This is a genomic window from Oxalicibacterium faecigallinarum (assembly GCF_014635705.1).
GTDB classification, from domain to species: domain Bacteria; phylum Pseudomonadota; class Gammaproteobacteria; order Burkholderiales; family Burkholderiaceae_D; genus Oxalicibacterium; species Oxalicibacterium faecigallinarum.
This window is the reverse complement of the sequence record NZ_BMDI01000004.1, coordinates 1-57,671: the sequence shown is the minus strand read 5'-3', so window position 1 is coordinate 57,671 and position 57,671 is coordinate 1. Positions and strand designations below refer to the sequence as shown.

Here is a 57,671-nt window from a genome sequence, read left to right as displayed (position 1 = left end):
GGGCAACAACGTCAACATCCGCCCGCCGCTCTATATCGATTACGGCCGTTTTCTCCACGTGGGTGACGACACCTTCATCAACTACGGCCTCGTCGCTCTCGACGTCGCCCCCATCACCATCGGCCGCAACGTCAAGATCGGCACCAACGTGCAATTGCTGACGCCCACGCATCCGGTCGAACCGGAACTACGCTGGAAAAGACTGGAAGCCGCCAAACCCATCGTCATCGGCGACAACGTCTGGATCGGCAGTGGCACGATTGTTCTCGCCGGTGTGACAGTCGGCGAGAACAGTGTGATTGGCGCGGGGGCGGTGGTGACGAAGGACGTGCCGGCGAATGTGGTTGCGGTGGGGAATCCGGCGAAGGTTGTTCGCCAAATCTAACAACGTCTTTCATTTTTATCCCATATATATGGGATAAAACGTCAAATACTGTCAAATTTCCCTAATAGAATAATTGCATTAAGGCAGTTTTCACTGATCATTAGTGCTTCATGATTTTGGAGCACGAAGGTGGCAATTCTGATTCCGGCAATTGGCAGCGTTGTATCCCGCATGACAGCGGGAGAAAGACGTTTTGCCGAACGTCTAGAAGAAAAGCTAGAAGACGATTACTTATGCTGGTATGACGTTTCTATCGGCGAACAGACAAGACATCCAGATTTTGTCGTCTTTCATCCCAATCGCGGCTTACTCGTTCTTGAAGTAAAAGACTGGAAGCTGACATCAATTCAAAGTCTCGATAAACAGCACGTCATGCTGGCCTTTGATGGCACGCTCAAGACACTGATCAATCCAATCGAACAAGCGCGGCAATACATGTTTGCCATCACAAGCAAACTGGAGCGCGATCCTCAACTTGTATTTCCCAGCGGCTCACTAAAAGGGAAGGTTGCCTTTTCATATGGACACGGCGTCGTACTGACTAATATTGATCGAGCCCAGTTTGATGCGCACGAAATGGGAAACGCAATCCCATCACATCTTGTGATCTGCAAAGATGAGATGGTGCCGAGCGTTGACGCAGAAGCATTTCAGAAACGATTGTGGGACATGTTCCCTCTCAAATTTCAACGCCAGCTCTCCTTACCGCAAATCGATCGCATCCGATGGCACATGTTTCCAGAGATTCGTATCGGCGGGCAGGCAGAATTGTTCAGCACTGACGAAAACAGCGAAGTCGAAATACCCGACCTGATCCGCGTCATGGACTTACAGCAGGAACAACTGGCACGCAGTCTAGGCGAAGGTCATCGCATTATTCATGGAGTCGCCGGCTCAGGGAAAACATTGATACTCGGCTATCGAGCCGAACATTTAGCAAAAGTTTGTAGCCGTCCTATTTTGGTTCTTTGCTACAACCGAACGCTTGCAACCAAACTGCAAAGTTTGATGCAAACCAAAGGCGTTTCAAACAAAGTACATGTCATTAGCTTTCACGCTTGGTGCCGCAGGCAACTCGACACTTACAACGTTGGCCTGCCACCAGATACAGGAAATTTAGAAGAATACTTTTCTTCCTCTGTCGAAAAAGTTATTCGTTCTGTCGACAATAAACTTATTCCTTCTGCCCAATACGATGCTGTGCTCATTGATGAAGGCCACGATTTTAAATCTGAGTGGTTCAAGCTGATCGTTCAAATGATCCACCCTGACAGTAACCCTCTGCTCGTTTTATACGACGATGCACAATCGATTTACGGCGGCGCCAAGAAAATCAAGTTTTCTTTCTCCAGCGTTGGTATCCAAGCAAAAGGACGCACAACCGTTCTCAAGCTCAATTACCGCAATACCGCAGAAATTTTGGCCGTTGCTCGTGCCTTTGCCGATGAGCTACTGAATCCTAAAGATGTCGAAGAGGATCAGGCCCCAACAGTACAACCAATGAGCACAGGACGACGCGGCCCCAAACCTCTATTGATCAAACTACCCAGTCTTAGAGATGAAATCGCACATCTGATTTCGCGTTTGCAAGATGCCCATAAAATTGGAATGCCTTGGTGCGACATGGCAATCATTTATCGAGGTAGGCCCGTCGACAGCATCGCGATGGAGATGCTCAAGAAAAAAGGTATTCCGTTTGAATGGTCTGGAGACAAGAAAAAAGGCCTCAACCCGAATCACAATAGCGTGAAAATTGTGACGATGCATAGCAGCAAAGGATTGGAGTTTCCGTTCGTTGCCATTCCGGGAATAGACTTCACACCAAAACATGCGAACACGCTTGAAGAAGAGGCACGATTGCTATACGTCGCAATGACACGCTCAACCAATGAATTGATCATGACACATTCGACTACATCGCCACTGGTAGAAAAAATGAGTAAAGCAATAGCGATCTGACCAAAGTGAGCAATCCAGTTCTTTCTCACTCTTGCAGAAACCATGAGTAGAAGAATTTCGTATCAATCTCATGTTCACCCGATCAAATCATCGGTTTTCCACCCGTCACCGCAATCGTCGCGCCCGAGATATAACTCGCTTCATCACTCGCCAGCATCACATACGGTGGCGCAACCTCCGCCGGTTGCGCTGGACGCTTCATTGGATATTTCTCGCCAAAGCTGGCAACGGCATCAGGCGGTAGCGTCGATGGAATCAATGGCGTCCATACCGGGCCAGGTGCGACGGCGTTGGCGCGGATGCCTTTTTCTGCAAGCAGTTGTGCAAGGCCGCCGGTGAAGTTCTGGATTGCGCCCTTGGTGGCGGCGTAGGGCAGCAAGGTCGGGTTGGGTGTGTCCGAATTGATGGAGGCGGTGTTGATGATGGAGGCGCCGCGCTTCATGTGGGGCACGGCCGCCTTGACCAGATAGAACATGGCCGAGATATTGGTCCGGAAGGTGTAGTCCCACTCTTCTTCGGAAATGTCGTCCAGTGATTCGTGCGACATCTGATAGGCGGCGTTGTTGACGAGGATGTCGAGCCTACCGAATTCCGCGATGGCTTTGTTGATGATGAGTTTGCAGTGCGCCGGTTTGGAAATATCACCCGGCACGAGCACGGCTTTGCGCCCTGCCTCATTAACCAGCCGCGCTGTTTCTTGCGCGTCCTCGTCTTCGTTCAGGTAAGAGATCAGGACGTCCGCACCTTCGCGTGCATAGGCCAGTGCGACGGCACGACCGATGCCACTATCGCCGCCGGTGATGATGGCGGCCTTACCCAAAAGGCGGCCCGATCCCTTGTAACTCTTCTCACCGTGGTCGGCACGCGGTTGCAGCAATGCTTCCTTGCCGGGCGGTGTTTGCTGCTGGGGCGGTTGCAGTGTGGCCTGATCCATGACGTCTCCTTGTATGCAATTGGCTTCTTGCATGGTAGGTAAACGTCTTGCGCAAATCTGTCGGCGAGAAACGCGGATGGATGTCAGCGTTGATGTCGCGCCGTCTGCCGGCACCTTGCCTAACGGGGCGCTCAGCCCTGCATCAGCCTGATGTTGGCACGATAGCGCGCGGAGTTCTTTTTCATCAGCATCGAGCCGCTGCATGTCGGCGCCCCGCAATGACAGGCAAAGGCGCGTTTGATCGCGGGTGTGTGACGGCCTTCATACACCAGCGTGTAGTCATAGCTGAGTTCATCGCCGCGCGCGATGCCATAGAGCGCATGAATCCAGACGCTGCCGTCTTCGTACTCGATCGCTTCGCAATTGGGCTCGCATGAATGGTTGATGTATCGCGCCTCGTTGCCGTTGACGCCGCCATCGATCACGCGACCATCGTTGAGCGTGAAGAAGTAGGTCAGGTTGAGCGGATCGTTGTCGTCACGACGGCGATTGGCTTCGTCCCAGCTGATACGTTCTCCCGTGTATTCGATGATGGCGTCGCCGGGCGCGATGGCACGGCGCGCGAATACGCCGCGACCATGGATCGACGAGCTCTTGACGATGTAGGGAACATTGCTGGATCGAACAGCAGTCTTTGATGCAGGAGACGATGCGGCAGGCATGACGGTAAATCCTTTGATGAGGCCGAGGTGATTCTACCGGTGCTGCATGCAAGACGTGTGCGCGGCAACCCACATTGTGCGGGAATGCGTCAGACTTTTTTGACGAACTCTGACTTGAGGCTCATGGCGCCGAAGCCATCGATCTTGCAGTCGATATCGTGATCGCTATCGACCAGCCGGATGTTTTTGACCTTGGTGCCAATCTTGAGCACGCCACCACCACCTTTCAGCTTGAGATCCTTGATGATGCTGACGGTATCGCCATCGTTGAGGATGGCACCGACGGCATCGCGATAGATGCGTTGTGTGTCGCCGTCTTCCTGCACGGCATGCGGTGACCATTCGTGCGCACACTCAGGGCAGTTATACAGGCCATTGTCTTCATACGTGTAAGGAGACTGGCAGCGCGGACAAGCAGGATATGCACTCATGAAGGGATTTTTTCTCTGGTAATGCGATAAGGTGGTGCAGTATAAAGGATGACCTTCACCGCTCTGAAACAGTCGTTGTGATGCCACCACCGTCATGGAAAATTCTGTTTGTAAAAATGACACAGCCTGACCGAAAGCGGTTAATGTTTCCCTTCGCAAATAATTAGTGCCATCGATCTACGTGCCTGGAATTGTCATTTGAACCGCTCACGCGTCATCATCCTTGCTACCGTACTTGCCCTGATCGGCATTGCCATTCCCCTTTCCGCTACTGTTTATCTGTCCTGGGTCCGCGCCAATCAGGTGGAGGAAGATCGCCTGATGTTTTTTGCGCAGCGGGCGCTGGAGCGCGCGCATATTTCGTTCCGCGATGCGAGCCTGACGCTCAAGCAACTGGATCATGCGAGCTTTGCGCCCTGTTCGCCCGAACACATCCGGCAGATGCGCGTGGCCACGATCACGACGCGCAGTGTGGATGACATTGGTTATTTTGAAGATGGCTATCTGAAATGCACCTCGACCGGCATGATGGTGGACAAGATTGCGCTGGCGCCGGAGCAGTACACTTCGCAGGACGGCATTCGTTTCAGCCTGACGATGTCACCCGTGATCAGCGATGGACGCCGTCTGATCGGGCTGGCCTATAACGCGCACAAGGCACTGCTTGATCCGGTGCGCTTTGCCGACATCATTCTGGATGACGACATGCAGCTTGCGGTCGGTCTGTCGGATGGCAGCCTGCTGGGCAGCGTGCACGATCCCGATCAGGCTTTCATCAAGTCGCTTGTCGCATCACCGCATGCCCAGCGTGATGATGAGGTACTGCATGCGCTGGCGAGAGAAGGCGATCTGATCGCCGTGACGATCGAACCGGACTTCCGCCTGTTCAAGCAGTTGCGACAGGAGTTGCTGATTCTGCTGCCGCTGGGCATTCTGATGGCGATTTTTACGGTGAGTGTGGTGATCTGGTTCTCGCGCCGCCGACTGTCACCGTTGGGGGAGCTAAAGATTGCAGTCGAACACAAGGAGTTTGTGCTGCACTATCAGCCCATCGTGTCGCTCAAGACCGGTGCCTGTATTGGCGCCGAAGCATTGGTGCGATGGCAGCGCCCGGATGGCAGCATGACACGTCCGGATCTGTTCATCCCGCTGGCGGAAGAAAGCGGGCTCATCATGCAGATCACCGATCAGGTGCTCGATATTCTGGTGCGTGAACTCAAGCCTTTCCTCAACGCCAACCGCGATGCGCACATTGCCGTCAACCTGAGTGCGCAGGACATCAAGAGCGGTCGCATTCTGCCCGTGCTGCAGCAGACGCTGTACGGCACCGGCATCGACAATCATCAAATCTGGCTGGAAGCCACCGAGCGCGGCTTCATGGATGTCCAGGCAGCACGCAGCACAATCGATATTGCCCGCACGCGTGGTCATGCGGTCGCCATTGATGACTTTGGCACGGGCTATTCCAGCCTGTCCTACCTGCAAGGCCTGCCGATGGATGCATTGAAGATCGACAAATCCTTTGTGGACACCATTGGCACCGATGCCGCCACCGCCAGCGTGACGACGCATATCATCAACATCGCCAAGACGCTGAATCTGAAGATCGTTGCGGAAGGGGTGGAAACACAAGCGCAAGCCGACTATCTGAGCGCGCGCGATGTGGAATATGGGCAGGGATGGTTGTTTGCCAAGGCGATGCCGGCCAACGACTTTGTCGCCTTTTATCACAAGAGCCGGCGTCAACTTGATAGCGACGTGCCTGCATCATGACAAGCAAAGGCACCGTCAACAAAAAAGCAGACCGCTCGGTCTGCTTTTTTTATGGGTCACGTCATGATCAGTGCGGTGCGATGATGCCGAGCATCAGCAGCGCCAGCACACCCACACCAAGAATGACGCGATAGATCACGAATGGCCAGTAACCCTTGCTGCTGACGATACGCAGGAACACCACGATCACGCCGTAACCCACCACAAACGAAATCCCCGCCGCCAGCGCCGTTGCGCCATGACTGACCGGCCCTTCCACGCCCCAGCTTTTATAAAGCTGATAGAAACCGGAGGCCAGCACGGCAGGAATTGCCAGCAGGAAGGAATAACGTGCTGCGGCCTCGCGCGTATAACCCATCAACAGGCCGGCAGTGATCGTACCGCCCGAGCGTGACACGCCCGGGATCAATGCCATCGCCTGCGCAAAGCCAAAGATGATGCCGTCGCGCCAGGTCATCTTGTCGAGTGTGATGGTCTGCTTGCCCACCTTGTCGGCAAGGCCGAGGATCAGACCAAACACGATCAGCATGGTGGCCGTGATGTAGAGGTTGCGCAGATAGGTTTCAATCGCGTTCTGAAACAGCAGACCCAGTATTGCAATCGGGAACGAGCCGAGAATCACCAGCCAGCCAAGCCGTACGTCCGGATCGTTGCGCGCAGCGGGATTGAACAAGGCGGTGATCCATGCGGCGGCGATGCGGTAGATATCTTTTCGGAAGTACAGCAGCACGGCCAGCTCGGTGCCAATCTGCACGATGGCGGTGAAAGCGGCGCCGGCGTCTGTGCCGGAAGGAAGAAAAGGACCAAGAATACGGAGGTGGGCGCTTGAAGAAACGGGCAGAAACTCGGTGAGTCCCTGAATCAATCCCAAGAATGCGGCTTCTCCCCAGCCGACGGATGAACTCATACTTGCTAAACCTGTGACGTGATATTGATGACTATGAACCGTGGAATGCCGAACAGTTCAACTTTGACAATATACACCTGCCCTTGTCTGCAGATGTGAGGATTTCGGGGAAGGATGTGAAGCCCCCGTTATTTTCCGGACAGTATTATTTGTGCCGTATTTGCGCGACTCATTCTTCGCTCTATATATAGAGCGCACAACATACAAAGCCAGATCACAATAAAAAACGGGCTCCGAAGAGCCCGTCAAACTTGCGACGAATAACGAGAGAACGAATTACACAGCCGGTGCTGGTTGACCAGCTGCAGCAGCTGCCTGCTCTCTCTTCAGAAGATCCGAAGAGTAGGCAACGTGTTTCGCCAGCGTTGGACGCAGTGCGACGATTGCCAGAACCGCTGCGGTCAAGTCCATACACGCAACCGTGTAGAGAACCGAAGACCAGGTGCCGGTTGCTTCCATCATCAGGTTACCAACTGGGACGAACAGCGCGCCGATACCTTTGGCGCAGTACAGCACGCCGTAGATTTTTGCGATGTGCTTGGTACCGAAGGCATCGCCTGCCAGTGCCGAGAACAGCGAGTAGACCTCACCCCATGCCAGGAACACGATACCCGACAGGATCAGGAACGCGTACGGGTTATGACCCCAGTAGCCGAGAGCGATAATGCCGAAGCCTTCCAGCGTGAACGCGATGACCATGGTTTTTTCACGGCCGATGTTGTCCGAAATCCAGCCGAACAGAGGACGGGAGATACCGTTCATGATACGGTCAAGCATCAGTGCCAGTGGCAGTGCAGCCATCGTGAAGAAGTACATATTGACTTCAAACTCTTTGACGCCCAGATCTTGTGCGATCACGCCCAGCTGAGCCACGGCCATCATACCGCCGGTCACGACCATGATGAACATGGAGAACATGAGCCAGAACAGTTTGGTACCCAGTGCTTCTTTCAGGGTGTAGTCACGACGCGATTGTTCCAGTTTCGAGGACGCTTTGACTTCATGCGACTTTGGCGAACGCAGGAACCATGCAGCGATGAACGCCAGGCCACCTTGCAGCAGACCGAAGAAGAAGAACGTTTCCTGGAAGCCGTCGGATTTGATCATCGCAGCGATCGGGAGAATCGTTGCAGCCGAACCCATACCGTAACCACCAGCGGTCAGGCCAACAGCCAGACCACGACGATCAGGGAACCATTTCAACGCGTTGTTGATACAGGTTGCGTAGATACAGCCAACGCCAACACCACCAACTGCTGCGCCAACGTAGAAGCCCATCAGGGTCGTTGCTTGCGAGTTCAGAATCCAAGCCAGGCCGATGCCGAGTGCACCGAAGGCAACCATGACGCGTGGACCGAATTTATCGATGAAGAAGCCTTCGATCGGTGCCAGCCAGGTTTGAACCAGGACGAAGATGGTAAATGCGATCTGGATCTCTGCGCGAGCCCAGCCGAAGGTACCTTGAATTTCAGGAACGAACAGGGTCCATGCATACTGGATGTTCGCGGTTGCAACCATACAGACGATACCAACGATCAGTTGGAGCCAGCGGGTGCTTTCTTTGATCGGTTGATCAGTACGGATTGCCGATGCGGAGAGCTCAGACATTGCGCGCTCCTTTCATGGTTGTTACTTTTGCCATAATGTTCCTCTTGCCAAAGCATCGTTTTGACCCAAAGATCAAAGCGATAATTGATAATAAATTTGTTCGTCTTTACGACTGGAAGACGTCCGCAAGGATGTTGAAGGCAGCCAATACTGGACCGGTCGAGCGCCGTTCCGCCTTTTGCCGATTGATCGCGAGGATGGTTTCGACAGGTATTGCAATTTCGGTAAGACACCTCACTTTTCAGGGAAGAAGCCGCCTTATGGCACGGTCCTCGCCTTCCTGATTTCTTGCCATCTGCATACCGGGGTCACCGGGAACAGATTCAGGTTGCCCGTGGGTTATAGGGCGGCATAAATCGGGAGAAACAAAAGAGGCGAAACTAAGGCACTTATTAAGAAGTTGTTAGGTTCGCGTTAAGTTTTCGAGACAATACGTATTTACCCTCATGCTCTCAATACGTAGTTATACGTATTAATGTACGTACTAACCCTTATATATTTGCTTGACTTTCTCAGTTTGTTAGTAATTACTATCACTTAAAGCAAGTAAATATCTGATATTTACTTGCGTGATGACTGGGGATTTTCTGGAAAAAATGTCGTCTAAAACTTTGCCGAGACCACCCTAAGCATCCGCGGCGCCGCCATAATGTGCCTTGTTTTCTTGCCACGCCGTTCATGAAGTTGCGATTCGACCTGCATAGTGCCAACGCCCGGTTTTACATGGGATTGGCACTTTCCCTGCTGCTACATGGCTTGATCCTGCTGTTTTATCTGGATCGTCCTCCCCTTCCGCTGACGGAACGGGGGGATGAAGGTGTTGCCCCGATTGAAGTCCGTTTTCTGGCACCGGCACCCGCGTCACAACCCGCCCAACGCGTCGTGATTGCGCCGCCCGCCCCCAAACCGGATAAACCTGTTCGCGAAAAGACCACGCCGCCAACCGCGCGCAAGTCGCCGCGGCCAGCGCAAAAGCCGAGCGAGCCAAAAACGGCCACAACACCACCGCCCGCGCCCGTGGCCGAACGCAAGTTCGACCCGAATATGGATATGGCCGATATGTTGCAGGCAGCACGTGATCGCCGGAAAGCGGCCGGCATTCCCGAGCCGGAAAGCAGCCAGCAGGCCCCGCAGGATGACAGTGCGATCGCACGCGCAAATGTGCAGGAGCTGATGGATCGTCAGGCCCGTGGTCGCACCGAATCGGGCGGCGTGTTCCAGATCACGCATAAAGGCGTGCGCAATGCCGAATTCATCTTCCGCGGCTGGAGTACGCAACGTAATCGCAACATGCGGCAGCTGATTCAGGTGGATGCCGGTCTGGGCGGCGATGTGGATGTGGCAATTGCCCGTCGCATGATCGAGATCATCCGCCAGTTCGAACGCGGGGATTTCACGTGGGAATCTCGCCGGCTCGGTCGCGTGGTGACGTTGTCGGCACGCCTGAAAGACAGCGCCGATCTGGAAGCCTTCCTGATCAAGGAATTCATGTAACGCAGGCTGGCACCCGATTTTCCGCACCGCAAGCCAAATCCATCGGCAATGCGCGCCACCGCACAAGTCGCCGCAAAAATCCGCAGCTATCCTTTTTGTTCATTGAAAGGAGAAGCCATCATGCGACTCGAAGGATCCTGCCATTGCTGTGCCGTGCAATTCTCGCTGGAAAGCACGACGCCCTACCCCTATCAACGCTGTTACTGCTCGATCTGCCGCAAGACGCAGGGTGGCGGCGGCTATGCCATCAATATTGGTGGCGATGCGCGGACGCTGCAAATCAGCGGACACGATGACATTACGGTTTATCACGCCGTACTGCGCGAGGACGGCAAGACCAACCACGCCAGCACCGCTGAACGACACTTCTGTCAACGGTGCGGCAGTGCGCTGTGGCTCTTTGATCCTGAATGGCCCGAGCTTGTCCATCCGTTTGCGTCCGCCATCGATACGCCCTTACCGATGCCGCCCGAGCACACGCATCTGATGCTGGATTTCAAACCGGACTGGGTCGAGGTAAAGGCGGGGAAGAAGGACAAGACTTTTGGCGTCTATCCAGAAGAGTCGCTGGCCGAATGGCATGCGCGACTGGCACTGACTGCAGACGCCGATACATGATTATCGACGTCCGGTGAACAGTTAAAGAATGGAAGAGCTGGTGGCTTCGGCAATCGGCAAGGAACGGCGATCCAGAATACGAAGATCGCGATCCAGACGATAAACGAGTGGCACGCCATTCGGCACATCGAAGCGGGCGACATCGGCATCCGACATTCTGGGCTCCAGCAGACGCACCAGCGCACGCTGGCTGTTGCCATGCGTACAGATCAGCACATTCTTGTCTTGTCGCAAGACCGGCTCGATGGCCTCTTGCCAGAAAACCTGCACACGGGCGACGGTATCTTCCAGCGATTCGCCGAGCGGCAATACGTCCGGAGCGATATCGCGATACCGTGATTCCCGTGCTGGCGCACGCGCATCCTGACGATCCATCAGCGGCGGCCGGCTGGCGTAACCGCGACGCCATTCCCATACCTGATCTTCGCCAAATTCTGCAATGACATCGGCACGGCTGCGACCCGTCAATGCGCCATAGTGACGTTCATTGAGTCGCCAGTGACTGATAACGGGGATATACATGCAATCCATCTCGTCCACGATCAGCCATTGCGAACGGATGACACGCTTGAGGACGGAGGTAAAGGCAAGGTCAAAACGGATACCCGCTTCTGCCAGCGCGCGACCTGCGCGCCGCGCCTGCTGTTGTCCGTTATCGGTAAGGTCAATATCCGTCCAGCCGGTAAAGCGATTCTGCTGGTTCCACTGTGACTCGCCGTGGCGAACGATGACCAGATTACCCATCTTGCTCTCTTGTTTATGCGACAAGGCTGAAGATTAACCGAGATTGCCGGTATGCGTCATGCAATTCTCGTGCGCATGCGAGTAATGACAACACCCGCCGGAGCAAGTCGTTACACACGGAAACAGCAGGCAGGGCAATAAATTATTATCCTTTTGCCTGCAATCCATCCCCTGAAACTGTGGTGATCCGAGATAATTGGAATTTTCCGGCAGGCACGCAGTCCATCCTTGTCGATCCTTGAGGAAATCATGTCTTCTCCGTTCCGCGTCTTATTGTCTGTCGCCGTCTTGCTAGCCCTTACCGGCTGCCAGACCATGCCGACTGCAACGTATGAAACGGAGAAATTCGATTCGGCCGGGATTTACTCACGGAACTACGCATTCCCGTCAGCGACCGCCTGCGAGGCAGCGCGCCGCACCTTGCTGAGTCAGGGTTATGTAATCAGCGCCTACAACTCGACACAAATCGATGCGCGCAAGAACTTTCAACCGCTTGCGAATGCACACGTGCAGATTGCGTTCCGCGTCGTCTGCGCCGACGACGGCGTTGCGGGCAAAGCGACCTCGATGTTCGTCAACGCCATGGAAGACCGCTACACCCTCAAGAAGGTCAACACCGCGGCCAGTCTGGGGGTAGGTGCGCTTGGTTCGGTCTCGCTGCCCTTCTCTTCCAGCGATGACTCGCTGGTCAAGGTCGGTAGCGAAACGATTTCCGCCGGCCATTTCTATGAGAGCTTTTTTGATCTGGTCGGAAAATTTCTCGGCACGCGCCGTGATGAAATTCCGCCAAGCGTAGAGCAGTCGGCTGTACGCGAACCGATTGTGCGCGATACGCCAACGCAACAACAACCGCAGCAATTGCAGCAACAGCAGACTGTCACGCAAAAGCCGGAAGCCGCCTCCGCGCAAACACAGCCGCCCACGGCCACACCTGCACCCTTGCAACCTGCGACGACACCAACAGTGCAATCAGCGGATAAAGCGACTGTCCCGTCCGCCCCTCTACCCGCGCCGTAACGGCGTTACATGGCGCAACTACGCTGCAACACGATCATTTGATGCCGTTGACAGCTACCTTTCCTAGCCACTGCTGATATGCCAACAGCATTGCGATCGATATTTGCGCTGGATCAAGGGCACATTCCCTGTATCGGCAAGAATAAAAGCCTCTCGCATCCGAGTGAAGCAACGAGTGCGGGGTATGATGAATCCGTGCACGCATCACCTGCTCATGGCTGACCACGATCCACATGACTCGCAACCTTCCTGATATCCGTCCGGCGCAATCCCGCGTCATCCGCCTGCTGTATGGCGCGGCTGGCTGGATTTCGCTGGCACTCGGCATCGTGGGCGTCTTTGTACCCGGACTGCCAACCACCCCCTTTGTGCTACTCGCTGCTGCCTGTTTTTCAAAGGCATCCCCACGCATGCACCAATGGCTGCTTAACCATCGCCTCCTCGGCCCCTTTATCCGCAACTGGGAAGAACATCGCAGCCTGACACTACGCACCAAATGCTTTGCGATTGGCACGATGGTGCTGATGCTCTCCATCTCGGCCTGGCATCTGCATGATCGTCCATGGCTACAAGGCGTCACGCTTTTGCTTGGTGCGATCGGCGCCTTTTGTGTGCTACGAATTCCAACGCGCAAACTGGATGCAATCAAATAAAAAGCCTCCTTACGGAGGCTTTTTATTTGACGTAGAAGACGAGTATTATCCGCGGATACGATCGATCACCATGTCACCAAACAAGGAAGTCGATACCGAACCGCCCAGATCATGGGTGCGCCCCTCTTCAGTCGACAGCACCGAATCAATCGCACTGCGCAACCACTGCGCTTCCGCATACATATCCTTATGCTCGAGCATCAGCGCACCTGCCAGCAGCAAGGCACTTGGATTGGCCTTGCCCTGCCCGGCGATATCGGGCGCCGAACCGTGGACAGCTTCAAAGATAGCCGCGTGCTCGCCGATATTCGCGCCCGGAGCCATGCCCAGCCCACCGACCAGACCGGCAATCTGGTCCGACAGAATGTCACCGAACAGATTGGTCGATACGATCACGTCGAACTGCCACGGATTGAGCACCAGCTGCATGGCGCAGGCGTCGACGATGCGTTCATTGGTTTCGATCTGGCCCGCGTAGTCCGCCGAGACCTGCTTGGCCGTTTCCAGAAACAATCCGGTCAGCGCCTTCAGGACATTGGCCTTGTGGACGATGGTTACTTTCTTGCGGCTGTTACGGACGGCGTAATCGAAGGCGAACTTTGCAATGCGGCGGCTGCCGGCACGCGTATTGATACCGGTCGCCATCGCCACGGCGTGGGGATCGCCGTCAATCGGCACATAGTGCTCGTGTCCGACATACAAGCCTTCCAGATTTTCACGAATCAGAACCAGATCGATCTTGTCGTATCGCCCTCCCGGAATGATGGTGCGTGCAGGCCGGACGTTGGCATACAGTTGAAAGGCTTCGCGCAGACGCACGTTCACGGAACGGAAACCGCCACCGATTGGCGTCGTCAGCGGCCCCTTGAGTGCCAGTCCGGTACGACGGATGCTGTCCAGCGTTGATTCGGGCAACAGATCACCGCTCTTTTCCAGTGCGTTCAGGCCGGCCTGATGCTTTTCCCAGATGAACGGATTGCCCAGCGCATCGAAGACGCGCTCGACAACATCGACAATTTCCGGACCGATGCCATCGCCGGGAATCAGCGTGGCAGGAATCTTGCGGGCTACTTCTTTGGTCATGGTCAATCCTGAAAAATCTAAAAGGGGAAAAACGGGGCAAAGCGGCTTGTCTGCTTGCCGGCAAACGAATCTTGCCAGTGTAGCGTCAACACCGATCAAGGCAAGTGTGTCAGATGAATCTTTCCCATTGTTGACATGAAAAGTACGACATCGTCCCGTCATGACCAACAGTCGGATGCCATGCCGATGCCAGGCGCCTGACCGGCGCGACAAAGCCTTGTAGCCTGGTGCGCTATAGTAGCGGGCAGCGAGTCATTCACACGTGATGCAGACACATGAGGCCGTGTCACAGAAGAGACTTATTTCATGAACGATTGGAGAAACAGATGGCAAACAACGTAATCAAGGTCACCAAAGCAGCCGCAGGCAAATACCAGCACACCGTCGAAGTCGGTCCGCACAAACTGATCGCCGACGCACCATCCGCATTCGGTGGTGACGATGCAGGTTTCGTACCGCATGATCTGCTGGCGGCCGCACTGGGCGCCTGCACCGCAGTCACCCTCAATATGTATGCGGGCCGCAAGGAAATGCCACTGGAAAAGGTCGACGTCGACGTTACCGCTGGCGAACAGGATGGCGCCTACGTTTTCAACCGCACGATCAAGTACTACGGCGACCTCAGCGCAGAACAGAAGGAAAGCCTGAACAAGATCGCTGACAAGTGCCCTGTGCATAAAGCCCTGTCCGGCGAGATCAAGATCGTGACCGAGTCCAACTAAGTACATCCATCAAGGAGAGCCGCATGGAGCCCGACCTGAGCGCACTTGAAACCGTCGTCGTCCCGCGCACCCGCGATCTGGGCGACAACTTTGAAGTGCGCCGCGCGCTGCCCACCACGCGCAAGCGCATGGTCGGTCCATTCGTCTTTCTGGATCAGATGGGGCCGCACGGTTTTGAAGCCGGGCATGGCCTCGACGTCCGCCCGCATCCACATATCGGATTAGCCACCGTTACCTACCTGCTGGATGGCGAAATCGAACATCGCGACAGCGTTGGTTCGGTGCAGATCATCAGGCCGGGTGCCGTCAACTGGATGACGGCAGGCAGCGGCATCGTGCATTCTGAACGGACCAATCTCCAGACGCGCCAGCATCCGAGTTCGCTGTTCGGCCTGCAATGCTGGGTGGCCTTGCCGAAGAAATACGAGGAAGTCGCCCCATCTTTCGCCCATATTGCTGCTGAAGCATTACCTGTCATTCAGGGCGATGGCGCATCGGCTGTCATCGTTGCCGGCGACTTCTTCGGGAAAAAGGCGCCCGTTCCCACCTTGTCCGACCTGTTTTATGTTGATGTGCGACTGGAACCGGGCGCGCGACTGGACATGCCGGCCGATTATCCGGAACAGGCGGTCTATGTCGTGGAAGGCTCGCTCGATCTGGGGCGCGATGGCATCTTCGAAGCGGGACAGCTGCTGGTACTCAAACCCGATACGGCCGTCACTTTACGCGGGGGTGGCCTTGCGCCGACACGTCTGATGCTGCTGGGCGGTGAACCGATGGATGGCGCGCGCTATCTGATGTGGAACTTCGTTTCCAGCTCTCCGGACCGGCTTGAACAAGCCAAGGAAGACTGGCGCGAACAACGCTTTGCACGTGTGCCAGGCGAGTCCGAATTTATCCCCATGCCCGATCTCCCGGGCAAGCCTGTCGGCTATCCCTGATAGTCAGGGCAATCGCCGAGCCCTGCGTTGCCGCTTACAGTAAATCAGGATCGATCGGCGGCAAATCCTTTTCCAGTTCGGCAGTCGATCCCGGCCCCTTGGCCTTGGCTATCGCCAGCGCTTCGGATGCGCGAGCCAGCATGGTGGACGACGTATCGCCAAACGCGTTTGGCGTCAGGCCGCCGGACAAGGTCACGTTCAACCCTGGCATGACACTGTCCCAGTCCAGACCGGCCACGCCGCGGGCAATGCGCGCCAGCGGAATCCCGCTTTGATCCAGCCAGGTGGTTGGCAAGATGATGGCGAACTCGTCCTCATTAATCAGACCGATGGCATCCAGCACACGCAGTTGTCGTGCGGCTTCCTGCGCCACCCCGCGCAGGATCTGCTGACCAACCGCGCTACCGTACTGCATATTAAGTTGCGGAAAACCATCCACGCTGATCACCGCAATCGAAAAGGTATGTCCGGTACGACGTGCGCGATCGAGCTCGGCATCCAGACTGGAAATCAGACCGCGACGATTCAATACGCCGGTAACGGGATCGACGATGCCGGCTTCGCCCATGATGACCAGCGCTTCTTCCAGATCCCAGACGATGTCGTCCTGCGACGCGCCATCCTGCACTTTTTTCAACAATGCTTCGAGATGACTGCTAAGCGGATCCAGATCCTGCGGCGGCTTGAAAGGCAAGGGAAACTCCGGGGGCGTCGGGCCGTGAACAATTGGCCCGCATCAACAATGATGTCTGCCATTGAATCGCATCCGTCCCGGCAAGGCAAGCCGGATGCCTAGGGCGACTGTTGCGACTTTGCCTCAAGTTGAGCGTATACAAGATGGGCAATCTCCGCCAAGGCAGGACGATCGATCCCTGCCGACAAGGCATATCCCTGATGGCCATCAATCCAGTAAAAGACATTGACCTTGCCTTCCCGGGCAAACCGGAATGCCGTATCGCTGTTTTCCTTCTGGTCCGTGGAGATATACAAGGTCAGGCGTTGACCGCTGACATCCTCATACATGAACTGCGCAACAGGACCATGCTGTCCCGGCAGCAAACGCCCGCCCACCAGCTGATAACCGGCCGCGCCCAGTTTGGGCGGATGCATCGCGACGCCCGTCCGTTTGGATAACCAGGTAACGAGTTGCGCTTCCTGATCCGCGCCGACTTCAACCGGACGACGCATGTCCGGACTGAATACCACGTGTGCGATCGCGGCCTGCTGCGCAAAGACCGGAATCGATGCGACACGTTCGCTGCCATGCAGACCATGCAAGCTCCAGCCCGCCATACCGCTGACCACGGCAATCGCGATCCCCGCAGCAACGCGCCAGTATCCGTTGCCTGACCATGCCGAACCGGGCGGCACGACCGCAGCCTGCGGCAGCAGGCGTGCCGGCATGGGCTCATCCAGCACCGGATCGAACAGCGCATGCAGCGCATCGTTCTGATGCTGCCAGGTCACTGCCTGTGCATGCATTTCCCTATCTGTCGACAAGGCTTGTTCGACGTCGCGGCGCTCTTCGGCAGGCAACTGCCTGTCGACATAGGCATGCAGCATGTCTTCCGAAATCAACGGGTCTTTCATTTGATCACCTTCAAGGCCGGCACCTGCGGCCCTCCTTCACGATAGACCTTGAGACGCTGTCGCGCACGCGACAGACGCGACATCACGGTACCGATGGGCACATTCAGCAATGCCGCGACTTCGTCGTATTGCATGTCTTCCAGCACCACCAGCAATAACACTTCACGTTGCTCGTCCGGCAGCGCACGCAAGGCACGCGCCATTTCATCGAGTGTCAGATCGGCTTGCGAAATCGCCCTGGCGTCAGGCAGCGTGTCGTCCAGGGCCTCCGTCTGCAGATGCGGACGTCGCAACTGATCGACATGGACGTTGTGCATGATGCCGAACAGCCAGGCACGCATGTCGCCATCAGAACGCCATGACGCCAGATGGCGCCACGCGCGCTCCACCGTGTCCTGCACCAGGTCATCGGCGCGTGTGCGATCCCCTGTCAGCGCGCGTGCATAACGCCGCAGGCGCGGCAAACAGGCGATCAACTGCTCGCGCGCGTCAGACATGCATGCCTCCCTCCATCAGACGTTCAGTCCTTGACGACGTGCCAGACGTCCTTGACATTGTCCCCGGTGCGATCACCCGGCTTCTTGTCCGAGATAAACAGATAAAGCGGCTTGCCCTTATAGGCAAGTTGCTTGCTGCCATCATCACGCGTGACGACCGAATAAGGCTCGGTCACCTTGTCACCGACAGCAACCGGCGGCCAGTTGGTCGCACAAGGACCATGACAAGCGCTCTTGCCATTGCCGGCGGTGTCCTTGTCGAAGGTGTACACCGTCATGCCATTGGCATCGACCAGCACGCCATCGACCTTTTTCAGCGTTTGCGCGTTCACTGCTGCCGTGCCCAGCACAAGCATGGCACACGCCATGAGGGATCGGGTTTTCATATTCACTCCTTGATTTATGCATCGTTGAGGTTCAGCACCATCATTGATCGGGCGCCGCAATGTCGTTTCAACCGACGTTCAGGTATACGCACGCGACGTGCGATCTATTCCATTGCCTATTTTTTCATCACCAAAAATCGTTGGAAACACACCCGCACAATGCACCAGAAATCATTTCAAAATATTCGAACACGTTTAACGAAAACTTAACTTAACGTCGCGCTAACGCTGATGGGGCCTAGCTCTCCGCTTTTTACGTACTATCCACAAAAAACGTACGCGCTATCCACAATGTTCATTTTTTATTTGCGACAGATTACGTGTTATCCACAACCTGAATATCTCATATTCCTATTGCGAACAGTCTTTTCTTTGTCGATAGTGACGTCGTTGAAACAGATAAACACAACGTTGCAGCCAAAAGAGCTACGAGCTTGATCGGTGGACTGCAACGGTGAAAGTGATCGACTCGAATCAGCTGTTTATTGCAACGGCGCACTGTTCACATCCACGCAGTGCTTTTTGATACTTGATAGTTTTGAGAGAGGCAAAAATGACTCAAGCAGCTAACACACCTGCTCGCTCCGACGGCTTCCGTTGGGGTCAGCTGGTCTTCGGTATCATCGCGATGGCGATGATCGCTAACTTGCAATACGGCTGGACGCTGTTCGTCGATCCGATCGCAGCAAAACACGGCTGGAGCCGTGCCGCCATTCAGGTCGCCTTCACGATTTTCGTGTTGACCGAAACCTGGCTGGTACCAATCGAAGGCTGGTTCGTCGATAAATTCGGCCCACGTCCAGTGGTTCTGGTCGGCGGTATTCTCTGCGGTCTGGGCTGGTTCATCAACTCGTTCGCTGACACGCTGGCCATGCTGTACTTTGCAGCCGTCATCAGCGGTATCGGTGCTGGTGCCGTCTACGGTACGTGCGTTGGTAATGCGCTGAAATGGTTCCCTGATCGTCGTGGTCTGGCTGCTGGCTTGACCGCTGCCGGTTTCGGCGCTGGTTCGGCAATCACCATTCTGCCTATCTCGGCAATGATCGCTAACCGCGGCTACGAAGATGCATTCCTGTACTTCGGTATTGGTCAAGGTATCGTTGTTGTCATCATCGCGCTGCTGCTGGTTCGTCCGCCTGAGCACAAGAAGTCGGAACAGGTTGCAACCGTTCAGCAAACCAAACGCGATTACAGCCCAAGCCAGGTTCTGAAAGAGCCAGTGTTCTGGATCATGTATTCGATGTTCGTGATGGTTGCTGCTGGTGGCCTGATGGCAACCGCTCAGCTGGGCTCGATCGCTCGTGACTTCAAAGTCTTCGACGTTGAAGTCAGCATGATGGGTCTGACCCTGCCTGCACTGACGTTTGCTCTGGCAATCGACCGCGTTCTGAACGGCCTGACCCGTCCATTCTTCGGCTGGGTATCGGACAAGATCGGTCGCGAACCAACCATGTTCATCGCGTTTGCGATCGAAGCTGTGGGTATCCTGGCGCTGTTCCACTACGGCCACAACCCATACGCATTCGTTATCCTGACCGGTATCGTGTTCTTCGCATGGGGTGAGATCTACTCGCTGTTCCCATCGACCTGTGCTGATACGTTCGGCTCCAAGTTTGCATCGGCTAACGCTGGTCTGCTGTACACCGCGAAAGGTACTGCTTCGTTGCTGGTTCCTCTGTCGGCTGTTCTGGCAACCGCAACCGGTGGCTGGTACTCGGTGTTCGTTCTGGCATCGATCCTGAATGCAATCGCTGCGCTGATGGCATGGTTCGTTCTGAAGCCAATGCGTGCCAAGCACATGAGCAAACCTGCTGTTGAAGCGACCAACTAATCGCTTCTCCTTGACAGGAAAATTCAAGACCGGCCTCGCGCCGGTCTTTTTTTATCTGTACTGCATGCGAATAAAAAAGCCGGCTTGCTGCCGGCTTTTTTATTTTCAGGATGGCTTATGTGGTCCGCTGCTGTAACCAGAGATGCATGGCATCCGTCACCCGATCTGGTTGTTCTATCGGCGATAGATGACCGCACTGTTCGATGATCGTCAGGCTGGCACGCGGAATCAGCGCAACCATTTCCTCATGCACTTCCACCGGCGTGAGCTTGTCTTCTCTGCCGCACAGCACCATGGTCGGACACTGAATCGCAGCCAACGAAGGTCGGCTGTCGATGCGCGCCAGAATGGCCTGCTGCTGGCGAATGAAACCATCCTTTCCCACCACGACCGCCATGTCATCCAGTAGCTCTGCCAGCGCCACATCGCCCAGATGCGCCGGATGCAACAGCTTTTCCCGCAATCCGCGCGAGACGGCAGGAAAATCCGTTTTTGCCAGTTCCATCAGCTTGTGCCTGTTTTCAGTCGCTTCCTGCGTATCCGGCCGTGCGCTTGTGTCCAGCAGCGCCAGCGACATGACGCGTTCCGGCGCCTGCCGCATGACTTCCAATGCGACGTAACCGCCCATGGACAATCCGGCCAGGGCAAACATGCCGGCCGGCACCTGTTCCAGTACATCGGCCGCCAGTTCGGCGATGGTGTTGCTGCGCGTCAGATCGGCCACCGAGACATTGGCAACCGCGCCCAGCTTCTCGGCCTGCGCTTGCCAGAGTCGCGCATCATTGAGCAACCCAGGCAACAGGATCAGGTTTGGCTTCATCAGATAGGACATGGCGGGCTCCAGTCAGGGTGACGACAAAATCGTGATTTGGATCTGCTCGGCGGTACCGCTTATGGCCTTGAGCGTGTGACACATGCGCGACGATTGCGTTCAACAAACCCCACCTCGCATCGCTTTGTGCGGCATACCGCTCTCAGCATCGTTAACTTCGGGTACGATGGATGCACCTAAAATGCAGGCCGAATGCAAGGCCCTTTTTCATGAATTATCCCGAGATCAGGCACAAGACTTTTCTGGTCCTGCTGATTGCCTTCACCATTGCCTTCCTCGTCATTCTGACGCCGTTTTACGGTGCCGTATTCTGGGCGATCGTTCTCGCCATCCTGTTTGCACCGTTCTATCGGCGCCTGTCCGCCAAAATGAACAAGCGGCCGAATACGGCCGCTGCCGTCACCCTGCTGATCTGCATTCTGCTCGTCGTGCTGCCGCTGGTCCTGATTTCTCTCTCACTGATTCGTGAGGCATCCGTGCTTTACGTCAATATCCGGTCCGGACAGATCGATATCGTCGGCTTCATCCAGCGTGCCTTTGCCGCACTGCCAGAATCGGTGGTTAACATTCTGGATCGATTTGGCATCGGCAATCTGTCCGCCCTGCAGGAAAAACTGACGACTGCTGCGGTGCAAGGCAGTGAATTCATCACGCGTCAGGCCATCAATATCGGACAGAACACCTTCAATTTCATGGTCAGCTTTGCGATCATGCTGTACATCCTGTTCTTTCTGCTGCGCGACGGCGATCGCCTGGTAGTGCAGATCAAGCAAGCCACACCGCTCAATCACGACCACAAGCGCGCCCTGTTCAACAATCTGACGACCGCCATCCGCGCCACGGTGAAAGGCAACATCATCGTGGCGTCGGTGCAAGGCGCGCTTGGTGGCATCGCTTTCTGGTTTCTCGGCGTACAAGGTGCCTTGCTGTGGGCGGTGCTGATGGCCTTTCTGTCCCTGCTGCCGGCAGTCGGCGCCGCGCTGATCTGGCTTCCGGTCGCGATCTACTTCATCCTGACCGGCTCGATCTGGGAAGGTGCCGGTCTGATCATTTACGGCGTGGTTGTCATTGGTCTTGTCGATAACATTCTGCGTCCGATTCTGGTTGGCAAGGAAACCCAGCTACCTGACTTTATCGTCCTGATCTCTACTGTCGGCGGCATGGCGTTGCTGGGCCTGAACGGTTTTGTGATCGGCCCGGTGATTGCCGCCATGTGCATCACGATGTGGGAAATGTTCTCTGCCGGCAATCAGAAACATGAAGCCGACAAACTGCATCGCCCGGACTAATCTTTCATCCCAGCGCACATTGTTCTTACTTTGTGCGCTGCGTCCGCACTCGATTACGCATGTACAAGCCCTGGCCCACTATCGCTGCCAGCAGCAGTAATGCATTCGTCAGTACAAAGATCAGGTTATCGAGCAGATAGCTGTAGATGAGAAAACCGGTCGATGCGCTGATTTGTCCCAGAAACAGCCATGGGGAAACACCCGCACAGCTGCGACTGACCCATTGTTGCCGCACTTGCATGGACAAAGTCAGCAATAGCATGAACGCCGCCAGCCAACCGATGAGATCAGCATCCATCTCCACTCCTTTCGTTTTTCTTCGAACGTCTACATCATTGCCGCAGCAAGGCATTTTTCACGATCAGACGATTGGTGCCTTACGTTGCTCGGGCAGGCGCTTATCGTGCTGTCGCTGGCGCTCCTGCTCCGGCGTCAAGGTATCTGGTGGCACCGGCACTTCCTCACCATCAATGCGGTTGTCGACGCCCGTACTGCCGTCAACATGACTACGCTCGCCGCTGGGCAAGGCAGCATCCTCCGTTGCATCTGGGTCATCCGGTTTTGTGTTCATCGCATTCTCCGCTTTTACATTGCACTGTATCCGGCGCCCTGTCCGATGCCTATCAGACATTGACCGCAAACATTGTCAGATTAAGCGTGAGACGGCTTTCTGTCGGACACCTTCTGCCGGGCAAATCTGCGACAATTCCGGCTATGACTACTCCGACTCTTCCCGCTCCTGTTGCTGACAACGATTTGCTGCATACGGCGTTCTTCAAGTTCGTACGCCTCGACGATGCCGACGCCGTGACGGCACGCCTGCGCGAACTGACCCAGGACGTATTGGGCAGTATTCTGGTTGCGGAAGAAGGTATCAACGGTGTCTTGGCAGGACCCGTTGCCGCTGTCCACGCTTTTGAACAAGCCTTGCATACCGATCCTTTGTTCGCTGGCCGTTTTGCCGATGTGACCTTCAAGCACAGTGCCTGTACCACGCCGCCCTTTGCGCGCATCAAGGTGCATCGCAAGCCGGAGATCGTGATGCTGGGTGTCGACAACGTCGATGCCATCAGCAAAAAGGGAATTGATGTCTCGCCACAAGCATGGCGCGAACTGATTGCGCAGGATGATGTGGTTGTTATCGATAACCGCAACAGCTTCGAATTCAAACTCGGCAAGTTCAAGAATGCCATCGATCCCGGGGTCGACAACTTCCGCGATTTTCCGAAGTTCATCGAAGACAACGTGCCGCTCTGGCAGAAGGAAGGCAAACGCGTTGCCATGTATTGCACGGGTGGCATCCGCTGCGAGAAAACCAGCGCATGGATGAGCGACATGGGCGTGCCGGTCTATCAGCTTGAAGGCGGCATTCTGCGGTACTTTGAAGAGATGCCGGATGCCGACAAGGACTGGGAAGGCGAATGCTTTGTATTCGACAATCGCATCGCGCTCGACACGCATCTGCAGGAAACGGCAACCACGCCGGACGACGTGTACGGCGGTGAGCCCGAATGGGAATGGCGCCTGCAACGCGCACGCCGTCTGGAAGAAGACAGCGATTGAACAAGACGTTTCGCCCACCGGACCGCAATGGCGTCGGACCGAGCAAGGTGGCACTGCCGGCCGGTACATGGCACACCGTATTTGATTTTCTGGTGCATCACTTCCCGACGATTCCTGCTGATGAATGGCAGGTCCGCATGCTGCGCGGCGAGGTGATTGATCAAGCCGGGCAGGTCGTCCGGCCGGATACGGCTTACCAGCCCAACAGTCTTCTGTTCTATTACCGTGATTTGCCGGACGAGCCGCGAATTCCGTTTGATGAAGTCGTGCTGTATCAAGATGATTATCTGGTCGTGGCCGACAAGCCGCATTTTCTTCCCGTGACACCCGCCGGCCGCTATCTGCAGGAGACCTTGCTGGTGCGTCTTAAACGCAAGCTCGGCATCGATACGCTGGCTCCGATGCACCGCATCGACAAGGACACCGCCGGGCTGGTGCTGTTTACGATCCAGCCTGCCACGCGCAATCTGTATCAGATGCTATTCCGCGAACGGTCGGTCAGCAAAGTCTACGAGGCGATTGCGCCATGGCGCGATGACCGGCACCTGCCAACGGTGTATCGGAGTCGTCTGGCAGAGAGCGATGCTTTCATGCAGATGCAGGAAGTGGCTGGCGAACCCAATGCGGAAACCAGCATCGCCCTGCTGGAGACACGTGGAGAACTGGCGCGTTATCAATTGCATCCGGTCAGCGGGCAAAAGCATCAGTTGCGTGTACACATGGCCTCGCTCGGGATGCCGATTCTCAACGACCGCATCTATCCGACCTTGCTGCCCGATGATGCGGACAATCCGGACTAAAGCAAGCCGCTGCAGCTCCTTGCCAAATCCGTCCGCTTTACCGATCCGCTCTCCGGCAAGCTGCATCAGTTTGAAAGCCTGCAGACGCTCAGCTGGTAAGTCTTCAGATTTCCATAAAAAAACCGGCGTATCAGACGCCGGTTTTTGTGAGCCATCATCAGGCTGCGTGTCGCAATTGTCGTTGCGCTTCTTCCAGACGATCCGGTGGCAGCAGATCACGGAACCAGTGCGGATGCGCTTCCTTCGATGTCCATACCGCCAGATGCAGCTGCGACAGCGAAACCGGATCAGCGAGCAGCTTGTTTTTCTGCGCGTCCGGCAAGCCGGCCGGCCCCTTGATCAAAGCCGTATGCACCATATCGTCACGAATCTTGCGTGCCCGTAACGAGCGACGTGGATGATATTTGCCGGTGGCGCACATCAAGCCATTGAACTGCGGCTCGACCACGGCCTGAATGAAGTCGGGCTGCAGCGGCGTTTCTTTCACATAGCGCACCGTCTCCGTCAGTTCGACCGGCGGCACGTCTTCTTCCGGAATCAGGAATAAACCTGCACGACGAAAACGCAAGCCATTGGATACCTTGCTTGAATAAATCGAGACCGGAATCGCAATCACCAGCGAACCAACGATCGGCAGCAGCCACGGCAGGAAAGTGGGATTCAGCCAGAACACGGCACCACCCCAGGCCAGACCCAACAGCGTATGGAAACCATGGTGACGGAAGGCTTCGCCCGGCGTGGTTTCCGTATCTTCACGCGGCGGCGATTTCCAGCGCAGCGCCCAGCCCATGAAGGCCGCAATCACAAAGTGCGTGTGAAACAGCATGCGTACCGGTGCCAGCAGCATCGAGAACAGCATCTCGATCAGCATGCTGAAAAACAGTTTGACGCGTCCGCCGAAATGCTTGGCGCCCTGAAAGCAAATCAGAAAAACGCTCAATACCTTCGGCAGGAACAACAAGGTCACCGTGGCGCTGAACAAGGCCATCGCTTTTTCCGGATGCCATTGCGGCCAGGTCGGAAACAGCTGCCAGGGCTCGGTAAAGTAGGTGGGCTCGACCAGCGTGTGTTGCGCCAGCAGACCCGTCGACAGAATCAGGAACAGGAACCATAGTGGTGCCGACAGATATGCCAGTACGCCCGTCACAAACACTGCGCGATGTACGGAGTGCATGCCGCGCGACATAAACAGACGGAAGTTCATCAGGTTGCCCTGACACCAGCGACGATCCCGCTTGAGCTCATCCAGCAGATTCGGCGGCATCTCTTCGTAACTGCCATCCAGATCGTAGGCAATCCACACCTTCCATCCGGCGCGACGCATGAGCGCCGCTTCGATAAAGTCATGCGAGAGAATTTCACCGGAGAACGTGCCCTTGCCCGGCAACAGCGCCAACCCGCAATGACGGATGAACGGTGCCATGCGGATGATGGCGTTGTGCCCCCAGTAATGCGACTCGCCGAGTTGCCAGTAGTGCAGACCGGCGGTAAACAGCGGACCATACACGCGTGTCGAGAACTGCTGAATTCGTGCATACAGGGTATCTCGGCCAGCCGCACGCGGCGCGGTCTGGATGATGCCTGCGTCGGGATTCTGTTCCATCGCCTGTACCATCTTCGTCAGGCAATCGCCACTCATCACACTGTCGGCATCCAGCACCACCATGTAACGATAGTTGTTACCCCAGCGGCGGCAAAAATCATCGATGTTGCCGCTCTTGCGACGGACACGACGCTGGCGACGACGATAGAACAGACGCCCGAAACCATCGACCGCGTTACATAGCTGCGTCCATGCGGCGACCTCGGCAGCGCAGGTGTCGCTGCCATTGGTATCGCTCAGCACATAGAAATCGAAACGATCGAGTTGCCCGGTGCGGGCCACCGACTCGTAAGTCGCGCGCAAACCTGCAAACACACGCGTCACATCTTCATTGCAGATCGGCATCACGATCGCCGTGCGTGCCCCTGCATCGATTGGTGCCCCCGTCTTAACATTGCGCGTAATCAGGAACGGGTCCTTGCCGCGTGCCAGCAAAAGAAAGCCCGTCATCGCCGTCCAGAAACCGGCTGACACCCAGCAGAACAGCAGCGCAAACAGCGCCAGAATCGCCATCTCCAACGGTTCGCTACCCTGATAGGGCAGCACGCGACTCATGTAATAGGTCGCCATCGCGGTCTGGCCCAGCATCAGCAACAACAGGACGATGCGGCGCGAACCGCCGGTATCCTTACTGGCCACTGGCACATCGGCATCCGGCGCGGCTTCGGCCTCTTCTGCTGCCGCTTCTTCACGGTGGAATCGGGATTGCCACCAGCGCACCAGCGGATTCAGGGCACCCCATGGATGCGGCACCATGGAAGCTCGATTGATCGGCGGTGCGACATACAGCGATGCGGCTTGTGCGGCATCTGGCACGACTGTGCCGGTTTCGTCGCACCAGGTCGCATCCTGATCCACCGCCAGTTGCGCACGCGCACGAATCGATGCCTGCGCCGCATGATCAGGTGATGCTTCGTGACCGGCCAAAATGGCATGCAGGGCGATCATTGTCTCGTGGTCCGAGCTGCTGGCATTGATGCGCGCCAGCAATTGCGATTCGATCTGCTTACGCGCTGCCGCGGGTAACTTCAGCAGATCGAGATACTGCAGACAGGACGAAGGTAGGCGGCTTGTCGTCATCAGTCCGCCGGCAAAATGTAGCTCCACGTTTCAGACAACGTGGCATTATCGTTTTGCAGGAAGCCACGCAGCTCAACCGGCTTGCTGTCATCCGTCCGTTTGACGCGAACCGACGCACGCCAGCCACCGGTCTTCGGATTTGGATAGGCATGCGACTCCACGATCTGACCATTGGCATCAGCGGAAACACGGAAACCGACCTTGGCATTCTTGTTCAGCTGCTTGAAGGCAGGGCCTTCAAAATCGATGAACAGGCCAATTGTCGAATCGGGCTTGCGGATATAGCCATGCCCGCGCCGGGTCTGCACAACCCACGACAGAGGCGGGCGTTGCTGGGCTTCCTTGCCCCAAGACATCTTGTAATCGAAATTGATCGGTGCGCCCGGCTTCGGTAGCTGATCCGGCACCCAGAAGGCAACGATATTGTCGTTGAACTCATCCGGCGTCGGAATCTGGATCAGCTCTACCCGTCCCGAACCCCACTTGCCCACCGGCTCGATCCAGGCACTTGGGCGCGCTTCGTAACGCGCTTCCAGATCTTCGTAGCTGGTGAATTTTTCATCACGCTGCATCAGACCGAATCCGGTCGGATTGCTCAGTGCATACGAGGTCACCAGCAAGCGTTTTGGATTGACCAATGGCCGCCAGATCCATTCGCCCGTACCGGAGGCAATCGACAAGCCGTCGGAATCATGGACTTCCGGACGAAAATCCTCGACCACCGGACGCTGATTTTCGCCGAAGAAATACATGCTGGTCAGTGGCGCAATACCCAGCTTGGTCACGTTTTCGCGCAGATACAGTTGCGACTTCACTTCCGTTACGGTCGGATCGCCGGGCTTGATGGTGTAACGATACGCGCCGGTCACGCGTTTGGAATCGAGTAGCGCATACACCACGATTTGCTTGCTGCGCGCGGTAGGGCGTTCGATCCAGAACTCGGTGAACCGTGGAAACTCTTCACCGGAATTGAGCGCAGTATCGACCGCCAGACCACGTGCCGACAACCCATAGACCTGATCCTTGCCAACACCACGCAGATAGCTGGCACCAAGGAACACCACCACTTCGTCCTTGTACTTCGGCGTGTTGATCGGGTAATGCACGCGGAAGCCGGCAAAACCCAGACCGCGCAGTTCATTCGAGGTGACTTTGTTGTCGCCATAATCAAAAGCACGCGGATCGAAAGGAATCACGCGCGCACGATTGGCAACGATCTCGTTGATCTTGACCTGATGCTGATACTGACGGCCCTGATGAAAGAAACTCAGTTCGAATGGCAGGCCTTGCGCGCGCCAGTAGGATTTATCGAGGTTGTAGCGAATATCGCGATACTGGTCATAATCCAGATTGACCAATCCCTTGGGGAGTTTCGGTTTCTGTTCCTTGAATGCAGTCGTCGAGAGCTGCTTGGCTTTTTTGGCGACATCGTCGAAGTCGAATGCCAGTGCGTGTGTTGAGGGAATCAGCGCCAGCATCAGAACGAGCAGGCGGTGCGGGACGGCTGACGGCAATGAGAAACTTCTGAACATGTTTTCCAATCCAAACTTCACGCATGAAACGGGTCACACCCGACCATGCGGCGACACACGCTCCTGACGGAGGGTGCCTGATTCCAGAAACGGCAGCGGGGGACAATGCAGAACATGACCAGCACGGATACATGTGCCACCCGCTATCGACTGCAAGATCCTGCAATGCAGACGGCTATGCGGCACAAACAGCGGCCGCGCCATTCCTTTGACTATTCTTCTGGCTTTGCGCGCGACCCAGACGGCAGTGTCCTTCGACATGCTATTCGTCTGATTGGTTCCGCAACAACCCCATACTGCGCAGGGACAATGCCTGTCGCGCGCCACAGCATGCCGAAAGCCCAGTATTGTAGTGAAAAATGAAACTCTTCTCTAAGAGACATCGAACTCGAGCAAGTTCCATTCCCGCATCCTACGGCAGTCGGCCCTCCGAGAATGCGCGATTTCGCACAGACCGGCGGAAGTCGTCATGCCAGACTGTGTCGTCATGGCGGCCCATCGGCTGTAGAGTGGAGGCTCAGGATTTGATCTGCTGGAGCATGCGCATATGACCAATCAGAAATGGCCGGAGCAAATCTGGCTGGTACGACATGGCCAGAGTGCGGGCAATGTCGCCCGTGAAGTTGCCGAAGCCGGCGGCTTTGCCATTATCGATATCGCCGAACGCGATATTGACGTCCCGCTTTCCGAACTGGGCGAACAACAGGCCGCAGCACTCGGGCACTGGTTCAACAATCTGGCGCCAGAGCACAAGCCCACTGTCGTGCTGTCCTCGCCTTACCTGCGTGCGCGTCATACTGCCCAACTGATTCTGGAAGGCATTGGTGACCGTCACCCGCCCCACACTTTCATCAACGATGAGCGCCTGCGTGAAAAGGAATTCGGCATCCTCGACCGGCTGACGCAATTCGGCATCGCCAAACATCATCCGCAACTGTATGAGCAGCGCGAACATGTCGGCAAGTTCTACTTCCGCCCGCCCGGTGGCGAGAGCTGGTGCGATGTGATTCTGCGGCTGCGCAATGTGATCGATACCATCACGCGTGATTATCCTGGCGAACGTGTGCTGATTGTGGCGCATCAGGTGATCGTGCAGTGCTTTCGCTATCTGCTCGAGCATATGGATGAAAAGAAGATTCTGGGAATCGACAAGGCCAGCGATGTCCCCAACTGTTCGGTGACCAGTTATCGCTTCAATCCCAACATCGGCAAGTTTGGTCAGCTGGAATTGCGGGCTGCCAACTTCGTCGCCCCGCTGCTGGAAGCCGGCGCAGCCATCACTGATGCTCCCGACAAGACCGGCGCACCCAAACCCTGACCATGTCTGCCAACCTGCCCCTTATCCAGGTACTCGACACCAAGCTGTTGCAGGCGTGGCCACTGCCTGTGCCATCGCCGGATGGCGACAAGGAAGATCGCGGACACGTACTGATCATCGGCGGTTCGCACCAGATGCCGGGCGCTGTCATTCTGGCCGCCACTGCAGCCTTGCGTGCCGGTGCCGGCAAGCTGACTGTTGCCACCGGACAGAGCGTGGCGCAGTTGATTGCGTCGGCACTGCCGGAATCGCGTGTCATTGGCTTGCCTGAAACCGAAGCGGGTGGCATTCCTCCGCATTGCGTGGACGCCCTGCAACCGCTTGCCAAACGCAATATCGATGCCATTCTGGTCGGGCCCGGCATGCAGGATGAAGCGGCCATCGCAACGTTCGTCCGCGCGCTGATGCCGGTCTTCCCCGAAGCGAAGATTGTGCTGGATGCCTGCGCCATGAGTGTTGTACGCGGCAGCCAGTCGTATCAGGAAGACGCTGAAAATACAGGACCGACGCGCCTGATTCTGACGCCACATGCCGGCGAGATGGCGCGTCTGCTGGGAGAAGACAAAACCGCGATCCGCTCGGCCCCCCATACGGCAGCACGTGATGCGGCGAAAAACTGGAATGCCGTCGTCGCGCTCAAAGGCGCCATGACCTGCATTGCCTCACCCAATGGCCAGTTGTGGCAGCACGATGGCGACAACATCGGCCTGGCCAGTTCGGGTTCCGGCGATGTGCTGGCTGGCGTCATTGCCGGACTCGCAGCGCGCGGTGCCGGCGTGGAACAGGCCACCGCATGGGGAGTAATGCTGCATGCGCGTGCCGGTCAGCAACTGGCCGAACGTATTGGTCCGCTGGGTTTTCTGGCACGTGAAATCGCTGACGATATTCCGGCCGCCTTGCGCTGGTTTGAACAAGCGCCGTCAACATGACACGCAACGAGCCCACTGTCCTTTGCATGTCACGCTTGCCACACGCCGTATCCGGCCTCACGCAATGCAATGGCAAGCTCGACCTCCATCTCGCAGGCAGCCGCATACGGCATCGGGTTGTACACCTCGTATAGTTCGGGGAGCAAATGCGTACCGTATGTGAAGACAAAGCGATTGGACTGGATACCGGCCTTGTGTTTGTCGAAACGCAGATCCGGGTCGAGACCCGTCATGCCGACATAGACGCAAGGTCTGCCCGGCACATAATCCGGATTCGCCTTGCGAAACCGTGCCTCGTCCAGCACAAGCGGCGACAGGGCAACGACATAGACGTGATGATGGTGACGACGCGACATACAGAACGGATGATAATGAAACACCCACGCAGTCTTCAACTGCCAACCGGAAAAGAACAAGATGAATAACCAACCCAACAACAATGCGCAGGACATCATGCCGGACGGATCAGACGATTCTCTGCCAAAGAAAGCCTGGCTGCTGACACGAGACGCGGTGATGGCGTGGTTTGGCGATTTTGCGCCCAGCATGGGAGCGGCACTGGCCTACTACACGATCTTCTCACTGGCACCGATGCTGGTCATTGTGATCGCAATTGCCGGCTTCTTTTTCGGACAGGAAGCCGCACAAGGCGAGATTGTCATGCAGCTGCGTGACATCGTGGGCCCCACCGCTGCAGCCGCAGTGGAAGGTTTATTGAAATCCGCCAGCGAGCCCGGACAGGGCATCATCGCCGCCACACTCGGCATCGCGACACTGGTGATTGGTGCAACCGCGGTCTTCGCTGAACTGCAAAGCGCACTCGACCGTATCTGGAAAATCCCGCCTGACAACAAGGGCGGCGTGGTCGGCCTGCTGCGCAAGCGCCTGCTGTCGTTCGGCATGGTGATGGGACTGGGCTTCATGCTGCTGATTTCTCTCGTACTCAGTGCGGTACTCGCTGCGCTCGGCAAATGGTGGAGCAGCATGCTGGGCGGCTGGACCATCGTGCTGGAAGGCCTGAACGTCACGGTTTCATTCGCCATCGTGACCGGTCTGTTCGCGATGATCTACAAGTTCATGCCGCGTGCGTCGATTCCGTGGCGCGATGTCTGGGTCGGTGCCATCGTCACCGCACTGCTGTTCACGATCGGCAAGTTCATCATCGGCCTGTATCTGGGCAAGGCATCGATTGCCTCGAGCTTCGGCGCCGCCGGTTCGCTGGTTGTATTGCTGGCTTGGGTCTACTACTCGGCGCAGATTTTTTTGCTTGGTGCCGAATTCACACGCGTGTTTGCCTTGCGCTATGGCTCGCTTGCGCGCATCAAGAAGGAACTGGCGGAATCACCACCCGTTCTGTGATGACCGGTCACCCTCCGCTTCGGTTATTCTTTGCATCTTGTTTTTCCACAGATTGCATTGAATCGCCTGCACACCATATAGCTTGAATACCTTAACCGCCGATCCGCCGCCCTCGCCCCCGGCAGCCCCGATGACAAGACGCATCGAACGCATCGATGCGCTACGCGGACTGGCCGTGTTCGGCATTCTGCTGGTCAATCTCTGGTCGTACGTCTGGGGCTTCGAATCTTTGCGCTATGGTGTGCTGCAACCGGATGCCAGCTTGCTGGATGTGATGGCGATTGCCTTTACCGCATTTTTTGCCGAACAAAAGTTCTATCCGATCTTTGCCTTTCTGTTTGGTGCCAGCGCGATCCTGATCACGCAATCCGTTTTCCGCCAGACCGGCCGCTGGAGTGAAGCGCAGCGTCTGTATCGCCGGCGTCTGTTATGGCTGCTGGCATGTGGTGTCGTACACGGCGTCCTGATCTGGTTTGGCGACATCCTGACGTTCTATGCACTCGTCGGCCTCTGGGTCTTACTGGGTATCGTCGGTGTGCGTGCCCGCACACTGCTGTCACATCTGCGCTGGTGGACCCTGGCGTTTATCGTGCTGGTTGCGATCGGCGTCTGGCTCGGCATGCAATCGCTGGGGCCAGAGGAAGCGTATCTCCTTGCCACCAGTGCCGTCGAACACGTCGAAGCGGCCCGTCAGGTGTACACGTACGGCAATTTTCTCAGCATTGGATGGCAACGTCTGCAGGATTACCTCACCGTCACCGCCCAGTCGCTGTTGATCCTGCCACATCTGGCAATGCTGTTTCTGCTGGGTGCCTGGTCGGTACGACGCGGCTGGCTGACACGACCGCATCGACATCGTCGGCTATGGAAGCGCGTGCTGATTGCAGGCCTGCTGATCGGCTTGCCGTTCAATGTGTTGTGGGCCGTGCTGAAAGTGACAGAAGCGGCCGATCCCTTGCAGCCATGGCGCTGGGACTACCTGACGTATGCCTTGTTGCCGGTCGGTGGCTCGTTCATGGCAGCCGCGATCGTTGCACTCTTCATGCTTGCAAGTGCGGCATGGATGCGCAACATCGCTTTCGTATTGGCGCCGGTCGGCCGCATGGCGCTGAGCAATTACCTCGCCCAGTCGCTGCTCGGCGTGATTCTGTTTCAGGGATTTGGCTTCGGGCTGGGACAAAACTTGCGCCCGGCATCATGGATGGCGATTGCTTTTGCCATCATGGCATGCCAGATTCTCCTCAGCCGCTGGTGGCTGTCCCGCCATGCGCAAGGCCCGCTGGAAAGCTGGTCACGCCGCTTCATCCATCGGTCAGTCGTACGTTAAGTCGTACGTCAAGCCGCGCGTTTAGCCTCGTTGCATGGCATCATGGCATATCGTTCAGATGGCATGCCGAGAAGTGCTGTGGTGCGACTTCCTTCAACTGCGGCACCTCTTCACGGCAACGCGGCATGGCGTGCGGACAACGTGGATGGAAATGACAGCCTGATGGCGGATGCAGCGGCGACGGTATTTCACCCTGCACGGCATAGAAGCTGACCTTTTTCGCTTCGAGCTTTGGTGCCGATGCCAGCAAGGCGGTGGTGTACGGGTGATTGGCTTGTGCGAACAGGACATCGGTGGGAGCCGATTCGACAATGCGCCCCAGATACATGATGACAACGCGATCCGCGATGTGGCGCACCACACCCAGATCATGGCTGATGAACAGATAGGTCAGCGACAGCTCTTCACGCAGGCGCATGAACAGATTCAGTACCTGCGCCTGAATCGAAACGTCGAGGGCGGCGACGGCTTCGTCACAAACCAGCAATTCCGGATTGACTGCCAGTGCCCGTGCAATACCGATACGTGCGCGCTGCCCGCCGGAAAACTGATGGGGAAAGCGCCGCGCCACAGCAGGATCGAGCCCGACTTTCTGCAACAAGCTCTCTACCAGCGCATCCTGTTCTGCAGCAGAGGTCATGCCATGCGCCACCGGCGCCTCACCCACGATGTCACGCACGCGCAGACGTGGATTGAGTGATGCATAGGGATCCTGAAAGATCATCTGCATGCCGAGCTGCATACGCCGTCGTGTCGCGACAGTCAGCGTGGCGAGATCCTGCCCTTTCCATTCACGCCTGCCATCGGACAAGGTATGCAAACCCACTGCCATGCGACCCAACGTCGATTTGCCGCAACCCGATTCGCCGACCAGACCGACTACCTCGCCACGCGAAATCGTCAACGACACATCATCAACTGCATGCACGACCTGTGGCTGCCTACCGGCACCAAACAGATTGGCTATACGGGCTGCCGCATCCAGTGGCCTGGTGAAACGCTTGGAAACACGACGGAGTGCCAGCAGGACAGCATCAGACATGACCGGCCTCCGCGCCTGCTTCCTGCAGGGGATGAAAGCAACGCCAGCTCCGCATCTGCGCGCCTTCTTCCACGGTTAACGCAGGCGTCACTTTGCATTGATCTGTGGCACATTCGCAACGCAACCGAAACGCACAACCGGACGGCAGATACAACAAGGATGGTGTGGCGCCACGAATCTGATGCAGTGGCTGACCGCGCTGATTGCGCGATGGTGAGGAGGCGATCAGACCGTGCGTGTAAGGATGACGTGGCGAGTTGATCACTTGCTCCACGCTGCCGTATTCGACCACGCGGCCGGCATACATGACGCACAGCTCGTCAGCCAGCCCGGCTACCACCGACAGATCGTGCGTGATCCAGATCAGCGCAGTACCGGCTTCACGACACAAGGTTTGCATCTCATACAGGATCTGCCCCTGAATCGTGACGTCAAGCGCGGTAGTCGGCTCGTCGCAAATGATCAGATCGGGCTGGTTGAGCAAGGCAATCGCAATCGCCACCCGCTGCCGCATACCACCGGAAAACTGGTGCGGATAGGATTGCAGGCGTTCATCGGGTGAGGCGATGCCCACGCGCACCAAGGCCTCGCGCGCGCGCCGGAGCGCTTCATCACGACTCACCGCATGATGCGCACGTACGGCCTCGATCATTTGCGTATCGATGCGCAACACAGGATTGAGCGTCATCATCGGATCCTGAAAGATCATCGCGATCCGGTTGCCACGCACGCTGCGCATCTGCTGCGATGATTTCTGCAGCAGATCTTCTCCGTGCAACAGCACCCGGCCACCCACGATTTTTCCCGGTGCATCAATCAGGCGCATGATCGAATAGGCCGTCATGGATTTGCCGGAACCCGATTCGCCGACGATACCCAGCACCCGGCCACGGCCAATCGAAAACGACACCTCATCAACCGCCCTGACCACACCATCGCGTGACGCAAAGTGCATCTGCAGATTCTGCACATCCAGAACCGGCTGCTGTCGGGTCCTCATCTGTTTACTCAATGGCGATTTCATTGTGTCTGCAACCTCGGATTGAGTACATCACGCAACTGGTCCGCCACCAGATTGATCGCAACGACGGTCAACAACAGCATCAGGCCGGGAAACAGACTGATCCAGTATTTGCCGGACATCATGTAGTCAAAACCATTGGCGATCAGCAGACCGAGTGATGGCTCGGTCACCGGCAGGCCAAGTCCCAGAAAGGACAAGGTTGCTTCCAGCGAAATCGCCGACGCCACCTGCAAGGCCGCGATCACGATCAACGGCGGCAGGCAGTTAGGCAGCAAATGACGAAACACAATGCGGATGGGCGACAAGCCCAGACCGTTTGCTGCCTCAATGTATTCACGCCCGCGCTCGACCAGCGCGGCACTGCGCGCCGTGCGCGCGTAATAGGCCCATTGCACGGCAACCAGCGCAATGATGATCTTGCCGACGCCTGGCCCGGTCAGCGCCAGCAGAATCAGGGCAACCAGAATCGGCGGGAACGATAACTGGATGTCAGCGACGCGCATGATGACAGCGTCGACACGGCCGCGGAAGTAACCGGCCAGCAAACCCAGCGTCAGGCCGATTGCCAATGCAATTACCGTGCTGCTGACACCCACCAGTATCGAAATCCGCAAGCCGTACAGAATCGCCGACAACATGTCGCGTCCCTGCTCGTCCGTGCCAAGCAGATAGCGCGTCTCGCCATCCATCGCAGCCTCACCCGGCGCCAGACGCGAATCCATGATGTCGATCTGCGACAAGTCATACGGATTTTGCGGGGCGATGACAGGCGCAAATATCGCCGCCAGAATGAGCAAGAGCAGCAACACCGCACCGGCCGTCGCCACACGGCTGCTGGCAAAGTCACGTGCAAAACGACGCAACGGCGTGTCGACGACGGGTACCGTGGTATCCGGCATGCTGTGATCGACGATGCTCATCCGCGCGCTCCTTCGGCATCCGACAGACGCACACGCGGATCAAGCAGCGAGTACACCACGTCCACAATCAGGTTGATGAAGACGAACAACACCACGATCAACATCAGATACGCCACGATCACCGGACGATCGAGTACACGGATCGAATCGATGATGAGCTTGCCCATGCCCGGCCAGGCAAATACCGTTTCGGTCACGATGGCGAAAGCGATGATGGAACCAAACTGCAACGCAATCACGGTCACGACCGGAATCAGGATGTTCTTCAGCACATGGACGCCGATGATGCGAGTGCTGGACAAGCCCTTGGCACGCGCAAAACGTACATAGTCCTGCAGCAATGCTTCCTGCGCGCCGGCGCGCACGAGCCGAATCACCAGCGCAATATTGAACAGCGCCAGATTGAAGGCAGGCAGCAACAAGTGCTTGAGGCCATCTACGGTCAGAAAACTCAGTGGCACACCGAATACGGCTACCGTCTCACCACGGCCGCTGGCTGGCAGCCAACCCAGTTGCACACCAAAAATCAGGATCAGCATCAGTCCAACCCAGAACGTCGGCAACGAGAATCCAAGGATGGATACCGTCATGATGCTGCGGCCGATCCAGCCCCTGGGATACAAACCTGCCAGCAAACCCAGCGGAATACCCAGCACAATCGCGATCAGGATCGCCGATACGGCAAGTTCCATGGTGGCGGGAAATCGTTCGAGAATCAGGTCAAGCGCAGGCGTACCAAATGCAAAGGAACGACCGAGATCGCCCGCCAGCGCATTCTGGATAAACAGAAAATACTGCTGCCACAGAGGCCGGTCGAGTCCGAAGGCGGCGATGATGCGTGCACGTTCCATCTGATCGGCATCGGGACTCAGCAAGATATCGATCGGATTGCCGATCGCGTAGATACCGATGAATACCAGCACGGACATCGCGACCAGCACGAGCACACTTTGCAGCAGACGTCGGATCAGAAAATCAAGCATGGTGATGGCAAATCATGGCTGGCGGCTCGCTGGCGGACCGGATAAAGCATCGGATGAAACCTTGCGCAGCAGCACGACGCTGCAGGCGCATCAACGACTCATTCGGAATGAAACTGGTTGGCAAAGGTAAATTCATCCGTGCGCGCCGTGTACTTCAGACCTTTGCGCATGGCCCAGGTTGCATATTGATGATGCAAGGGAATGACAGCGTGATCCTGCAGTGCCACCGCAGCGGCCTGCTTGGCGAAGTCATTGCGCTTGGCCTGATCAACCGAACCCAGCGAAGACGCGATCAGCTTGTCCACCGCCGAATTACTGTATTTTCCCCAATTCCACGTTCCCCAGCCAGTCGTCTGATTGGGCGTGCCAACCAGCGTACGCAATCCGAAATCGCCCGCCAGAGTGCCCCAACCCAGCAGGGCCATGCTGAATTCGCCGGTACGTGCGCGACCGAAATAGACCGATAGCGGCAAGGTCTGCACCTTGGTCTGAATGCCGATGCGATTGAGAAACTGCGCTACGGTCTGTACAACCTGTTCGTCGTTGATGTAACGATCGTTCGGGCCATGAATCGTCAATCCGAAACCGTCGGGATAGCCGGCCTCGGCCAGCAGCTTCTTCGCGCCTTCCGGATCATAGGCATCGACTTTCAGCGCATCGTTATAGCCAACCAGCCCGGGCGCAACGATGTTGGATGCCGGCACGGCCAGTCCTTCCATCGTACGCTCAACCATGGCTTTGCGATTGATCGCCATCGAGATCGCCTGACGTACGCGTGGATCGCTGAGCGGATTCTTTGCCAGCGGCTTGCCAGCCTTATCGGTCACATACTTCGACGTGCCGCCCTGCTGATCGAGATGCCAGAAGATCGTGCGCCATGAAATCTTTTGCTCGAACTTGAATTTATCGTTGCGCTTCAGTCGCGACAGATCGGCAGTCGGTACATTCTCGATGGCATCGACGTCACCGGACAACAGCGCTGCAAGACGTGGCGCCGAGTTGGCGATAATACGGAACGTGACCTTGTCCCAATCCGACTTCCCGCCCCAGTAGCTGTCGTTGCGCACAACCTCGATGCGGTCACCGCGCTTGAAGCTGGCAAATTTATACGGACCCGTGCCGATCAGTGCCTTGCCATTGTTGAAGTCATCGGTCGAAGCTTTTTCTGCGGCCTTTTTCGAGACAATGAAGATGGCGCTCACATCCAGCGCCATCGGACCATAGGGTGCAGCGGTGGTCAGGCGGATAGTGTAGGGATCGACGATTTTCTTGCCGATGATCTGTTTGGTATAGGCCGTGAATGGACCCGGACTGTTCGTCAGTGCCGCAGGCCGATCCAGCGAAAAAATCACATCCTGCGCCGTAAAATCGGAACCGTCGTGAAACTTCACACCCTTGCGCAGGGTAAATTCCCAGGTCGTCGCATCCACTGCGCGCCACGATGTGGCCAGCCCGGGTACCAGCTTGCCGTCGGCATCGATGTTAACCAGCGCATCGAAAAAATGTGCCGACATCGCGACGTTCGGCGCAATGTTCAGGTAATGCGGGTCGAGGGAGGAAACATGTGCAGACAGACCCAGTCGCAAATCGGCTGCCAGACTGGAGGCAGCGCTGGTACTCATACCGATTGTCAGTGCCAGTATCCATGCGGAAATGGTTTTGCGTCTGCTTTTGAACATACTCTCTCCTTGCAAAATCGTGTCGCACACAGCCTGAACAATGGCTCTGCAAAGGTGTAATGTAAATGATCAATGCTGTTTGCGCTTGCACCCGCACCGTCCATACCTGCGACAATACGGCGGGAACCGCCGCGATCCGCCCGAGATCCAACGACAGCCCGCCCTTTTCGTACCGACACAACGGAGCTCGCATGCGCCTTTACTCTCTCCCTTCGGCCTTGCTGCTGGCCGGCACATTGATGCTACTGGCAGGGTGCGCCTCGGCACCACGCGTTGAACTGTATGGCAGTCCGGCACCGTCAGCCGCTGCCCAGCGCACTATCGTCATCACACCGGAAACCCGCTGGGTCAATGTGGAAGGCGGCGAAGTCATCAACTTCGTCGTTGGCGACAAGATGTTTGCGTGGGATTTCTATGTCGGCTTTACCGTCAGCCATTTCGATCTGAACCTGGTGGCGCCACCCGGCATCCTGCAACAACGCGTCACCGCGTACATCTCGCCGGACCCGCGCTACCGCGGCCCGGACTGATGAATCAGACGGCATTTCTGCAGAAAACGATTTCGTTGCATGCGTTGTGATTATTTCGCGAAATAACAAGTTTCAGTGATGGTCAAACACCCAGTATTCATCCAGAGTACGTTCTGCTTTCACTGCTTTCCCGCCCATGTCCGCTGACACTTTTCCTGCCGAATCCAGCCTGCTCGCTCCCGTTCTGCTGGTCGAGGATGAACCCCTCATACGCCGCCGGCTTGAAAGCCTGCTCCAGCAACTCGGCTATGCTTCCGATGCGGTGGTGTCGGCGGCATCACTGCACGAAGCGCGTGCCTGTCTTGCGCGGCAGCCATTTGCACTGGCCCTCGTCGATCTTGGCCTGCCCGATGGCAGCGGGATCGATCTGATCCACAGCATGCATGCCACCGATCCGGCCTTGCCGATTCTGGTCATTTCCGCGTGGAGTACCGAAGATGCAATTCTTGCTGCGTTACGCGCCGGTGCCACCGGCTACGTGCTCAAGGAACGCGACGATATGGAAGTCGCCCTGTCGATCCGCAGTGTGTTGCGGGGCGGCGCACCGATCGACCCCTTTATCGCGCGACGCATCATCGACGAGTTGCATCCCAGAACCAGACCGCAGGCGGAAACCTCGACCAATGAGACACTCAGCCCGCGCGAAAGCGAAATTCTCGGGCTGGTTGCACAAGGTCTGGGTAACCGCGAAATCGCCGAGCAACTCATCCTGTCGCGCTATACCGTCGAATGTCACATCAAACACATCTATCGCAAGCTCGCCGTTTCTTCCCGCACGCGGGCGATAAACGAAGCGCGTTCGCGCGGCTTGATTGGCTGATCGGTCTGGCAATCCTGTTATGGATTGCCATGCTTTCTGCTGCGCACGCGCAGCCGAGTGAAACCAGTACATCCAGCTGCAACGCCACCGTTCTGTCGGTCCATGCCGCCCAAGGCGGGGACGATGGCAAGCGCCCGCTCAACCCGCAGTGGCAAGCCGTTACCCTGCCTGATAACTGGGTCGATCGCTGGCCCGGCTACAGCGGTACCGTCTGGTATCGCATCGACTGGAAAGCGAATTGCGATACCGCCTCCGGCGACATGCTGGCGCTGCTTACGCATTCCATCGTGATGGCCGGAGAGATCTACGTCAACGACCACCTGATCTGGCGCGATGACAGCCTGACCGAACCGCTTTCGCGCAGCTGGAACATGCCACGCTACTGGCGTCTTTCGCCCAGCATGCTCAAGGATGGCGTGAATTCATTGTGGGTCCGTGTAGTCGGCGTGGCCGGGCAGACCCCTGGCATGGGACAGGTCCAACTAGGCGAAGCCCAATCCATTCGCGAACTGCACGACGACCTCTGGTGGCGCAATCGCACCCTGTTCTTCATCAACATCGTTATTTCATCCGTACTAGGCAGCCTGTTTTTCTGTCTTTGGCTGTGCAACCGCAAGCAAAGTGATTACGGCTGGTATGCATTAATGACGCTGTTCTGGGTGCTGTTTATTTCCAATGTATTGTCGACCAGTCCGTGGCCGTTTCCCGACACCGCATCCGCCGCCAAGGCAAATGCCGCGGCACTGGTGCTGTACGTGGCGTGTTTCTGCATGTTTACCTGGCGATTCGGCGAACAGCACATGCCCTATCTCGAAAACGGCCTGTGGTTCGTTTCCTTCATCTTGCTGATTGCATTGTTGGTGGCACCGGCAACCGCACTCAAGGAAGTTCTCGCATTCAGCATCTGGCTACCGACCACGTTCTTCTTCCTGAATTGTCTGCAGTTTCCGATCCACGCGTTACGAACGCGCAAACTGGAACATCGCCTTCTGGCGATCGCTCTACTGATCTTCTTCGGCGTGGCGCTCTACGATTTTCTGCATATGCTGCACATCATCACCGGCGGCAAACCCTTGACGCCCATCAGCAGCATTGCCTCCATGCTGTGCATGTCAGGCGTATTGGGCTTGCGGCATGCCATCAATATGCAGCGCATCGAACGTTTCAATGAGGAACTGGAACAAGGGATCGACCGCGCCCGCACCGCCCTCAGCGCCACCATTGCCCGTGAACATGAACTTGTGCTGACCAACACGCGCTTGCAGGAAAGACTGCAGATCTCACACGATCTGCACGATGGTCTGGGCGGCACGCTGGTCCGCATGATGGCGATGGTCGAACAGGCCGACAAACCTTTGCAAAACCAGCAATTTCTTTCTCTTCTCAAGCTGATCCGTGACGATTTGCGACAAACCATCGATACCGGCTCCAGCAGCGGCATCAAGGTACCTGCCACGCCCGGTGAATGGATTGCCCCCCTGCGGCATCGCTTCATGCAACTATTTGATGATCGCGACATCGAGGCCACATGGTCCTTGCCCGCACAATGGCAAACCCCACCCAATGCTCTGCAATGTCTGGCGCTCACCCGTCTGGTTGAGGAAGCGCTGATCAACATCGTCAAGCACAGTCGCGCACATCATGTGCAGTTGCGCCTGTGGCAACCGGATGCCAATGAACTCAAGCTGCTGATTGAAGACGATGGCGTGGGCTTTGATGTCGATGCCGTGAGACAGGCGGGCATTAGTATCGGTATGCGCAGCATGCATGCCCGCATTGCTGCGGTGGGTGGCACACTGGACGTGCAGTCCATCCCCGGACACACCATTCTGATCGCTACGCTGCAGCTCCCTGCTGCCACGCCCATGACGTAAGCACATCGCTTCTCCCGCGATGTGGATATTGCCAGCGCGCCACACGACTCCTGTCGAACTCCACGGCAATCAAGTAGAAAAGCGGCCATCTGGCCGCTTTTTTGTTTTGCCGGCATCCAAACCAGACGCGTTCGGAACGGACCTTGTTGAAACGAGTCCACACCTTACCCGTTCACCCTCAATGATCGTTACACATGCGCGCATCCAGCCACATTGCCCCGCTGCATCGCTTTCTCGGTCGCTTCATCGAGATCGCTCCGCATGAGGTCAGAGCCACCCTGCTCGGCTTTGCGTGGTTCTTTTGCTTGCTGGGCGGCTACTATCTGTTGCGTCCGCTACGCGATGCGATGGGTCTGGCTGGTGGTGCGGATGAGTTGCAATGGCTTTTCACCGCGACCTTCCTTGCGATGCTGGCACTCGTACCTGTGTTCGGCACGCTGGTATCAAGGTTCCCGCCGCGTCGCTTTGTTCCGATTGCCTATCGCTTTTTCACAGCCAGCATTCTCTTGTTTAGTGTTCTGATCGCGACCGACACCAAAGGCATCTGGGTCGGTCGCATCTTTTTTGTCTGGATCAGTGTCTTCAACTTGTTCGTCATCAGCATTTTCTGGAGTGTGCTGGCCGATTGCTTCAGTAATGCGCAAGGGCGACGCCTGTTCGGCTTCATTGCTGCGGGCGGCACCGCAGGTACATTTTTCGGCCCGATGCTGGCGGCAACACTGGTGACAACGATAGGGCCCGTGGCGTTGACGGTGACAGCCGCACTGCTGTTGGAAGTTGCCTTGCAGTGTTTTTACCGTTTGTATCCGAAAAACGAGGCGTTCGCCAGCGGCAACACGATGCCGCGTCCGATCGGCGGCGGTGTTTTTGCAGGTCTGAGCCTGATCACGCGGTCCCCGTATCTGATGGCACTGTGTGGCTATCTGTTACTCCATACAGCCGCTTCGACGTTTCTCTATTTTGAGCAGGGTCGCATTGTGGAAGCAGCGTTTGGCGATACCGCCTCTCGCACCCGTTTCTTTGCACTGGTCGATCTCGGCGTCTCCACCCTGACCCTCATTCTGCAAATCTGCATCACTGGTCGCCTGATCAAACGTTTCGGGCTCGCCACTGCCTTGCTGGTGCTGCCCATTGCCTCCGCTCTGGCATTTGCAGCCGTCGCACTCTCGCCAACCATTCTGGTCCTCGCTGCCGCGCAAAGTCTGCGACGTGCTTTCGACTACGCCATTGCGCGACCGGCACGCGAAGTCCTGTTTACCGTCATACGACGCGAAGCCAAGTACAAAGCCAAGAATGCGATCGAAACCGTCGTCTATCGCGGTGGCGATGCAATCAGCGGCTGGATATCGGCTGGCGTGGGCATGCTGGGCATCGGCTTTGCGGGTCTGGCCCTGCTTGCGATTCCACTCGCCGGGGTTTGGGCAAGCGTATCGCTGTGGCTGGCACGCCGGCAAGAAAAGCAACTGCACACGATGACCTCAACCACGACATCGACATCAGCCACGGCAGCATCCAGCGACGCTGCATTTCCTTCATGAACATGTTGATCATCCAGACATACAAGGAGCTTTCATGCATTCATCCTTCTCTTCCGATATCGATCACACACGTCGACAAGCGCTACGACGATTGCTTGAACTGTCCGCTCTTGCCGGCACCACCGGACTGCCATTGATCGGCCAGGCGCAAACGAACGCCACAATGCATGCGCGTGCCATCCCTTCCAGTGGCGAAACTCTGCCTGTCATCGGTTGTGGAACCTGGGTCGGGTTTGGTCATGCCCCTGGGAGTGCCGAGTACCAGCGACTCCCCGCGGTATTGCAAGCACTATTTGCGGCAGGAGGACGCGTCATCGACAGCTCGCCCATGTATGGGCGCTCGGAACAGACAACGGGTGAACTGCTGGCAACGCTGCCTGCTGCAACCAAACCGTTTCTCGCCACCAAAGTATGGATACGTGGCCGGCAAGCCGGGATCGATCAGATGGAACAATCCTTTGCCTACCTGCGTACAAAGACCATCGATCTGATGCAGATCCATAATCTGGTGGACTGGAAAACGCAGCTTGCCACCTTGCGCGATTGGCAATCGCAGCGCCGCATCCGCTTTCTGGGTATTACGCATTACACCGCTTCCGCGTATGCAGAAGTGGAAGCCGTGCTGCGTGCCGAAAAACTCGATTTCCTGCAAATCAACTATTCCTTCGATGATCGCGCAGCCGAACAGCGTTTATTACCGCTGGCAGCAGAACGCGGCGTCGCTGTCATCATCAACAAGCCGTTTGGCGGCGGCGGACTACTCCGCAATCTGCGTGACAGGCCGTTACCGGCCTGGGCCGCGGAAATCGACTGCACAAGCTGGGCGCAACTCCTGCTGAAGTTCACTTTGAGCCACCCTGCGGTAACCTGCGTCATTCCCGGTACCAGTCGCCCGGAACACATGGCCGACAATGCGCGTGCCGGCTTCGGGCGCCTGCCGGATGCCGCATTCTGGAAAAAACACGCGGCCGATATTCCCGTTTGATTGCACAATGCGTCAAAGACTTGACCTTCCAATCATGGGATAGTTGAAGCTGTCGATACTTCAACAGCATCAGGTGTCCCATGAATGAGCAAACGATCAGAATTGATGGCATGAGCTGCACATCGTGCGTGGGTCGGGTTGAGCGTGCACTCTCGGCGGTGGCAGGTGTCGAGAAGGTAACCGTCAATCTCGCCACGGAACAGGCCCGGGTAGAATCGGCACAACTGCTCGATTTTCCCGTGCTGGCACAAGCGATTGAGAATGCAGGCTACGCAGTCCCGACCGAAGAAGTGCTATTGCAGGTTGGCGACATGACATGTGCGTCATGCGTTGGTCGCGTGGAAAAAGCCTTGCGTCAGGTCGACGGCGTGCTGGATGTCAGCGTCAACCTCGCCACCGAGCAGGCGCACGCGCAGGTTGTGCCGGGCACCAAGGCATCGACCTTGGTCGCCGCTGTGACCGCAGCCGGGTACACCGCCACGCTGCCTGCTGCGTCTCCCACCACAGAGACCTCGTCACCATCGCATGACTGGTGGCCGGTTGCGGTTGGTGCGGTGTTATCCCTCCCCCTGGTTGCCCCCATGTTGCTGCAACCGTTTGGCGTGCACTGGATGCCAAATGGCTGGCTGCAGTGGCTGATTGCGACGCCGGTACAGTTCTGGCTCGGCGCACGTTTCTACCGCGCGGGCTGGTATGCACTGAAGGCCGGCACCGGCAACATGGATCTGCTGGTCGCCCTGGGCACCAGTGCCGCTTACGGCCTAAGCATCTATCTTTTGCTCAATGCACACGAGGGTCACGAACCGCATCTGTACTTTGAAGCGTCGGTGGTCGTCATCACGCTCATTCTTTTAGGCAAATGGCTGGAGGCACGTGCAAAGAAGCAAACTACGGCCGCTATCCGTGCCTTGCAAAAGTTGCGGCCTGACTCGGCACGCGTGCGACGCGATGGCAAGGACGTCGATGTCGCCATCGAATCGGTACGTGTTGGCGATCTGATCGTCGTGCGCCCGGGCGAACGGATCGCCGTCGATGGCAGTATCGTCGATGGCCGCAGTCACGTGGATGAATCGCTCATCACCGGCGAAAGTATGCCGGTCGTCAAGCGCGAAGGCGATCATGTAACCGGCGCCTCCATCAATGCAGAAGGCATGCTGTTGGTACGCACGGAAGCCATCGGTGCCGAGACCACGTTGTCGCGCATTATCCGCATGGTTGAAAATGCGCAATCTGCCAAGGCACCAATCCAGCGCCTGGTTGATCGCGTCAGCGCGATCTTCGTACCCGTCGTGCTCGGCATTGCCGCGCTCACCTTTGTTGGCTGGTGGATTGCAAATGGCGATGTCGAAGCGGCGATCATTCATGCTGTCACGGTGCTCGTCATTGCCTGCCCGTGCGCACTTGGCCTCGCCACACCGACCGCCATCATGGCGGGCACGGGTGTCGCGGCGAAGTTCGGCATTCTGATCAAGGATGCGGAAGCGCTGGAGAGCATGCATCGCGTGACAACCGTCGTGTTCGACAAAACCGGCACACTGACTGAAGGCAAAGCGCGCGTTGCGGAAACGCAAGCTTTCGACATCACCGAGCAGCAATTGCTTCAACTGGCGGCGACCATCCAGCGTGGCAGTGAACATCCGTTCGGCCTTGCCGTCATGCAGCACGCAGCCGAGCTAGGTATCACGCCGGGAGAAGCGAGCGCAGTGCAGGCGTTAGCCGGACTTGGTCTGCGCGCAACGATCAATGGCGAACAGTATCTGCTTGGCACTTCACGACTGATGCGGGAAGAAGGCATTTCCATCGACGATACGGCCAACGCACAGGCACACGCCCTCGAAGGTCGCGGTCGTAGCCTGTCATGGCTAGCACAACTGACGCCGTCGCACCAGCTGCTTGGCTTCATTACCGCCAGCGACACGATCAAAGACAGTGCCCAACGTGCCATCACACGACTGCATGCACAGCGCATCGATACGGTGCTCTTGAGCGGCGACAATCAGGGCAATGCAGATGCAGTCGGCAAAACACTGGGCATTGATCGTGTCATTGCACAGGTTTTGCCAGCGGAAAAGACAGCAAAGATTGACGAGCTCAGGCAAACCGGCCAGATCGTTGCGATGGTCGGCGACGGCATTAACGATGCGCCCGCCTTGGCCGCAGCAGACGTCGGTATTGCAATGTCGACCGGCACGGACGTTGCAATGCACGCGGCAGGCATCACACTGATGCGCGGTGATCCTGCCCTGGTGGCCGACGCCATCGAGATTTCACACCGCACCTACAACAAGATTCGCCAGAATCTGTTCTGGGCGTTCATCTACAACGTGGTCGGCATTCCTCTGGCGGCATTCGGTTTGCTCAATCCGATGTTTGCCGGTGCGGCAATGGCGTTCAGCTCCGTCAGCGTGATCAGCAATGCCTTGCTGTTACGGCGCTGGAAACCAGGGCGATGAGCAGGCAGCAGTGTGAGCGCTGACGCGCTACACTGCACTCTTCTCATACTGAGGACATGTCATGAATATCGGTCAGGCTGCAGCGGCGTCCGGCATCTCTGCCAAGATGATCCGCCATTACGAATCGATTGATCTGATCAAACCCGGCCCGCGTACCGATGCCGGCTACCGGATCTACAACGACAAGGATTTGCATACCCTGCGCTTCATCAAGCGTGCACGTGCGCTGGATTTTTCGCTGGAACAGATTCGCACGCTGCTTTCGCTCTGGCAGGACACCCATCGTGCCAGTGCCGATGTCAAAGCATTGGCACTTGAGCATGTGCACGCATTGGATCAACGTATCACGGCGCTGAGCGAGATGCGCGATACGCTTGCCGATCTGGCACGCTCGTGCAGTGGCGACGAACGTGCCGATTGCCCTATCCTGCTTGGGCTGTCCGATCCGGCGCAAGACCGGCATTGCTGTTCAAATAATTGAAAATGGCGAATGCACCGCGCATTCGCCATGTGATTTTCCGACCAACACCCACGGTTGGGCAGTATCACGCGCTCAACCAGCCTCTGCGGCCGGCACCGGATAGCCCGCATCCACAATGGCTGCAGCGATGCGATCCACCGGCACCGCAGATTCCACTTTGACTGTTTTTTGCGCCAGATCGACCTGCACGGTTGCTTGCGGATCGATCGTTTGTACCGCGCTTGTCACGGCCTTGACGCAGTGACCACAGCTCATTTTTTCTACTTGCAAGGTATACATGGTTGAATCCTTTCTCATCAATGTGAAGAAAGGTTAAACCTTCTCACCATGGGAGAGTCAAGTAAGGTGCGTGTAAGCATTTGATTGCTAATGTCACAAAGATGCAATGGAGCAACCGTACTATTCGCTTTGGCCCGACTATTGCTTGACATCAATTGTGAGCTTTTGTGTGAGGAACGAATGCGCGTCACAAGTGCAAGTGATTGATTTAATTTCCACAAGGAAATTATTCGCACCAACGATGACAATGCATCCGATCCACCGCTTGCCCGGAACGTACCTTGACTTTCATCCGCGCAGGGCAGCGGCAAAGCAGACCTAAGATTCGATAACAGGAAGCTAATCCATCTCTACGTATGCGCGGCGTCGAGTACGGAGCAGGCAGAAAGCCGTCAGACGCGGACTGATGAAATTGATATGGACGACACCGTGAGCAACACCGAACCCCTCAAGATGGAGTCTCTGCTGGATCATCTGGTAGAGATCACCGGTCATCGCGATCATGATTTGCTCGATATTTCGGTCATGAGCGCACTTATCAACATGGTTGGCGTTGCCGAAGCACGCGTGCTCGAATTGTTTCAGGCACGCGGCGAATTACTCGTTCGTCCACGCGTCTGGATTGCCAATGGCAAGGTCTACACGATCGAGAATGAGATGCTGGCCTCCGATACTGGCGAGCCGATCGTCGCGTATCCGGGTCTGGTTGCCTGTATCGCGCAACGCAAGAATCGCTTTGAAGAAATGCGTGAGCAACAACACGCACTATGGATTCCGATTTGGCAAAACGACAAGGTTTCCACCTGTCTGGAAATCGTTCACGACAAGCCTTTCCCCATGCACACGCTGCAGGTGATGGAAGGCATTCTGAGCGTCTATCGTAATTATCAGAGCCTGCTTGAATACAGCGAACGCGATTCCCTGACTGGCCTGCTGAATCGCAAGACCTTCGACGAACGTTTTGCCCGTCTGGCCAGCGCCAAGTTTGCAGAGCATAAGGAAGATGACCGCCGCCGATCAGATGACAAGTCGCAGTGGCTGGCCGTGGTTGATATCGATCACTTCAAACGCGTCAACGACGTCTTCGGCCATCTGTATGGCGACGAAGTACTGATTCTGGTTGCCAACATTCTGCGTGCCTCGTTTCGCTCGCAAGACCGCATCTTCCGTTTCGGCGGCGAAGAATTTGTCATCCTGCTACGCGCCACCACGCTGAAGGATGCCCGCATGGTATTTGAGCGGTTCCGCCAGAACGTCGAAAAGCACACCTTCCCGCAAGTGGGGCAGGTGACTGTCAGCCTCGGCTTTGCTGCCATCACGCAAGAAACCCCTGTCGTTATTCTGGGCCATGCCGATCAGGCGCTTTATCACGCCAAAGACCACGGCCGCAATCAGGTTTGCCACTACGATGAGCTGGTGGAGCAGGGTTTGATCCAGGTTGGCGGCAAGCAAAGCGAATCGGTCGAAGAATTGTTCTTCGACTAATCCATTTTTTTACAATTTCTTAACGGCACCTGCGGGTGCCGTTTTTATTTGTTGCACATGGACGACACGCAAAAATTAAGAAAAATTCTTTTAAATCATCAATCTACGTATTCCATCCTTAAATAATTTCCTGAAAACAAGAATAATAGTGCGAATAATTCTCAATATTAAGTTAAGATTTCTGCATATTGTTGTTAGCAAGCCAATCGCATTCGGTCCCCCGCATCACCGGTTCCCCCGCCTGACGACGTAGCCAGCTTCATTTTTCTCTCCCGGAGTCAGTCATGTTGAAATCCCCCGGCGCTTCGCGCCTGCCTTTCCTTGCCCGCAAGGAAAACGCACTCGAATCCTATGCATCCCGTACATGGCCGTTAGCGGCAGTATTGTTTGTCGCATCAACGATGACGCATGCGCAGACGGCAGCGCCTGAGCAGCAACTGCAAGAGGTTGTCGTTAGTGCTTCCGGCTTTGAACAACAAGTTAAAGATGCGCCTGCCAGCATCTCCGTCATCACCCGCGAAGAACTGGAGTCAAATCGTGTTAGCAGTATCGCGGAAGCAGTTGCCCATGTAGAGGGCATTGACGTCACAGATGGCATCGGCAAAACCGGCGGCCTGAATATCCAAATGCGTGGTATGTCGAGTAAGTTCACATTGATTCTGATTGATGGACGTCGCCAAAATGCTGCCGGCAACGTTACCCCAAATGGATTTGGTGAAACATCTACCTCCTTCATTCCGCCGACATCTGCAATCGAACGAATCGAAATCATTCGCGGTCCGATGGCAACGTTGTATGGCTCAGATGCAATGGGCGGTGTAATTAACATCATCACCAGAAAAGTCGGAAAGGAATGGGCTGGGTCTATCACAGTTGATGGAACAATCAACGAGCATCGTGACTATGGCGATTCACAATCTGTGAGCCTTTTCTTTAATGGTCCAATCAAAACTGATTTGCTGGGTTTGCAAGTTCGTGCACGGAAGTTCCATCGCGACAATTCCGACATTCAATGGAATGGCAGAAATCCAACGGCAACGCTTGTTACTGGTTCAAGCCCAACTCGTGCAGATATTGAAACAGTCGGCGCAAAATTGACATTAACACCCAACAAGAACCACGAACTGTCGTTGGATATCGATCAAAGTCGTCAAACTTATGACAACAAACGCGGACAACTGGGAACATTGGACACCGCGACAAACTTTGCTGGCTACGGTCCAACACAGAAATTCAACCGAGATCAAATTACTCTGGCCCACACTTGGCGCTTTAGCAATAGCATTTGGGATACCAGTTTGATGCGAAATACCACCGAAACACTTGGTCGTACCGTTCCAAACCTAACGACACCACCACCAGGCGTTGTACCGGGCTCCCCACGGACGCTCGAATCTGCATCGACGATCTTTGACACCAAGTTAGTCACGGCAATTGGACGCAATATGCTAAGCCTTGGTGGTCAATGGCTGGAAGCAGAAATGATTGAAGGTGTTGCAACACAAAAATTCAAATACCGACAAGCAGCAATTTTTGCAGAAAATGAATGGCGTATCCGTGACGACCTGGCTTTAACTCTGGGAGTCCGTCGCGATGACCATAGCACTTTTGGTGGAAAAACATCGCCACGTGCCTACTTGGTGTGGAATACCAATGACAATTGGACAGTAAAAGGCGGCATCTCTAAAGCCTACCGCACGCCAGGCTTGGAAGAATTGCATGAAGGTGTGGTTGGCTACAGCGGACAAGGTACAAATCAGACCTTGGGTAATCCAGATCTCAAACCTGAAACCAGTACAAGTAAAGAAATCGGTGCTTACTTTGATACTTTGAACGGGTTCCGTGCAAATCTGACGGTTTTCCAAACAGACTTTAAAAATGCGATCTCTAGCGAATCGCTTGCACCCTTGGTCGTCGGTGGCGTCACCACCAACCGCTCACGTCCAATCAACGTTGATGAAGCCAGCATTCAAGGCGTTGAAATGGGAAGTAGCTGGGATTTTGCTAAAGATTGGAAACTGTCTGCCAACTATACTTGGATCGATAGTGAACAAAAAAGTGGGGCCAACGCAGGCCGCCCACTTAATGCGACACCTAAACACGTTTTGAATACACGTGTGAACTGGCAAGTCAATGACAAGACGTCGGCATGGGCACGCGCGAGCTATACCGGCACACGTTATCGTAGTGAGGATACTGGTAACTCTCGCGTAAAAGCTACCTTGGGCGATTACAAAAGCTACACACTCGTTGATATTGGCACTAACTACAAAGTTAGCAAGAATCTGACATTTGGCTTTGCCATTAACAATCTGTTGGATCACAACTTTGCAGATTACCAGCGTGTTGTTGCAGCAAACAACGTAGTGAGCTACCAATCCTACTACCGCGGCAATTTCGAACGTCGTCGCTTATGGCTCTCGGCAAACTACGAGTTCTAAGAAGTAAGCACCTTCAAAACGCCCTGCTCTGTCAGGGCGTTTTTCTTTTCCTGCACCCCTCCGGCAGCTTTTCCCGATAACTGGGATAATCGCCATCCCGATTCCGCATGTGCGGGATTGTCTTTTCTCCGCGATTATTTCTGCCATGAACCCCGGCATCCTCTACGCCTTTTGCGCCTATGTGATTTGGGGCATGTTCCCGATTTACTTCAAGTCGTTGCAGGAGATTCCTCCGCTCGAAGTACTGATGTATCGCATGGTGTGGGCACTGGTGTTTCTTGCGCTGGTGCTTAGTGCACGTCAGCAGTGGGCCTGGTTGAAACCAGCCTTGCGACAACCAAAAGTGTTGTTCGGCTTTACCGCGAGCGCATTGCTGTTATCCAGCAACTGGTTCCTGTATATCTGGTCGGTCAATGAAGGCCGCGTGGTGGATGCCAGCCTCGGTTACTTCATGACACCGCTAGTTAATGTTTTGCTCGGTGCCGTAATCCTGCGCGAGCGGCTGCGCAAGCTGCAATGGGCAGCAGTCGCCATGGCTGCGATCGGCGTGCTGTGGTTGACGTGGCAAAGCGGTCATCCGCCATGGGTCAGCCTGCTATTGGGCATCACCTTTGGCATGTACGGACTCTTACGCAAGACCGCATCACTAGGCACCCTGGAAGGCTTGTCGCTGGAAACACTGTTGCTGTTTCCGTTAGCGGTGATCTCGCTCGCGTTCATGACGGCCAATGGCGCGCATGGATTTGTGGATGCCTCATGGACAACAAAGATTCTGATGATGCTGTCCGGCCCGATCACGGCAATCCCGTTGCTATTGTTTGCCAGCGGTGCACGTCTGGTACCGCTCTCGACCATGGGACTGCTGCAGTACATCACGCCGTCACTACAACTGATCTTCGGCATCTGGCTCTATAACGAGCCATTCGGCGGCGCGCGACTGATCGGCTTTATCGCGATCTGGATCGCACTTGCACTGTATTCAATCGATGGTTTGTGGATGACTTACAGCAAAAATCGCAGCACCATCATCCAATAAAAAAGACAGCCCACTGGCTGTCTTTTTAGCTTACGGCACGCCGATTAAATCTCGATCTTGGTTCCCAGTTCGATCACGCGGTTGGAAGGGATTTGATAGTAATCTGCCGCATCGCGTGCATGGCGCGACATGGTGACAAACAGGTGTTCACGCCACAGCGCCATGCCGCGTTCCGGGTTCGGCACCACGGTCTGGCGAGCAATGAAAAACGATGTCTCCATCATGTCGAATACCAGTCCCTGCTCCGCGGCAAGCTCCATCGCCATCGGTACATCCGGCGTGTCCTTGAAACCGTATTGCACGGTCATCTGATAACAATCGTTGCCAAGCTCCTGCACGCGTACCTGCTCTTCGGTCGGCACATACGGCACTTCCAGCATGTTCACCGAAAGGAAAACCACGCGTTCATGCAGAATTTTGTTGTGCAGCAGATTGTGCAGCATCGCGTGCGGCACACCATCCGATTCGCTCCGCATGAAGATCGCCGTTCCCGGCACGCGGGTCGGGGGCGCGATAAACAGCGAGGTCAGGAAATCATCGAGTGGAATTGCATGCTTCTGCAGATTCTCAAACACCAGTTCACGCCCGCGCTTCCAGGTCAGCATCATGACGAACAGCACCACTGCCAGCAACAGCGGGAACCAGCCGCCATGCAGCAGCTTGAGCATGTTGGCAGCCAACAGACTGACGTCGATCACAAGAAAAAACCCTGTCGCCAGAATGCACAACAGCAGGTTGTACTTCCAGCGGAAGCGGATCACATAGAAAGTCAAAATCGTCGTCACTGTCATGGTCGCCGTCACCGCGATGCCGTAGGCCGCTGCCAGATTGGACGATGAACCAAACCCGATCACAGCCAGCATCACGACAATCATCAGCGACCAGTTCACCGCGGGCACATAGATCTGGCCCATCTCGCTGGCCGAGGTGTATTCGATCTTCATGCGCGGCAGGAAACCCAGCGCAATCGCCTGCTTGGTCATCGAGAACGCGCCCGAAATCGTCGCCTGCGAGGCAATAATGGTCGCCAGTGTTGCCAGACCAACCAGCGGATAGATGCTCCATTCGCCAAGCTGCTGGTAAAACGGGTTCGACACCACTTCCGGACGCGCCAGCAGCAACGCGCCTTGTCCCATGTAATTCAAACCCAGCGCCGGGAAAGCAACCATGAACCACGCAAGACGAATCGGACGCTTACCAAAATGGCCCATGTCGGCGTATAAGGCTTCCGAGCCTGTAAATGCCAGCACGATCGCGCCCAGTGCAATAAACGCCAGTAGCGGATGACCTTCGAGGAAGTGCAAGGCGTGCCAGGGATTCAGCGATTGCAGCACGCCCGGGTTTTCAATGATGTTGACCAATCCCATCATTGCCAGTACGGCAAACCAGATCACCATGATGATGCCGAACCATCGCCCCAGACCGCCCGTGCCACGACTCTGCATGGCAAACAGGATGCCGAGCACGACGACCGCCAGCGGCATGATGTACGGATCGAACCCGGGCGCCGCCACGCTCAAACCTTCGACAGCAGACAAGACCGAGATCGCCGGTGTAATCACGCTATCACCGTAGAACAGCGTTGCGCCGAACACGCCCATGACCATCAACGGGAAGTACGCCTTGGAATTGCGTCCGACGGACGAAAGCGCAAGTGACAGCAGCGCCATGATGCCGCCCTCGCCGCGGTTATCCGCTCGCAGCACGAGCACGACGTATTTGAGCGAGACGACAATGATCAGGCCCCAGATAATGAGGGAAACCACGCCAAGAATGTTTTCCGCTGTCAAAGCAAGCCCATGCCCTTCGGCGAAGACTTCTTTCATGGCATACAGCGGACTGGTTCCAATATCGCCATAAACAATGCCGACGGCAGCCAGCGTCAGCGCGGCGGTGCTGCTTTTCTTTGCAGAGGCAGACAAGTAATACTCCGGGAAAAACGGACAAGTTGGTACGCACAGTAGTCGCACCGGCCATCATCATGCAAGAAATTCGCAAACCGTGCTGAACGACCTGTTGCGCCGACGTTGAATCGTCACCTTCCCCCTTTACAAACGACGCAAATGAGAGGATGGCGGCTCCCGTCCGGCTCGGGAATCAACATCGCATTACCGGCCATGATCGGGTATCCTTGCACCACCTTTTTGCAAGACTCAATCACCGGAAACCAATGGCAAATTACGTCTACACCATGAACCGCGTGGGCAAGATCGTCCCGCCCAAACGCCAGATCCTCAAGGACATCTCGCTCTCTTTCTTTCCCGGCGCCAAGATCGGCGTCCTCGGCCTGAACGGCTCGGGCAAATCGACGCTACTGAAAATCATGGCCGGTATCGATACCGACATTCAGGGTGAAGCACGCCCGATGCCGGGTCTGAACATCGGCTACCTGCCGCAGGAACCGCAACTCGATCCGGAAAAGACCGTGCGCCAGGAAGTCGAATCCGGCCTCGGCGAAGCTTTCGAGGCGCAGGCCAAGCTGGATGCCGTCTACGCCGCCTACGCGGAAGAAGATGCCGACTTCGATGCCCTCGCTGCCGAACAGGCACGTCTGGAAGCCATCATCGCTGCATCCGACGGCGGCAACCTGAACCTGCAGCTCGAAATGGCTGCCGATGCGTTGCGCCTGCCGCCATGGGATGCCAAGATCGGCGTGCTGTCCGGCGGTGAAAAGCGTCGCGTCGCACTCTGCAAGTTGCTACTTTCCAAGCCGGACATGCTGCTGCTCGACGAACCGACCAACCATCTGGATGCAGAATCGGTCGAATGGCTCGAGCAATTCCTCCTGCGCTTCCCCGGCACCGTGGTCGGCATCACCCACGATCGCTACTTCCTCGACAACGCTGCCGAATGGATTCTCGAACTGGATCGCGGCAGCGGCATTCCATGGAAAGGCAATTACTCGTCATGGCTGGATCAGAAGCAGGCACGTTTGAAACAGGAAGAAGCCACCGAGTCCGCACGCCAGAAAGCCCTTGCGAAAGAACTGGAATGGGCACGCCAGAATCCGAAGGCACGCCAAGCCAAGTCGAAGGCACGTCTGGCGCGCTTCAATGAATTGAGCGAATACGAATACCAGAAGCGCAACGAGACGCAGGAAATCTTCATTCCCGTCGCTGAGCGTCTGGGTAACGAAGTCATCGAGTTCAAGAATGTCTCGAAAGGCTTTGGCGATCGTCTGTTGCTCGACAATGTGTCGTTCACGATTCCACCGGGCGCCATCGTCGGCATCATCGGCCCCAACGGTGCCGGTAAATCGACGCTGTTCAAGATGATTGCCGGCATCGACAAACCGGATAGCGGCGAGGTCGTGATCGGCCAGACCGCGAAAATCTCGCTGGTCGATCAGTCGCGCGACGATTTGGCAAACACCAAGACAGTGTTCGAAGACGTTTCAGGCGGCGCCGACATTCTGAGCGTAGGCCGCTTCGAGATGCCATCGCGTGCGTATCTGGGGCGCTTCAACTTCAAGGGTGGCGATCAGCAAAAGATCGTCGGCAATCTGTCCGGCGGTGAACGCGGCCGCCTGCATCTGGCGAAGACCCTGCTCAAAGGCGGCAACGTACTCCTTCTCGATGAACCGTCGAACGATCTCGACGTGGAAACCCTGCGCGCACTCGAAGATGCGCTGCTGGAATTTGCAGGCAGCGTGATGGTGATCTCGCACGATCGCTGGTTCCTTGATCGCATTGCGACGCATATCCTCGCGTTCGAGGGCGATTCGCAAGTCGTTTTCTTTGACGGCAATTATCAGGAATACGAAGCCGACAAGAAGAAACGTCTGGGTGAAGAAGGTGCCAAACCGAAGCGTATCCGCTACAAGCCACTGACGACCTAAGTCTGAGGTATCAACAAAAAAAGCCGCGATATTCGCGGCTTTTTCAATCTGGCTACATAGCGCCTAGAACTGTTCCCAATCATCATCCGAAGCTGGCGGCATTGGTTCTTTTTTGGCCGGCTTCGCGATGGCACGCATTGAGGGTTCGGCACGTTGACGCGGCACAGCCGGTGCTTTGACGGCAACAACAGGACGCGAAGGCGCAATGGATACCGCAGCCTGATGATTCAGGCGGAACACACTGACAACCTGTGACAGATTGGCCGCCTGATCCTGCAGCGAGGCGGCCGCTGCAGCCGCTTCTTCTACCAGCGCTGCATTTTGCTGGGTCACCGTATCCATCTGCATCACCGCCTGATTGATCTGCTCGATGCCATCGGTCTGCTCCTGACTTGC

The 57,671-nt window shown here is 56.2% G+C and carries 51 protein-coding genes and 2 pseudogenes (1 of these 53 running past the window's edge); 28 read left to right on the top strand and 25 right to left on the bottom strand.

The features are described from left to right. Together IEV29_RS15350 and IEV29_RS15345 are read left to right on the top strand one after the other, a co-directional pair. Positions 1-385, top strand: partial view of a sugar O-acetyltransferase gene (locus IEV29_RS15350; protein ID WP_229726443.1) — the 3' portion only. 227 nt of this gene lie to the left of the window's left edge; 385 of the gene's 612 nt are visible here — the last part of the coding sequence; its start codon lies beyond the left edge, outside the window; the stop codon is at positions 383-385. 129 nt (positions 386-514) lie between these two features. Continuing rightward, positions 515-2,344, top strand: coding sequence for a DEAD/DEAH box helicase (locus IEV29_RS15345; RefSeq protein WP_229726442.1), 1,830 nt, complete (start codon positions 515-517; stop codon positions 2,342-2,344). Between the two features lie 82 nt (positions 2,345-2,426). Here the strand turns inward: IEV29_RS15345 and IEV29_RS15340 are convergent, their stop codons facing one another. From IEV29_RS15340 to IEV29_RS15330, 3 genes are all read right to left on the bottom strand, one after another. Next, positions 2,427-3,278, bottom strand: a complete 852-nt coding sequence (locus IEV29_RS15340; protein ID WP_188382212.1) for a glucose 1-dehydrogenase — start codon at positions 3,276-3,278, stop codon at positions 2,427-2,429. Between the two features lie 131 nt (positions 3,279-3,409). Continuing rightward, a complete protein-coding gene (locus tag IEV29_RS15335; RefSeq protein ID WP_188382211.1) occupies positions 3,410-3,940 on the bottom strand; it encodes an SET domain-containing protein in 531 nt (176 codons plus the stop codon). An 89-nt stretch (positions 3,941-4,029) separates the two neighbouring features. Further along, positions 4,030-4,371: a zinc ribbon domain-containing protein YjdM gene (locus tag IEV29_RS15330; RefSeq protein ID WP_188382210.1), complete on the bottom strand. Its 342-nt coding sequence runs from the start codon at positions 4,369-4,371 to the stop codon at positions 4,030-4,032. Positions 4,372-4,569: 198 nt separating this feature from the next. Between IEV29_RS15330 and IEV29_RS15325 the strand changes: the two genes are divergently transcribed. Continuing rightward, complete coding sequence (locus IEV29_RS15325; RefSeq protein ID WP_188382209.1) at positions 4,570-6,144, top strand: EAL domain-containing protein; 1,575 nt, start codon at positions 4,570-4,572, stop codon at positions 6,142-6,144. Positions 6,145-6,211: 67 nt separating this feature from the next. Here the strand turns inward: IEV29_RS15325 and IEV29_RS15320 are convergent, their stop codons facing one another. After that, positions 6,212-7,051 carry an undecaprenyl-diphosphate phosphatase gene (locus IEV29_RS15320; protein ID WP_188382208.1) on the bottom strand — a complete coding sequence of 280 codons (840 nt, stop codon included), beginning with the start codon at positions 7,049-7,051 and terminating at the stop codon, positions 6,212-6,214. A gap of 276 nt (positions 7,052-7,327) precedes the next feature. Then, positions 7,328-8,659 (bottom strand): oxalate/formate MFS antiporter, encoded by a 1,332-nt coding sequence (gene oxlT, locus IEV29_RS15315; RefSeq protein ID WP_188382207.1) that lies wholly within the window; start codon positions 8,657-8,659, stop codon positions 7,328-7,330. A 678-nt stretch (positions 8,660-9,337) separates the two neighbouring features. On the opposite strand from oxlT (IEV29_RS15315), the gene IEV29_RS15310 reads away from it, so the two are divergent. Then, positions 9,338-10,153 carry a hypothetical protein gene (locus IEV29_RS15310; RefSeq protein WP_188382206.1) on the top strand — a complete coding sequence of 272 codons (816 nt, stop codon included), beginning with the start codon at positions 9,338-9,340 and terminating at the stop codon, positions 10,151-10,153. Positions 10,154-10,273: 120 nt separating this feature from the next. Then, the gene (locus IEV29_RS15305; RefSeq protein ID WP_188382205.1) at positions 10,274-10,771 is read left to right on the top strand and encodes a GFA family protein; all 498 of its coding nucleotides are present in this window, start codon (positions 10,274-10,276) and stop codon (positions 10,769-10,771) included. Positions 10,772-10,792: 21 nt separating this feature from the next. On the opposite strand, the gene gpmA is transcribed toward IEV29_RS15305, so the two are convergent. Then, positions 10,793-11,515 carry a 2,3-diphosphoglycerate-dependent phosphoglycerate mutase gene (gpmA, locus tag IEV29_RS15300; RefSeq protein WP_188382204.1) on the bottom strand — a complete coding sequence of 241 codons (723 nt, stop codon included), beginning with the start codon at positions 11,513-11,515 and terminating at the stop codon, positions 10,793-10,795. Between the two features lie 249 nt (positions 11,516-11,764). Between gpmA and IEV29_RS15295 the strand changes: the two genes are divergently transcribed. Further along, positions 11,765-12,532 carry a DUF2242 domain-containing protein gene (locus IEV29_RS15295; protein ID WP_188382203.1) on the top strand — a complete coding sequence of 256 codons (768 nt, stop codon included), beginning with the start codon at positions 11,765-11,767 and terminating at the stop codon, positions 12,530-12,532. A gap of 233 nt (positions 12,533-12,765) precedes the next feature. Beyond that, entirely contained in the window at positions 12,766-13,185 is a 420-nt protein-coding gene (locus IEV29_RS15290) for a YbaN family protein (protein ID WP_188382202.1), read from the top strand. Positions 13,186-13,230: 45 nt separating this feature from the next. On the opposite strand, the gene IEV29_RS15285 is transcribed toward IEV29_RS15290, so the two are convergent. Then, positions 13,231-14,268, bottom strand: a complete 1,038-nt coding sequence (locus IEV29_RS15285; protein ID WP_188382201.1) for an isocitrate/isopropylmalate dehydrogenase family protein — start codon at positions 14,266-14,268, stop codon at positions 13,231-13,233. Positions 14,269-14,594: 326 nt separating this feature from the next. Between IEV29_RS15285 and IEV29_RS15280 the strand changes: the two genes are divergently transcribed. Together IEV29_RS15280 and IEV29_RS15275 are read left to right on the top strand one after the other, a co-directional pair. Beyond that, complete coding sequence (locus tag IEV29_RS15280) at positions 14,595-14,990, top strand: OsmC family protein (protein ID WP_188382200.1); 396 nt, start codon at positions 14,595-14,597, stop codon at positions 14,988-14,990. 23 nt (positions 14,991-15,013) lie between these two features. Next, positions 15,014-15,931, top strand: coding sequence for a pirin family protein (locus IEV29_RS15275; RefSeq protein ID WP_188382199.1), 918 nt, complete (start codon positions 15,014-15,016; stop codon positions 15,929-15,931). 34 nt (positions 15,932-15,965) lie between these two features. Here IEV29_RS15275 and IEV29_RS15270 read toward each other — a convergent pair whose 3' ends face one another. The 4 genes from IEV29_RS15270 to IEV29_RS15255 form a co-directional block, all read right to left on the bottom strand. Continuing rightward, positions 15,966-16,625 carry a GGDEF domain-containing protein gene (locus IEV29_RS15270; protein WP_229726441.1) on the bottom strand — a complete coding sequence of 220 codons (660 nt, stop codon included), beginning with the start codon at positions 16,623-16,625 and terminating at the stop codon, positions 15,966-15,968. 98 nt (positions 16,626-16,723) lie between these two features. After that, positions 16,724-17,521, bottom strand: coding sequence for an anti-sigma factor family protein (locus tag IEV29_RS15265; RefSeq protein ID WP_188382198.1), 798 nt, complete (start codon positions 17,519-17,521; stop codon positions 16,724-16,726). Then, a complete protein-coding gene (locus IEV29_RS15260; protein WP_188382197.1) occupies positions 17,518-18,018 on the bottom strand; it encodes an RNA polymerase sigma factor in 501 nt (166 codons plus the stop codon). Before IEV29_RS15260 ends, IEV29_RS15265 begins: the two co-directional genes overlap by 4 nt. Positions 18,019-18,041: 23 nt before the next feature. Beyond that, the gene (locus IEV29_RS15255) at positions 18,042-18,404 is read right to left on the bottom strand and encodes a COG4315 family predicted lipoprotein (protein WP_188382196.1); all 363 of its coding nucleotides are present in this window, start codon (positions 18,402-18,404) and stop codon (positions 18,042-18,044) included. 553 nt (positions 18,405-18,957) lie between these two features. Here IEV29_RS15255 and oxlT (IEV29_RS15250) point away from each other — a divergent pair. After that, entirely contained in the window at positions 18,958-20,235 is a 1,278-nt protein-coding gene (oxlT, locus tag IEV29_RS15250) for an oxalate/formate MFS antiporter (RefSeq protein WP_188382195.1), read from the top strand. Between the two features lie 115 nt (positions 20,236-20,350). Here the strand turns inward: oxlT (IEV29_RS15250) and IEV29_RS15245 are convergent, their stop codons facing one another. Beyond that, positions 20,351-21,067, bottom strand: coding sequence for an alpha/beta fold hydrolase (locus tag IEV29_RS15245; RefSeq protein ID WP_229726440.1), 717 nt, complete (start codon positions 21,065-21,067; stop codon positions 20,351-20,353). 209 nt (positions 21,068-21,276) lie between these two features. On the opposite strand from IEV29_RS15245, the gene IEV29_RS15240 reads away from it, so the two are divergent. Then, complete coding sequence (locus tag IEV29_RS15240) at positions 21,277-22,356, top strand: AI-2E family transporter (protein ID WP_188382194.1); 1,080 nt, start codon at positions 21,277-21,279, stop codon at positions 22,354-22,356. A 25-nt stretch (positions 22,357-22,381) separates the two neighbouring features. On the opposite strand, the gene IEV29_RS15235 is transcribed toward IEV29_RS15240, so the two are convergent. Both IEV29_RS15235 and IEV29_RS15230 read right to left on the bottom strand, forming a co-directional pair. Beyond that, the gene (locus IEV29_RS15235) at positions 22,382-22,654 is read right to left on the bottom strand and encodes a hypothetical protein (RefSeq protein WP_188382193.1); all 273 of its coding nucleotides are present in this window, start codon (positions 22,652-22,654) and stop codon (positions 22,382-22,384) included. A gap of 63 nt (positions 22,655-22,717) precedes the next feature. Then, positions 22,718-22,927 carry a hypothetical protein gene (locus IEV29_RS15230; protein WP_188382192.1) on the bottom strand — a complete coding sequence of 70 codons (210 nt, stop codon included), beginning with the start codon at positions 22,925-22,927 and terminating at the stop codon, positions 22,718-22,720. A gap of 143 nt (positions 22,928-23,070) precedes the next feature. Between IEV29_RS15230 and trhO the strand changes: the two genes are divergently transcribed. Continuing rightward, positions 23,071-23,919, top strand: coding sequence for an oxygen-dependent tRNA uridine(34) hydroxylase TrhO (trhO, locus tag IEV29_RS15225; RefSeq protein WP_188382191.1), 849 nt, complete (start codon positions 23,071-23,073; stop codon positions 23,917-23,919). Next, a pseudogene (locus IEV29_RS15220) lies at positions 23,874-24,818 on the top strand (pseudouridine synthase). Before trhO ends, IEV29_RS15220 begins: the two are co-directional and overlap by 46 nt. A gap of 58 nt (positions 24,819-24,876) precedes the next feature. On the opposite strand, the gene mdoH reads toward IEV29_RS15220, so the two are convergent. Then, positions 24,877-27,402: a glucans biosynthesis glucosyltransferase MdoH gene (mdoH, locus tag IEV29_RS15215; protein ID WP_188382190.1), complete on the bottom strand. Its 2,526-nt coding sequence runs from the start codon at positions 27,400-27,402 to the stop codon at positions 24,877-24,879. Beyond that, complete coding sequence (locus IEV29_RS15210; protein WP_188382189.1) at positions 27,402-28,934, bottom strand: glucan biosynthesis protein G; 1,533 nt, start codon at positions 28,932-28,934, stop codon at positions 27,402-27,404. The genes mdoH and IEV29_RS15210 overlap by 1 nt, the downstream gene beginning before the upstream one ends. 547 nt (positions 28,935-29,481) lie before the next feature. On the opposite strand from IEV29_RS15210, the gene IEV29_RS15205 reads away from it, so the two are divergent. Then, positions 29,482-30,252, top strand: coding sequence for a histidine phosphatase family protein (locus IEV29_RS15205; protein WP_188382188.1), 771 nt, complete (start codon positions 29,482-29,484; stop codon positions 30,250-30,252). A 2-nt stretch (positions 30,253-30,254) separates the two neighbouring features. Continuing rightward, positions 30,255-31,181 carry an NAD(P)H-hydrate dehydratase gene (locus IEV29_RS15200; RefSeq protein ID WP_188382187.1) on the top strand — a complete coding sequence of 309 codons (927 nt, stop codon included), beginning with the start codon at positions 30,255-30,257 and terminating at the stop codon, positions 31,179-31,181. A 29-nt stretch (positions 31,182-31,210) separates the two neighbouring features. Here IEV29_RS15200 and IEV29_RS15195 read toward each other — a convergent pair whose 3' ends face one another. Further along, positions 31,211-31,537 carry a hypothetical protein gene (locus tag IEV29_RS15195; protein ID WP_188382186.1) on the bottom strand — a complete coding sequence of 109 codons (327 nt, stop codon included), beginning with the start codon at positions 31,535-31,537 and terminating at the stop codon, positions 31,211-31,213. 61 nt (positions 31,538-31,598) lie between these two features. Here IEV29_RS15195 and IEV29_RS15190 point away from each other — a divergent pair, with 61 nt between their 5' ends. Together IEV29_RS15190 and IEV29_RS15185 are read left to right on the top strand one after the other, a co-directional pair. Further along, positions 31,599-32,540: a YihY/virulence factor BrkB family protein gene (locus IEV29_RS15190; protein ID WP_308632736.1), complete on the top strand. Its 942-nt coding sequence runs from the start codon at positions 31,599-31,601 to the stop codon at positions 32,538-32,540. Between the two features lie 130 nt (positions 32,541-32,670). Beyond that, the gene (locus IEV29_RS15185) at positions 32,671-33,867 is read left to right on the top strand and encodes a DUF418 domain-containing protein (protein ID WP_188382185.1); all 1,197 of its coding nucleotides are present in this window, start codon (positions 32,671-32,673) and stop codon (positions 33,865-33,867) included. A gap of 40 nt (positions 33,868-33,907) precedes the next feature. On the opposite strand, the gene IEV29_RS15180 is transcribed toward IEV29_RS15185, so the two are convergent. The 5 genes from IEV29_RS15180 to IEV29_RS15160 all read right to left on the bottom strand — a co-directional run bounded on the left by IEV29_RS15180 (position 33,908) and on the right by IEV29_RS15160 (position 39,515). Beyond that, on the bottom strand, positions 33,908-34,909 hold the full coding sequence (locus tag IEV29_RS15180) for an ABC transporter ATP-binding protein (RefSeq protein ID WP_188382184.1): 1,002 nt from the start codon (positions 34,907-34,909) through the stop codon (positions 33,908-33,910). Then, positions 34,902-35,909 carry an ABC transporter ATP-binding protein gene (locus IEV29_RS15175; protein ID WP_188382183.1) on the bottom strand — a complete coding sequence of 336 codons (1,008 nt, stop codon included), beginning with the start codon at positions 35,907-35,909 and terminating at the stop codon, positions 34,902-34,904. The genes IEV29_RS15180 and IEV29_RS15175 overlap by 8 nt, the downstream gene beginning before the upstream one ends. 20 nt (positions 35,910-35,929) lie before the next feature. Then, complete coding sequence (locus tag IEV29_RS15170) at positions 35,930-36,853, bottom strand: ABC transporter permease (RefSeq protein WP_229726439.1); 924 nt, start codon at positions 36,851-36,853, stop codon at positions 35,930-35,932. Beyond that, the gene (locus IEV29_RS15165) at positions 36,850-37,836 is read right to left on the bottom strand and encodes an ABC transporter permease (protein WP_188382182.1); all 987 of its coding nucleotides are present in this window, start codon (positions 37,834-37,836) and stop codon (positions 36,850-36,852) included. Before IEV29_RS15165 ends, IEV29_RS15170 begins: the two co-directional genes overlap by 4 nt. A 98-nt stretch (positions 37,837-37,934) precedes the next feature. After that, on the bottom strand, positions 37,935-39,515 hold the full coding sequence (locus IEV29_RS15160) for an ABC transporter substrate-binding protein (protein ID WP_188382181.1): 1,581 nt from the start codon (positions 39,513-39,515) through the stop codon (positions 37,935-37,937). 191 nt (positions 39,516-39,706) lie between these two features. On the opposite strand from IEV29_RS15160, the gene IEV29_RS15155 reads away from it, so the two are divergent. The 7 genes from IEV29_RS15155 to cueR all read left to right on the top strand — a co-directional run bounded on the left by IEV29_RS15155 (position 39,707) and on the right by cueR (position 48,196). Continuing rightward, positions 39,707-40,045, top strand: a complete 339-nt coding sequence (locus IEV29_RS15155) for a CzcE family metal-binding protein (protein ID WP_188382180.1) — start codon at positions 39,707-39,709, stop codon at positions 40,043-40,045. 136 nt (positions 40,046-40,181) lie between these two features. Continuing rightward, positions 40,182-40,865, top strand: a complete 684-nt coding sequence (locus IEV29_RS15150) for a response regulator (RefSeq protein ID WP_188382179.1) — start codon at positions 40,182-40,184, stop codon at positions 40,863-40,865. Continuing rightward, positions 40,775-42,739: a sensor histidine kinase gene (locus IEV29_RS15145; RefSeq protein ID WP_188382178.1), complete on the top strand. Its 1,965-nt coding sequence runs from the start codon at positions 40,775-40,777 to the stop codon at positions 42,737-42,739. The genes IEV29_RS15150 and IEV29_RS15145 overlap by 91 nt, the downstream gene beginning before the upstream one ends. Before the next feature lie 194 nt (positions 42,740-42,933). Further along, complete coding sequence (locus IEV29_RS15140) at positions 42,934-44,277, top strand: NTP/NDP exchange transporter (RefSeq protein WP_188382177.1); 1,344 nt, start codon at positions 42,934-42,936, stop codon at positions 44,275-44,277. Between the two features lie 34 nt (positions 44,278-44,311). Next, positions 44,312-45,262: an aldo/keto reductase gene (locus IEV29_RS15135; protein ID WP_188382176.1), complete on the top strand. Its 951-nt coding sequence runs from the start codon at positions 44,312-44,314 to the stop codon at positions 45,260-45,262. Between the two features lie 80 nt (positions 45,263-45,342). Then, a complete protein-coding gene (locus IEV29_RS15130) occupies positions 45,343-47,715 on the top strand; it encodes a heavy metal translocating P-type ATPase (protein ID WP_188382175.1) in 2,373 nt (790 codons plus the stop codon). Positions 47,716-47,776: 61 nt separating this feature from the next. Then, the gene (gene cueR, locus IEV29_RS15125) at positions 47,777-48,196 is read left to right on the top strand and encodes a Cu(I)-responsive transcriptional regulator (protein WP_188382174.1); all 420 of its coding nucleotides are present in this window, start codon (positions 47,777-47,779) and stop codon (positions 48,194-48,196) included. 72 nt (positions 48,197-48,268) lie between these two features. On the opposite strand, the gene IEV29_RS15120 is transcribed toward cueR, so the two are convergent. Continuing rightward, on the bottom strand, positions 48,269-48,475 hold the full coding sequence (locus IEV29_RS15120; RefSeq protein ID WP_188382173.1) for a cation transporter: 207 nt from the start codon (positions 48,473-48,475) through the stop codon (positions 48,269-48,271). Between the two features lie 429 nt (positions 48,476-48,904). Between IEV29_RS15120 and IEV29_RS15115 the strand changes: the two genes are divergently transcribed. From IEV29_RS15115 to rarD, 3 genes are all read left to right on the top strand, one after another. Further along, positions 48,905-49,960, top strand: coding sequence for a GGDEF domain-containing protein (locus tag IEV29_RS15115; protein ID WP_373464231.1), 1,056 nt, complete (start codon positions 48,905-48,907; stop codon positions 49,958-49,960). Between the two features lie 284 nt (positions 49,961-50,244). After that, a complete protein-coding gene (locus IEV29_RS15110; RefSeq protein WP_188382172.1) occupies positions 50,245-52,401 on the top strand; it encodes a TonB-dependent receptor domain-containing protein in 2,157 nt (718 codons plus the stop codon). Positions 52,402-52,546: 145 nt separating this feature from the next. Beyond that, the gene (gene rarD / locus IEV29_RS15105; protein WP_188382171.1) at positions 52,547-53,437 is read left to right on the top strand and encodes an EamA family transporter RarD; all 891 of its coding nucleotides are present in this window, start codon (positions 52,547-52,549) and stop codon (positions 53,435-53,437) included. A 44-nt stretch (positions 53,438-53,481) separates the two neighbouring features. Here the strand turns inward: rarD and IEV29_RS15100 are convergent, their stop codons facing one another. Continuing rightward, positions 53,482-55,359, bottom strand: coding sequence for a potassium transporter Kup (locus IEV29_RS15100; RefSeq protein WP_188382170.1), 1,878 nt, complete (start codon positions 55,357-55,359; stop codon positions 53,482-53,484). A gap of 248 nt (positions 55,360-55,607) precedes the next feature. Here IEV29_RS15100 and ettA point away from each other — a divergent pair, with 248 nt between their 5' ends. Next, positions 55,608-57,275 (top strand): energy-dependent translational throttle protein EttA, encoded by a 1,668-nt coding sequence (gene ettA, locus IEV29_RS15095; protein ID WP_188382169.1) that lies wholly within the window; start codon positions 55,608-55,610, stop codon positions 57,273-57,275. Between the two features lie 63 nt (positions 57,276-57,338). Here the strand turns inward: ettA and IEV29_RS15090 are convergent. Continuing rightward, positions 57,339-57,671, bottom strand: a pseudogene (locus IEV29_RS15090) (methyl-accepting chemotaxis protein); the annotation flags it as partial.

Excerpts from the sequence above, each read along its gene's own strand:
- IEV29_RS15320 (WP_188382208.1), bottom strand. The coding sequence starts at position 7,051 with ATGAGTTCATCCGTCGGCTGGGGAGAAGCCGCATTCTTGGGATTGATT.
- IEV29_RS15165 (WP_188382182.1), bottom strand. The coding sequence starts at position 37,836 with ATGCTTGATTTTCTGATCCGACGTCTGCTGCAAAGTGTGCTCGTGCTG.
- IEV29_RS15255 (WP_188382196.1), bottom strand. The coding sequence starts at position 18,404 with ATGAAAACCCGATCCCTCATGGCGTGTGCCATGCTTGTGCTGGGCACG.
- IEV29_RS15285 (WP_188382201.1), bottom strand. The coding sequence starts at position 14,268 with ATGACCAAAGAAGTAGCCCGCAAGATTCCTGCCACGCTGATTCCCGGC.
- IEV29_RS15155 (WP_188382180.1), top strand. The coding sequence starts at position 39,707 with ATGCGCCTTTACTCTCTCCCTTCGGCCTTGCTGCTGGCCGGCACATTG.
- IEV29_RS15130 (WP_188382175.1), top strand. The coding sequence starts at position 45,343 with ATGAATGAGCAAACGATCAGAATTGATGGCATGAGCTGCACATCGTGC.
- IEV29_RS15290 (WP_188382202.1), top strand. The coding sequence starts at position 12,766 with ATGACTCGCAACCTTCCTGATATCCGTCCGGCGCAATCCCGCGTCATC.
- IEV29_RS15340 (WP_188382212.1), bottom strand. The coding sequence starts at position 3,278 with ATGGATCAGGCCACACTGCAACCGCCCCAGCAGCAAACACCGCCCGGC.
- IEV29_RS15200 (WP_188382187.1), top strand. The coding sequence starts at position 30,255 with ATGTCTGCCAACCTGCCCCTTATCCAGGTACTCGACACCAAGCTGTTG.
- IEV29_RS15210 (WP_188382189.1), bottom strand. The coding sequence starts at position 28,934 with ATGTTCAGAAGTTTCTCATTGCCGTCAGCCGTCCCGCACCGCCTGCTC.
- IEV29_RS15330 (WP_188382210.1), bottom strand. The coding sequence starts at position 4,371 with ATGAGTGCATATCCTGCTTGTCCGCGCTGCCAGTCTCCTTACACGTAT.
- oxlT (WP_188382207.1), bottom strand. The coding sequence starts at position 8,659 with ATGTCTGAGCTCTCCGCATCGGCAATCCGTACTGATCAACCGATCAAA.
- IEV29_RS15170 (WP_229726439.1), bottom strand. The coding sequence starts at position 36,853 with ATGAGCATCGTCGATCACAGCATGCCGGATACCACGGTACCCGTCGTC.
- IEV29_RS15160 (WP_188382181.1), bottom strand. The coding sequence starts at position 39,515 with ATGTTCAAAAGCAGACGCAAAACCATTTCCGCATGGATACTGGCACTG.
- IEV29_RS15295 (WP_188382203.1), top strand. The coding sequence starts at position 11,765 with ATGTCTTCTCCGTTCCGCGTCTTATTGTCTGTCGCCGTCTTGCTAGCC.
- IEV29_RS15240 (WP_188382194.1), top strand. The coding sequence starts at position 21,277 with ATGAATTATCCCGAGATCAGGCACAAGACTTTTCTGGTCCTGCTGATT.
- IEV29_RS15230 (WP_188382192.1), bottom strand. The coding sequence starts at position 22,927 with ATGAACACAAAACCGGATGACCCAGATGCAACGGAGGATGCTGCCTTG.
- trhO (WP_188382191.1), top strand. The coding sequence starts at position 23,071 with ATGACTACTCCGACTCTTCCCGCTCCTGTTGCTGACAACGATTTGCTG.
- IEV29_RS15175 (WP_188382183.1), bottom strand. The coding sequence starts at position 35,909 with ATGAGGACCCGACAGCAGCCGGTTCTGGATGTGCAGAATCTGCAGATG.
- IEV29_RS15120 (WP_188382173.1), bottom strand. The coding sequence starts at position 48,475 with ATGTATACCTTGCAAGTAGAAAAAATGAGCTGTGGTCACTGCGTCAAG.
- IEV29_RS15305 (WP_188382205.1), top strand. The coding sequence starts at position 10,274 with ATGCGACTCGAAGGATCCTGCCATTGCTGTGCCGTGCAATTCTCGCTG.
- IEV29_RS15265 (WP_188382198.1), bottom strand. The coding sequence starts at position 17,521 with ATGAAAGACCCGTTGATTTCGGAAGACATGCTGCATGCCTATGTCGAC.
- IEV29_RS15195 (WP_188382186.1), bottom strand. The coding sequence starts at position 31,537 with ATGTCGCGTCGTCACCATCATCACGTCTATGTCGTTGCCCTGTCGCCG.
- IEV29_RS15150 (WP_188382179.1), top strand. The coding sequence starts at position 40,182 with ATGTCCGCTGACACTTTTCCTGCCGAATCCAGCCTGCTCGCTCCCGTT.
- IEV29_RS15110 (WP_188382172.1), top strand. The coding sequence starts at position 50,245 with ATGTTGAAATCCCCCGGCGCTTCGCGCCTGCCTTTCCTTGCCCGCAAG.
- IEV29_RS15140 (WP_188382177.1), top strand. The coding sequence starts at position 42,934 with ATGCGCGCATCCAGCCACATTGCCCCGCTGCATCGCTTTCTCGGTCGC.
- IEV29_RS15190 (WP_308632736.1), top strand. The coding sequence starts at position 31,599 with ATGAATAACCAACCCAACAACAATGCGCAGGACATCATGCCGGACGGA.
- IEV29_RS15180 (WP_188382184.1), bottom strand. The coding sequence starts at position 34,909 with ATGTCTGATGCTGTCCTGCTGGCACTCCGTCGTGTTTCCAAGCGTTTC.
- IEV29_RS15335 (WP_188382211.1), bottom strand. The coding sequence starts at position 3,940 with ATGCCTGCCGCATCGTCTCCTGCATCAAAGACTGCTGTTCGATCCAGC.
- oxlT (WP_188382195.1), top strand. The coding sequence starts at position 18,958 with ATGACTCAAGCAGCTAACACACCTGCTCGCTCCGACGGCTTCCGTTGG.
- IEV29_RS15280 (WP_188382200.1), top strand. The coding sequence starts at position 14,595 with ATGGCAAACAACGTAATCAAGGTCACCAAAGCAGCCGCAGGCAAATAC.
- IEV29_RS15275 (WP_188382199.1), top strand. The coding sequence starts at position 15,014 with ATGGAGCCCGACCTGAGCGCACTTGAAACCGTCGTCGTCCCGCGCACC.
- rarD (WP_188382171.1), top strand. The coding sequence starts at position 52,547 with ATGAACCCCGGCATCCTCTACGCCTTTTGCGCCTATGTGATTTGGGGC.
- IEV29_RS15205 (WP_188382188.1), top strand. The coding sequence starts at position 29,482 with ATGACCAATCAGAAATGGCCGGAGCAAATCTGGCTGGTACGACATGGC.
- IEV29_RS15260 (WP_188382197.1), bottom strand. The coding sequence starts at position 18,018 with ATGTCTGACGCGCGCGAGCAGTTGATCGCCTGTTTGCCGCGCCTGCGG.
- IEV29_RS15245 (WP_229726440.1), bottom strand. The coding sequence starts at position 21,067 with ATGTCCTATCTGATGAAGCCAAACCTGATCCTGTTGCCTGGGTTGCTC.
- IEV29_RS15135 (WP_188382176.1), top strand. The coding sequence starts at position 44,312 with ATGCATTCATCCTTCTCTTCCGATATCGATCACACACGTCGACAAGCG.
- mdoH (WP_188382190.1), bottom strand. The coding sequence starts at position 27,402 with ATGACGACAAGCCGCCTACCTTCGTCCTGTCTGCAGTATCTCGATCTG.
- IEV29_RS15235 (WP_188382193.1), bottom strand. The coding sequence starts at position 22,654 with ATGGATGCTGATCTCATCGGTTGGCTGGCGGCGTTCATGCTATTGCTG.
- cueR (WP_188382174.1), top strand. The coding sequence starts at position 47,777 with ATGAATATCGGTCAGGCTGCAGCGGCGTCCGGCATCTCTGCCAAGATG.
- gpmA (WP_188382204.1), bottom strand. The coding sequence starts at position 11,515 with ATGGGTAATCTGGTCATCGTTCGCCACGGCGAGTCACAGTGGAACCAG.
- IEV29_RS15185 (WP_188382185.1), top strand. The coding sequence starts at position 32,671 with ATGACAAGACGCATCGAACGCATCGATGCGCTACGCGGACTGGCCGTG.
- IEV29_RS15310 (WP_188382206.1), top strand. The coding sequence starts at position 9,338 with ATGAAGTTGCGATTCGACCTGCATAGTGCCAACGCCCGGTTTTACATG.
- ettA (WP_188382169.1), top strand. The coding sequence starts at position 55,608 with ATGGCAAATTACGTCTACACCATGAACCGCGTGGGCAAGATCGTCCCG.
- IEV29_RS15145 (WP_188382178.1), top strand. The coding sequence starts at position 40,775 with ATGTCACATCAAACACATCTATCGCAAGCTCGCCGTTTCTTCCCGCAC.